The following is a 56,399-nucleotide window of genomic DNA, read 5'->3' as shown; positions in this document are numbered from 1 at the left end:
GGAGCCCTCACCACCATTCAGGATCTCGGTCGGGTCGGGCATGCCCACCTGGGGGTTCCGCGGTCGGGGGCGCTTGACGCGGGTGCGTTGGGGCTGGCCAATCGACTGGTCGGGAACGCGGAGGGCGCCGCCGTACTGGAGACGACCCTCACCGGGTGTGCGCTGCGGCCGGATCGAGGGGTCACCGTGGTCGTGGGTGGGGCGCCCTGCCCGGTCACCGTCGATGGTGCGCCTGCGGCCTGGGGGGTCCCTGTGCACATACCCGCGGGAGCCGTTCTCGACGTGGGTACGGCCAGTGCGGGGGTCCGGTCCTACGTTGCCGTTGCCGGAGGGATCGCCGTCGAGCCCGTACTCGGCAGCCGGGCCACCGATCTGCTCTCGGGGCTCGGGCCCGCGCCGTTGAGCGCGGGGGACGTGCTGCCCGTCGGCGAGGCGCCGGGCGCACAACCCGTGCTGCCGGTGGCGGCGCCCTGGCCCGCTCCCCCGGCCGAGCTCGTCCTGCCGGTGCGGTTCGGGCCCCGCGCGGACTGGTTCACCGAGGCCGCGCGCCGGACCTTCGTCACCGCCGCGTACACCGTCTCGGGCAACAGCAACCGGATCGGGCTGCGTACCGAAGGGCCCGCTCTGGAGCGGGAGTTGGACGGCGAGCTACCCAGCGAGGGCATGGTGCTCGGCGCGGTGCAGGTGCCGCCGGACGGGCGGCCCGTGGTGTTCCTCCACGACCACCCGACGACCGGCGGCTACCCGGTGATCGCCGTCGCGGAGGAAGCGGCTCTCGGCGCGGCGGCCCAGGCGGCGCCCGGCACCCCGCTCCGGTTCACCCTCTAGTGCTGGATTCCTCAGGTTCCGCCGGCGGTGCCGGCGCCGCTCAGGGCGTCATCTCCAGGAGGCCGGCATCGAGGCCGACACGCGGTCGATAGCCGAGGTCGGCGCGGGCGGCGCTGATGTCGTAGGCGCGGTCGCGGCCCATGTTGGCGATCAGCCAGTTGGTGAGCGGGGGCGCGGTGCGTCGGCGGAGCAGGCGGGCGCCGCCGTCCACGAGGGCTGCCATCGGCGCGGCGATCGCCAGCGGGACGCTGCGGCTGTTGGTGACGTCGGCACCCTGGGTGGCCATGAGGGCGGTGAAGAAGTCGCGGATCGTCATGGGGGCGCCGTCGGTGACGTAGTAGGGCGTGCCGTGGCGGCCGCGGGTGAGGGCAAGCACGGCGGCGTCGGCGAGGTTGCCGACATGCACGAAGTCCATGGTGCGGCGGCCCTGGTCGATCCACATCCAACCTCCCTTGCGAGCGGACTCGACCGCGTCGGCCATGGTGGTCATGCCAGGGCCCCAGATGAACGGCGGTCGCAGGATCACCAGGGTCATGCCGGGCGATGCGGCGTCGCGCAGGGCGTTCTCGGTGGCCAGTTTGACCCGGCCGTAGGCGAGGGCGGAGGTGCCGTCGTCGGTGTTCTCGTCGACCACGGCGGCGCGTTGGGTACCGATCGACACGCCGGCGGCGCTGATGAGTACGAACCGGGACACTCCCGCCGCGGCCGCGGCCGCGTGCAGGGCGACGGTCGGCTCGTGGTTGTCGGCACGGAAGCCGGCGTCGTCGCCCCAGAACTCCATCCGGGCCGCGGCGTGCACGACAGCGTCGGCGTCGCGCAGGTGATCGAGCCAGGCCGGGGGAACCGCCGGGCCACCCCGGCCGGCGAGCTCGGCCAGGTCGCCGCGCACCGGCTGCGCCCCGGCCTCGGTCACCTTGCGCACACTCGCGGTGGAGCGGGCCAGGGCGACGACACTGTGGCCCTCGGCACTCAGCCGGCTGATCAGGTGCTGGCCGAGAAAGCCACTCCCACCGGTGAGGAAGACACGCATGAAGGACTCTCCTTGTCGTCAAAGGCAATGTGCCGGTGTATCGAGGTGTCGGTGTGTCGGTGTGCATGCGTCCGGTGCGGGAGCACCGGCGAGTCATCCCAGCGGGATGTTCAGCGTCTTGTGGGCCGCGACCGGGTTGGAGTACTCGGTGAGGCGCCGCACCTGGCCGTCGGCACACTCGAACTTGAACACGTACACGTTCTTGTAGGAGGTGCCCGAGTCGGCGAGCACGGCGTCACCGACGGCCTCGACGAACACCACGTCGCCGTCCGCACCGGCGGTGACGCGCCGGTCGGACAGGGCACGGCGGCTGACCTGCCGCAGAAGGCCGGCGAAGAACCCCAGTACCTCGTCCTTGCCGGTGAGGACGACGGCGGGCTCGACACCGCCGTCGAAGGACATCGCCAGGACGTGCACGACATCGGCGGCGAGGACGTCTGCCATTCCTGCCATGTCGCCGGCCTCGAACGCCTCGAAGTAGGTGTCGGTGGCCGCGAGGGAGCCGGCGCGGATCTCTTCAGGGGACATGTGTACTTTCTCCTCAGCCCAGGAGCTCGGACAGGGCGGCGGACGCGTCGAGACTGCCGCGCGCGGCGCGGTCCGGGACCGCCTTCTCGATCCGGGCGAGGTCGTCCTCGGTGAGCCGGATCTCGCTCGCGGGCAGAGCCTCGGCCAGCCGGTCGCGGGTACGGGCGCCCACCAACGGCACGATGTCGTCGCCCTGGGCGGCCACCCAGGCGATGGCCAGCTGGGCGACGGAGCACTCCTTCGCATCGGCGACCTGGCGCAAGGCCTCCACAAGGGTGAGGTTGTGCTCCAGGTTCCCGTCGGCGAACCGCGGGTCGAAGGCGCGCCAGTCTCCGGGGCCGATGGAGGTGCCGGCGCTCCAGCGTCCGGAGAGCAGGCCCCGGCCGAGCACGCCGTGCGCGGTCATGCCGATGCCGAGTTCACGCAGCGTGGGCAGGACGTCGGCTTCCACGGTCCGCGTCAGCAGCGAGTACTCGACCTGCAGGTCGCTGATCGGATGCACGGCGTGAGCGCGTCGCACGGTGTCGGCGTCGACCTCCGAGAGCCCGATGTGGCGCACGTGCCCGGCTTCGACCATCTCCTTGATCGCCCCCACCGTCTCCTCGATCGGCACCGCCGGGTCCAGCCGCGCCAGGCGGTACACGTCGACGTGGTCGGTGCCCAGGCGGGTCAGGGAGTGGGCGAGGAAGTTCCTCATCCCCTCGGGGCGGCCGTCGATACCGGTGTACGCGCCTCCGGGGGCGGTGAGCATGCCGAACTTCACGCTCAGCCGATAGCTGCCGCGCTCCCTGCCCCGCAACGCCTCGGCCACCAGCAGCTCGTTGTGACCGGAGGCGTAGAAGTCAGCCGTGTCGATCAGGGTGAGGCCGGCCTCCAGCGCGGCGTGCACGGTGGCGACGCTCTCGGCACGGTCGGCCGGGCCATAGGCGCCGGACATGCCCATCGCGCCGAGACCCAGCGCGGAAACGGTCGGGCCGGTGGTGCCCAGGGTGCGTGTCTGCATCGTGTTCTCCTTCTCGTCGGGCCGACTTGACGGAGTTCGCTCGTCGGCCTGCCGCCGACTCTGCTTCGGTTCCGGGCGGGGCGGAAGAGGAGCATGTGTCATCGGAGTGCCACTCCCTGGTTGAGGAGTCACCCCAGTGCGACGATGGGCTCATGGAGCGCGATCAACTGGCGGACTTCCTGCGTCGTCGCCGCGAGGCGATCCACCCGGGCGAGGTCGGCCTGCCCACGGGACCTCGCCGCCGTAGCAGCGGCCTGCGCCGCGAAGAGGTGGCGATGTTCGCCGGGATATCGGTGGACTACGTGGCACGCCTGGAGCAGGGCCGCAGCAGTCAGCCTTCGACGCAGCTGCTCGGGGCGCTGGCTCGCGCGTTGCGGCTGTCCGACGACGAACGCGAGCATTTGTTCTATCTAGCGGGTCATCAGCCACCGCCTACCGACGGTCCCGCTCAGCTGGCCCGCACCGGCCTCGTGCGCATGATGGACCTGCTCACCGGCACTTCGGCGGTGGTCCTGTCCGACCTGGGGGAGGTTCTCGCCCAGAACCCGGCGTCCCTGTTGCTGATGGGTGACCAGACCGCGTTCACCGGCGACCGGCGCTATCTCGTGTACCGCTGGTTCACCGATCCCGCTGCCCGCGCCTCGCACCCGCCCGGCGAGCACGAGCGCCACGCCCGTGAACTCGTGGCCGACCTGCGCGCGGCCGTCGGCCGCCACTCCGGCGATCCCGCCGTCACCGGGTTCGTCACGCGGCTGCGGGCGGCGAACAGCGACTTCCGCCGGATGTGGGCCGAGCACCAAGTGGCGGTCAAACGAACGGATCGCAAGCTCCTGATCCATCCGCGCGTAGGTCACCTGCTCATGGATGTCGAGACGCTCGTCGGCGTCGACCACCGTCAGCGGCTGATGGTGCTCACCCCCGCCGACAAGGAGACCCGCGAACGACTGGAGCTTCTGCGGGTGCTCGGCATCCAGGAGTTCACCCAGTCGCGCGAGACCTCCCCCGAGGGTGACGTCGCCGACCCCCGACTCCACCAGGAGCCCTGACAGGGCCCTGTTCGTGCCGATGACCACGTCCGAGCAGTGTGCCTGCCGAAAATGTCATCCACGCAGATCAGGAGCGTCATCGACGGTGCGGCAGGAATAGTTTCGTGTTGCTTCGTCTCGCCTACCTGACCGTCACCAACCTGTTCGCCGCACCGCGATTGCTACCGATGAGCGACCGCGACAAGGACGCGGAAGTCCTCGCCCTACGCCACAAGCTCACCGCCCTGGCGCGACAACTCGGCACGGACCGCATCAAGTTCACTCCCGAAGACCGGGCGATCCTCGCCGCTCTGCTGATCCCCCTGCTCCGCAAGGCCCTGCGTCGAATCCGGTTACCCGTTCGCCGCCTCGTCAACGGGAAGCTTCCGGCCCTGCCGCGCATCGGGTGGAACGTCGTCGATGTGCGTGATGTCGCCGAGCTGCACATCCTGGTCCTGGCCATGACGCACGCTTCCGCCGCCGGGGAGCGCTTCCTTGGGTCCGGCACCTTCCTGTGGTGCGCGGACATGGCGCGGATCATCCGCGACGGGCTGCCTGCCGGAGGCGAGAAGGCGCCTACGCGGCGGATGCCGGACCTCGCCGTGAAGCTCCTTGGCCGCTTCAACTCGCGGATGGCGATGGCGCGCCACGAACTGGGCCGCAAACGACTCGTCGACAGTTCCAAGGCGCACAACATCCTCGGATGGAAGAACCGGGAGGTGAACGAGACGATCCTCGACACCGCCCGCGCGATCCTCGCCGTCGGCGCCGGGAAGTAACGCGACTGCCTCGGAAGCTCACGCCGAGTTCGCGAGGTCCGGATCGCGTCTCCGCAGGCGGAGCGCCCTTTCCCAGGTCCTGATGAAGCCAAGTAGCCCCAGCGGAGACTCCACTCCCCGTTCGGAATCCAGCGTTCAAGGACAGTGGTGAAGTACCGCACGCTCGGGCACTACTGCGCCCGAGCGGCGGGCGTCAGGGGTGGTACTGGGTGGCTGAGGTTCCCAGGACGTCCAGCAGAGCCAGTGCGTCCGCGTCCGGGGAGCCCTGGGGGGCGCTGTAGAGGACGAGGTGCTGGTCGCGTTCGGTGAGTGCCAGGGAGTCGCAGTCGACGGTGACCGGTCCGATGGCGGGGTGGTTGAAGGATTTAGTGAAGGTGGGTGCGGCCTGCACGTCGTGGCGGTCCCACAGGTGGGCGAAGTCGGGGCTGCCGTGCCGCAGTTCGTCGACGAGTCCTGTTACGGCGGGGTCGGTGGGGTAGCGCGCGAGGGCGGCGCGCAGGCTCATGACCGCCTGGTGGCGGAACTCGGTGAGGTCGGCGATTCCGTAGAGCGCTGCGGTGGTGGGCCTGGGATGGAGGAACACCTTGCGGGCGAGGTTGCGGTCGCGGGGGTCGAGTGCGGCGAAGTCCTCTATGAGGGCGGCGGCCAGGTCGTTCCAGGCCAGGACTTCGAAGGTTACGGACATGACGAAGCCTGCGGTGCGGGGCAGCCGTTCCAGCAGGGCGAGGATGCTGGGGCGCACGTCGCGCCGGTGCAGGCGGGTGCGGTTGGGCGCGGTGCCCGCCAGACGGTGCATGTGGTCGCACTCGGCGTCATTGAGCAGGAGCGCGCCGGCAATGGCCGCCAGGATGTCGCCGGAGGGCCGGGAGGCGGCCCGGCCCTGTTCGAGGCGGACGTAGTACTCGGTGGAGATATGGGCCAGTACGGCGACCTCCTCGCGGCGCAGGCCCGGCGTGCGGCGGCGCGGGCCCGAGGTCAGGCCCACGTCTTGGGGCCTCAGGCGCTCGCGGCGGTTGCGCAGGAACGTTCCCAGCTCGTGCTTGTCCATACACCGAGTCTGCACGCCTCGCTGGGCGGGATCCTGGTTCGACTTGTGCCTGTATACGGCAGTGGCTGGCGGCGAACACTTGCAGCATGAGCAACCACACCTACACCACGCCCATCGGCCTGCTGAACGGCAAGGTCGTGTTCGTCACCGGCGCCAGCCGCGGTATCGGGGCCGCCGCGGCGCGCCTGTTCGCGCGGGAGGGCGCGAAGGTCGTCCTGGCCGCCCGCAGCACCGACGCCCTCGACCGAATCGTCACCGAGATACGGGCCGCGGGAGGAATCGCCGACGCCGTTGCCTTGGACCTGGCCGACCGCGCGAGCGTCCTGGCCGCCGTCGACCGCGTCGAGCAGCTTTACGGTCGGCTGGATGGTGCGTTCAACAACGGGGCGGCCCCCCAGCGTCAGTTCGGCCCGGTCGATGCCACCAGCGAGGAGGACATCGACGAGCAGTTCACGGTGAATTTCCGCGCCCACTGGACCGCGATGAACGCCGAGGCCACGCTCATGCGCCAGGGCGGCGGCGGGGCGATCGTGAACACCTCCAGCATCGGCAGCCGGCGCGCCAATCCGGCGCTTCCTGCCTACGGGGCGATGAAGCGCGCACTGAACAGCCTCACCGAGACGGCCGCGGTCAACTGGGCCCCGGCCGGGATCAGGGTGAACGCCATCACGCCGGGCGGCACCTCCACCGAGATGATCGACACCTGGGAGAAGGCCACCCCTGGCATCGTCGAGCAGATGACCGCTTCGATCCCGCTGGGCAAGATGGCCGACCCCGAGCAGATCGGCGAGGCGGCGGCCTGGCTCCTGAGCGACCGCGCCTCGTACGTCACCGGCGCGATCCTGCCGGTCGACGGCGGCGCCGGCGCCTGACCACGGTCGCGGCTGCTCCCAACGCGTCGCGGGAGTTGTTGACGACGACGTTCGCGCCGCGTTGTCCCAGCCGGATGGCGATGCCGCGCGTAGCCGATGCAAGGCTCCTGACCCGTGCCCGGGCCGCGGACGTAGCGCGGAGCGATGTCGATGGCGTCGATTTGTTTTCTGGCCAACGCCCTGGCCGAGGCTGCGATCGACGAGCTGATCCGAGACCCCGGCCGGGCAGGGGCGCTGGTAGCCATGCTCGCTCGGCTCGGCGATCAACCCTCGCTCGCACCACGTCCGATCGCCTCTTCGAGGTTGTCGCGAGCACGATTCTGACAACTGCAAGGAGCAGCGATGCCGAGGAGGAACATCGCCCTCGGGCCTGCAGATGAAACCGTCTCGCTGCACGGACGGAGCCCCTCAGCGCAGCGCCTGTGCTCCTATGACGGACAGCAACTGCAACTTCTCGTAGCTCTCGCTGCCGGGAACGGCGGTGTAGACGAGCAGTAGCTGCGACTGGTTCGGATCGAGCAGCGTCTGACAGGTCAACTCCAAGGCGCCAACCTCGGGATGGATGAAGTGCTTCACCTCGTGGGGGCGGATGCCGATCTCGTGGAGGTCCCACACCTGACGGAACTCTTCGCTCTGTGCGCGCAGCAGGTCGGCGTAGTGGGCCGCGCGCGAACCGGAGCCCCGCAGTGTGGCCACCTCGCGCAGGCCCGAGGCGAACATGCGGGTGAGGAACGCATGGTCTTCGGGGGCGTAGAGCTCTCGTGTGGCGGGGTCGGTGAACCATCGGTAGCCGATGCTGCGGGCCGGGCCGCCGTAGGCGGTCAGGTCGCCGGTGAGCGCAATGCCGGGCGGAGTCTGGCGAAGCGTTTCGCCGAGCTCGGTGACGATCTCCGCGGGGGTGTCGTGCAGGCGGTCGAGGATGCGCAGCAGCCCGGGGCTGATGTGCTCGCCTCCGAAGCCGCGCGGGGGTGAGGTGTGTCCGGCGAGCCGGAACAGGTGGTCGCGCTCGTCGAGGGAGAGGTGCAGTCCCTGCGCGATGGCGGCGATCATCTGCTCGGACGGCTGGGGTCCGCGCTCCCGTTCGAGCCGCGCGTAGTAGTCGGTCGACATGTGGCACAGGGAGGCCACTTCCTCCCGCCGCAGCCCGCTGGTCCTGCGGCGTCGTCCACGCGGGAGGCCGACGTCCTCGGGTTGCAGCGACTCCCGGCGGTTCCGGAGGAACTGCGCCAGTCCGGTCCGATCGATCACCGTGTGCGCCTCCGTCATCGTGCATGTCCGCTTCGATACTCATTTCTACCGCCCGCGCATCCCACCAGCCACGGATTGTCGATCCCCCCTTCACGAGTTGCCCCCGCTACAGCGCCATCCGAGGCTGAATGCCGTACCCCCTCGTGAAAGGGCGGGGGCATGACTGATTCTCACCGGGAAGGTCGCGGTGGTCACGGGCTCGGCGTACGGGATCGGCAGGGTCGTAGCCGTGGGCGGGGCGATCCCATAACCGGAGCCTGGACTTCTCGATCAGTGGATCGAGCAGCCCTGAACAGCGCCGTCGTCTTCCACGAGGGTGGAGGCAACGACACAACTTCCAGGAGTGGGCCACATGCCACGCACACCCATCGACATCACCGTCCCCGACCTGTCCGGCAGGCGCGCCGTCGTCACCGGAGCCAGCGACGGCATCGGGCTCGGCATCGCCACAAGGCTTGCCGCGGCCGGAGCCGAAGTGCTCCTGCCCGTTCGCAACCCACGCAAAGGCGAGGCCGCGATCTCCACGATCCGTCAGGCCACCCCTCATGCGAACGTGTCGCTGAGCGAGCTCGACCTGTCCTCACTCGCCTCCGTCGCGGCCCTCGGCGAGACCCTGCGAGAGGAGGGACGTCCGATCCACCTCCTCATCAACAACGCCGGCGTCATGACTCCGCCCGGCCGACAGACCACCGCCGACGGGTTCGAGCTTCAGTTCGGCACCAACCACCTCGGCCACTTCGCCCTCGTGGCCCACCTGCTGCCGCTGTTGCGCGCAGGCCAGGCACGCGTCACCTCACAGGTCAGCGTCGCGGCGAATCAGGGCGCCATCAACTGGGACGACCTGAACTGGGAACGCTCCTACGACGGCAGGAAGGCATACAGCCAGTCGAAGATCGCGTTCGGGCTCTTCAGCCTCGAACTCGACCGGCGCAGCCAGGCCAATAGCTGGGGCATCACGAGCAACCTCTCCCATCCCGGCGTCGCCCCGACGAACCTGCTCGCCGCCCGCCCCGAGGTCAGCCGCGACAAGGACACCCTGAGTGTTCGCCTGATCCGGGCGATGTCCGCCCGCGGCATCCTCGTCGGGACGGTTCAGACCGCGAAGCTCCCCGCCCTCTACGCGGCCGTCTCCCCCGACGCCACGCCCGGCGGCTTCTATGGACCCAGCGGGCCCGGACACCTGGGCGGCCCTCCCGGGGAGCAGAAGCTGTACAGCCGGCTGCGTGGCGTTGACGAAGCCCAGCGGGTCTGGCGCATCTCCGAAGAGCTCACGAAGGTTCCCTTCCTCAACGGTTGAGAAGCTCGACGCTTCTGCATCCGTGGTTCGCCGCCGCCTTCCTGACCTCGGCATTCGTAGGCCGACGACGGTTGCACGGGTGATGGGGAGGTCGTCTGCGGCTTCCCGAAGGCTGCGGGTATGGGCAGCTACCGCGAACCGGGTCAGACATTGACGGGACCAAGACCAGGTGAGGGCGGAACGCAGGAGTTCGGGGGCTGTGTCAGCCCTGTGGGTGCCGAATAAGCATCCGGCCTGGTCGGAGGCGTGATTGGCGATCTCATGTGCGGCCGGTGATCCGGCGGGAGTACGGGCTGGCATGTTGATCGGTTGTGCTGCTGCGTCTGGTCTACCTCGCCGTCACGAACACGCTCTCGCTCATACGTCTGCTGCCGATGTCCGAGCGCGAGATGGAGACCGAGATCCTGGTGCTGCGGCACCAACTCGCGATCCTGCAGCGCCAGAGCGCCAAGCCCACGTTCACCGCGGAGGACCGCTTCGTCCTCGCCGGCCTGCTCCACCGGTTGCCGGTGGAGCAGCTGCGGCCTGCACTTGCTGGCGCGGCCGGACACGATCCTGCGCTGGCACCGCAATCTGCTGAAGCGGCGTCACGCCGCCGGATGCGTGCCGCGTCGGCGGGGGCGGCCCCGCACGGTGCGCTCCGTTCGGGCCCCGGTGCTGCGCCTGGCGAGGGAGAATCCGAGTTGGGGCTATCGGAGGGTGCACGGGAAGCTGGCGGCCCTGGGCATCCGGGTCGCGGCCTCGACCGTGTGGGAGTTCTTCAAGGAGCACGGTATCGACCCCGCATCCGAGCGCGAGCACACCACCTGGGCCGCCTTCCTGCGCGGCCAGGCCGAGGCCATTTCGGCCTGCGACTTCATCGAGACGCGCACTCTGGCCGGAGCGCGCCTGTACGTCTTCGCCGCGATAGAACATGCGACCCGGCGCGTCCGGGCCCTGGGGGCCACCGCGCATCCGACGGCGTTTCGTGATCCGCGACCGGGACTCGAAATTCACCGCCTCGTTCGTCGCCGTCCTCGCGGACGCGGGGATCGAGGTCGTACTCAGCGGCATCCGAACGCCCAGGATGAATTCGATCATGGAACGGTGGGTGCAGACTTGCCGACGCGAGTTGCTGGACCGGACCTTGATCTGGAACCAGCGCCATCTGCTGCACGCGCTAAGTGAGTTCGAGCAGTTCTACAACGGGCACCGCCCTCACCGGACGCTCGGCCAAGCCGCGCCGCGTCGAGTTCTACCCGAACCGGTCACAGACCCGGAGCGGATAACCTCTCTCAGTGTTCGCCGACACAACCGACTCGGTGGCATCCTTCACGCGTACCGACATGTCGCCTGACCAGCACGGATGATTTATCGGCACCCGCACCCACCGACGTGGCACATGGGACTTCCCGTGGGCAGCCCTACCATCCCGGTCCCCACTTCTTCATCCCCTCCTCTCCCGCAGCGGCGCTCCGTGTTCAGGAGCGCTCTTCGGCTGCGACCTCCCCCTCACCACCAGCGTCTCGTGCCACCGCACTGCCGTGCGGCGGCAGCAAGGACCATCCCCGAAGGGGCCGACCGTGAGGAGAAGTGGGCAACCATGAGCAAGGGCGCGACTTTGAGGGACGGTGCCGGCGGCGCGACGGCGCCGCCCTTCGCCACCCGGCGATGGGCACTCCTCGCCATGTCCGTGGGTGTGTTCTGTATCCAGCTCGACTCGTTCGGCCTGAACCTCGCCCTGCCGCAGATCGGCCGCGACCTGCACGCGGGCGGAGCCGGTCTCCAGTGGGTGATCAGCGCGTACCTGCTGTCCACCGGCACGCTGATGCTGGGGGCGGGACGGCTCGGCGACCTGTTCGGCCGACGGCGGTTCCTGGTCGCGGGGCTAGCCGTGTTCGGCGCGTCCTCGCTGGTCTGCGCGCTCGCCCCGACCCTGCCCGTCCTGGTGGGTGCCCGGGTGGCCCAGGGCGCCGGGGCCGCGATGATCATGCCGGTGGGGCTGTCGCTGCTGACCAACGTCTACCCGGCGGGACTACGCGGCCGTGCCACCGGCTGGGCCCTCGGCATCGGCGGGATCGCCACCGCTTGCGGCCCGTTCATCGGCGGTGCCCTGACCGAGTCGGTGTCCTGGCGTGCCGTGTTCTGGCTCAACGTGCCGATCGCCGTACTCGGCGCGGTCTGTGCCTCTCGTACCGCCGAGAGCTATGACACCAGTACGCCCCGCAACGTCGACTGGAGTGGCCTGGCCGGTGCCACGGCCGCGCTTGCCGCGCTCTGCGTCGTCATCGACCGCGGACCGCACTGGCCGTGGCCCGCCGCTTCGGCGGGCGTGACCGTCGCGGCAGCCCTGCTCATCCTGTTCGTACGGCGCGAGCGGGCCGCGGCTCATCCGCTGGTGGAGCTCAGCCTGTTCCGCAACGGGCCGTACATGGCGCTCACCCTGGCCGGTGCCGCGGCCAACACCACCACCGTGATGTTCTTGTTCGTCGTACCGCTGACGCTCCAGGGCCAGTGGGACCTCTCGGTCGTCCTCGCGGGCACCGCGTTCCTCGCCCCCGCGCTGGCCATGGCGCTCGCCGGACCGCTCGCCGGGCGAGTACCGCCACGGGCCGCGGTACGGCTGATGGCGGGCTGCCTGTGCGGGGGAGCGCTGGTCCTGGCGTGCCTCGCCCGGACCTCCTCCCTCACCTTGTACGTAGCCGTCGCCACCGTGGGCGGCGCGGTCCTCGGAGTGGCCAACTCACTGACGCTCATCGCCACCCAGGCGGTGATCCGGCCGGAGCGGGCCGGGGAGGCGTCGGGAGTCACCAAGACGGTCATCACCGTGGCCGCCGGCCTCGGCATCGGACTGGCCGGTGCCGTCACCGACCAAGACCGCGGCGTGGGCTCGGAAGCGGCCGCCGACACGGCACTGCTGATCACCGCAGCGGGCTGTCTGACCGCGTGTGTGGTCCTCGCCGTGTGGATCATGCTGTGGGAGGGCGCGGTGCGGGCCGGGGCGGGGGAATCGGGGGGATGACTCAGTTCCGCGGACGGTACGTCGCGGAGCCGTAGCCGGATCGGGGCCGTAGCCCGGCTCTCAAGTTCCCCCGCGGCCATCCTATGAGGTTCCCGTACTCGGAACATCCGATGACCTGCACTTTCCGACCGACGGAGCCATCCGGCAAGATCACGTTTCATGGCACTGCGGCTGCTCTACCTGATCTTCGCCCGGCTGCTCAACGGGCTGGCCCCGCTCGGCCGCTCCGGCCGAGCCAAGGAGATCGAGATCCTCGCACTCCGCCACGAGGTCGCCGTGCTACGCCGCCCTATGCCCAAGCCCCGCATGTCGTGGGCCGACCGCGCCCTGCTGTCCGCACTATCCCGCCGACTTCCGGCACGACTGCGCCGCCATCGTCCTGTCACCCCCGCGCCCCTGCTCGCCTGGCACCGCCGCCTGGTGAAACGCACCTGGCGCCATGCGACCCGCAAACCCTGTGAGGCTCAAGAACACGAATGGCCGTCCCACCACTTCGGAGCCCCTCGCCGCAAAGAACCGGGAGTACAGGACTCTGAACAGCGGCTCTGCCGCGTCTGGGATCATGTTTCGTGATCCTGTCCACGGTGTACGCCGTCACCCGCCGCCCGCTGTCGCTGCCCGCGTTGCTGCTGCGGCCTGGCGTCACGAAGGACGCGGAATTGCTGGTGCTGCGCCACGAAAACGCGGTCCTGCGCCGACATGTCCCACGCCTACACTACGAACCAGCCGACCGCCTGTGGTTCACCGCGCTCTCGCACCTGATACCGCGCCGCCGCTGGTCTCAGGTCTTCCCCATGACGCCGGCCACGCTGCTGACCTGGCACCGCAAACTCGTCGCGAAGAAGTGGGACTACAGCCAGCGTCGCCGCCCCGGGCGGCCGCCCACGGGCCCGCAGCCAAACCCTGATCTTGCGCGTGGCGGCCGGGAACCCGGGATGGGGCCGTCGGCGCATCCACGGCGAACTCACCCGCCTCGGCCATAAGTTGGCCGCCTCCACCGTGTGGAACATCCTCACCAGGCCGGTATCGACCCCGCCCCACGTCGTACCGGACCAACCTGGAGGCAGTTCCTCGCAGCCCAGGCCGAGCACATAGTCGCCGTCGACTTCCTGCACGTCGACACCATCAACCTCAAACGCATCTACGCCATGGTCATGCTCGACCACGGCAGCCGCCGCGCGCACCTGCTCGGTGTCACCGCCAACCCCACCGGCCCATGGACCAACCAGGCGGCCCGCAACTTCCTCATGGACACCGGCATGGACATCGCAGGCATCAAGTTCCTGATCCGTGACCGCGACGGCCAGTTCACCGACGCCTTCGACGCCGTCTTCGCCGACATCGGCCTGCGTGTCCTCAAAAGCCCGCCCCAGGCACCGAAAGCGAACGCACACTGCGAAAGGTTCATCGGCACCCTGCGCCGCGAGCTCCTCGACCGGACACTCATCCTCAACGAACGGCACCTGCGCCGAACCCTCACCAGACACCTGGAGCACTACAACGGGCATCGGCCTCACCAAGCACTGAACCAGCCCCGCCCACCGCAAGCTGAAGCCGGACCGCCGCGCCCCATCGACCTCGCCGAGCACCGCGTCCACCGCACAGCGGCCCTCGGCGGACTCATCAACGAGTACCAGATCGCGAGTTGACATCACTACGAACCCGCAGATCAGCGGCCGAATCCCACATTTGAGCCCCACAGGCCCTGCTCTGCCTTGCCCGACGCCGGGCCGACGTCCTGTTCGCGATGCTCCGTGACAGAACCTTCTATGAACCGCAGCCGTCGGCCGCAGTCACCTGACCTGCGGGTCTGCGAGGAGAACGACTCGATCAGCCTCGACATCGAAGCCGAGCACCGGATGGCCATGGTCGCCTTCCGGGTCCATCAGCACGGGCTTGCCCAGCCGCCTCCCGATCTCCCGGAGGAAGCCGCAGAACACCTCAAGTCGCTCCTGGCCCTGCAACTCCCGCAGGTCGACGTCGAAGTCGACTTCATCGTCGGCATGAAAACGGAAGATCGCCAGCACATCAGCCGTCGGCCAGACTCGCAGGTCCGGGCACTCGGCATCCGACGGGCGGGACAGCGCGACCTCCGCCCGAGGCACCGGAAGCACCGCTTCTCCCTCGGAGTACTGGCACTTCCAGCCCTTCTCCGTGACAGGGTCGAGGACCGCCTGCCAGTCCTCCACCGAGGCATTCGGGACATCCAAGTCCGGCAACGACCCCATCAAGGCCGGGTCGAAGAAGGAACTCACGTCATCCCACAACAGATCAGCCACCCCGTCATGCTGCCCGGCTCACCGACCCAGCGCGCCCCCGTTTCCCTTGACCAAAGACATAGGGGCACCCCCCCAACGAACAAGCGGAAGCAGAACGCCGGTTACCTCCCTCACTCTGACTCAGACCACGCCTGACCAGCACGAATCAAGCGATCGCGTTCGGTTGAGATACGGCTTCCGAGCCCAGACTTGCAGACCTTGACCGAACAGATAGAAGCACCCCTCATGCCAGACGCGGGAGCGCCACCGCTAGGGTCCGGGCATGTCGGCTCCAGGAAACGTGTTCGCCTCACTGCCCCGGCAGCGCTCGCGCCGCGAACGGCTGGTGCGCGGCCTCGTCCGAGCGCTCGCGGTCGCTCTGGTGCTCGCGGGAGCCGCCTGGGGCGTGTCCGCGGCCTTCGCCCCGCAAGGGCCCGGAGACCACGCCCCGATGGCGATCTGCACGACCTTGGACATCTCCGTGATGCGTGCGGACGTCGACGGTGACGGCCACCTCGACGAGATCAACGATCCGGACCACGACGGTGTCACCTCTGTGGTGTTCAGCGACGGCGACAAGGCCGACGTCGGCGACGTCCGCGGCACCTGGGCGAAGCTGCGCGGGACCATCCTCGACGACATGGCGACGCGGGGCACCATCGGCGACTTCGACGGCGACGGACATGTCGACCTCGCCCTCTTCTACAGCCAGGCCGACATAGGCGATTCGCCCCGGGAGGCCATGCTCGTTCACGAGGTCCACTACGGGCCGCTCGCCCGCGACCTGACCAGTGAACGGACCGGGAACATCCGCATCCGCCCCAAGACGTACGTCGACGGTGTCCGTGCATCCGACCAGGACCACGACGGCAGGGCCGAGCTGCAGATCCTGCAGTCGACGGGCGACGGAACTTCAGCTCTGCGTACCGGCGTCCAGAAGGACGGCGGAATCTCCGTGGACGCCAAGCGGTCCGACAGACAGTCCGACAAGCAGTCCAAGGAGGAGTCCAACTTCACGGACGCGGGGCGCTGGCCGCCCACCGCGCACGGATGGCAGGACTTCAAGGACTGCGGGCGCTAGCGTCTCAGCCGAGCAGGCCCGCCTCCTGCGCGAGCACCGCGGCCTGGACCCGGTTCGTGCAGTCGGTGCGGGTGAGGATGCTGCTGATGTGGGCCTTGACCGTGCCGGAGCTCAGCTGCAGTTGAGCAGCGATCTCGGCGCTGGAGAGGCCGGTGCCCAGCAGCCGTAGGATGTCCCGTTCGGCGGGTGTCAGGGCTGCGATCCGGCCCGCAGCCGCGTCGCTGCCGTGCCCCATGCGGGTCCACTCGACGAGTTGGCGGGTGACCTGCGGCGCGAGGACGGGGTCCCCGGCGGCGGCGCGGCGTACGGCGTCGATGAACGCGTGCGGGCCGGTGTCCTTGAGGAGGTAGCCGTGGGCCCCGGCGCACAAGGCGCTGGTGACGGTCGACTCCTCACCGAAGGCCGTGAGCATCACCGCGCGGGTGCGGGGCGACTGGCAGGCGATCTCGGCGACGGCGGTGATGCCGTCCCCGGCCATCCGGATGTCGAGGAGGGCCACGTTTGACGGTGTGGACCCGGCAGGCTTCGACGGCCTCACGGGTGTCCTGCGCCTCGGCCACAACACGGATCTCGTCGTAGTCCTCCAGGACCAGCCGGACGCCGGTGCGCATCAACGCCTCGTCGTCGGCGATCAGGACTCGGGTCATCGGCGCGTTACAGGCGGCCATGACCAACAGGGCGATGGTGCCCCCGATCGTCGGCAACAGCACCACCAGCGCCGCACAGCCACCCCCGAGGCGTTGCACCAGCTCTGTGGGTACCGATTTCTCATCCGGCCTGGTCAGGCGGCGTGTTGGTACTCGTGGAGCACTCCCCCGAGCCGGTCCTTCCGACGGATGCCCAGGTGATCCAATCGGGCTCGTTCGACGATTGGACCGGGCAGCAGTCGCAGCGGGGCAGCGCTGCGGAGCGTGCGGTGGGGGCGGTGCTCGTTGTAGAAATGCTCGAACTCGCGGAGTGTGTGCAGGAGGTGGGCCTGGTTCCAGATCAGGGTCCGGTTAAGGACTTCACGCTTGCAGGTACCCACCCAGCGCTCCATGATCGCGTTCATCCGCGGTATCTGGATGCCGCTGAGGACGATCCGAAGCCCGGCGTCGGCCAGGACAGCGTCGACCGCGGCGGTGAACTTCGAGTCCCGGTCCCGGATCATGAACGCGGCTCTGCTGCCGGCGTCCTGCAGGTCCATGACGAGGTTGCGGGCGAGCTGGGCGGTCCAGTCAGCCGTGGGCCCAGTGGTGGCGCCGAGGATCCGGATACGCCGGTTGGCGTGCTCGATCACGGCGAAGACGGACAGCCGCGTGCCAGCCAGGGTGCGGGTCTCCAGGAAGCCGCAGGCCAGCAGGGCATCGGCCTGGGAACGCAGGAAACCGGCCCAGGTGGTGCGGTCCCGCTGCAGCGCGGGGCCGATGCCGACCTCCCTCAAGATCTCCCATACCGTGGAAGCGGCGGTTCTGATGCCCAGGGCTGCGAGTTCCCCGTGAATTCTGCGGTAGCCCCACACGCTGTTCTCCCGGACCAACCGCAACACCAGGGCCCGGATCGAGCGCAGAGTCCGCGGCCGACCGGGGCGCCTGGGTGCACACCTCGCGGCATGCCGACAGGTGAGCAGATCACGGTGCCAGCGCAGAACCGTGTCCGGGCGCACCAACAACTGGAGTTGACGCAGCTTCGCCATCGGCAGGTGGCGCAGGAGCGCAGCCAGCAGCGTGCGGTCGCCCGGAGTGAACACCGGCTTGCTTACCTGACGGTTCAGGACAGTGAGCTGGTGCCGCAGTGCCAGGATTTCCACGTCCTTGTCGCGGTCGCTCATCGACAGCAGGCGTATGAAGGCGAAAGCGTTCCTCATCGCAAGGTAAGCCAGTCTCACCACAGAACAATCACGCCGCCCACGGGCCACGACCCGGCAATCGCACCGGCTCCGAACCGAGCCATTCCGGCGCACAGACTCGACAGGCCATCAGGCCGCTGACCTGGCCGGACGGATAATCGGCACCCACAGCCCGCGCCCGCCCCGTCGCGGCCGCCGACGAACACGGCGCCCTGTTCCGGGATCATCGCTCAGCGAGATCACTGGGTGATGTGGGCAGCGAATACAGTACTGCGAACACGCTGGTTGCGCGGGTCGTGGGAGCGGTCGACCGTGTCGACGCGGTACCCGTGTTCGGCCAGGATCCGTAGCCAGCCCTGGATCGAATACATCCAGCGCACAACGGGAACGCGGCCGGTGGCCGGGGTATAGACGATCATCTGGCGGCGTCCTTCGGGGGCGCCAGAGGCGCGGGTCATGCAGGAGAAGACGAGTCGCCCGCCGGGCTTGAGGCGCTGGTGGAGGGCGGGCAGGAGTTGGTGCGGGTCAGCGAACCAGAGTCCGCCGAACACGGAGAACACCGCGTCCAGCGGCGGCAGATGCGGGGCGATGCGCACGGCGTCCCCAAGCCACCACTCCAACTGCTCGTAGGCGGCGTGATCAGTGGCGGCCTGGTGGATGCGCACGGGCGAGACGTCGTTGCCGATCCCGCGAGCAAGCCCGTACTGCGTGAGGTGGGCGAGGTGGTGACCGGCGCCGCACCCCAGTTCGGCGACGGTCGCGCCCGCCAGGGGGCCCAGGAGTTCGATGCCCGGCCCGGGCGCGTCGCGAAAGTGCCAGTACAGGGATGATTCTTGGCCGGTGCCGTTGACGGCGAGGGTGTCCCAGGCTTTGCGGTTGAACGCGGCGTCTTGCTTGGTGACGGTGCTGGCCACGCGTGCGTCTCCCGAGGAGTCAGGTGAAAGTGTTGGCGGGGTCGGTGGTGACGGGCAGATGGTTGAGCTCCTCGGCTTTGCGGGCCAGGAGGTAGGCGGGGTGGCCTCCTCGCTCGGTTGTGTGGATGAGGTCGAAGCCCTGGTGGTCGCGGTAGTAGCGCACGAGTCCTTGGTGACCGCAGCCGCGCCGCACCCAGAGCCTTCCGGTGCGGGCTGCGTGAGCCAGGGCCCACCAGGCCATCAGGGTGCCGGGCTTGGCGGCCTGGTGGTCGGGATGGGTGAAGGTGGTGGCCAGGAAGAGCGCGGGCTCGGTGCGCTCGGCATCGGTCCATCCCCATTCGGGGGTCTGGTCGTAGAGGCTGGTGCAGCCGATGAGCTCTGCCTCGGGGGAGAGCAGAGCCCAGACGGGGGTGTGTCCGTTCCCTGCCTGTGCGGCGATCTGTTCGGCCCGGTCGTATTCGAGGAGGTCTGCGCCGCCGACCTTGCCCGTGCTCACCATCCAGGCGGCGCGGGCGCGGATCAGCTGGGTGTAGGCGGTGCGGTCGTGGGCGGTGGCGGGGCGCATCACGTACATGTCTTTGAGGCTCTCAGTTGTGGGCGGCGCGGTGGGCGAGGTCAGCGGCGACGACGTCGGCGAGACGGTCATCTGTCGACCGGATGTCGCCGGACTCGATGCGCGTCAGGGCTTGGGTGAGGGTGTCTGGGTCTACGAGCTTGGCGTCGATGAGCGGAGATCCCTGATCGAGTAGGCGTCGCACCTGCGCGGGCAGGGTGGTGCGGATCGCGGTGTTCATGACGTCGGTGAAGTTTTCCGGCAGGGGTGGCTCCACGACCAGTTCGGACAGACCCAGGGCGGTCAAGCGGCGGCGGTGCAGGCTCTTGCGGGAACGCCAGGAACGGGGCAGCCACTCGCCGAAGCGGATCATGTCCGGATCGGCGAAGGGGTGCAGAGGCCATATCCCCGCCTCGAGCAGCAGCGGCGCGGCCGATGCCATCGCGAGCAGGGTCATTTCGTTGACGACGGCGGGCGGGCAGGTGTCCCCGTCCACGTCCATGAGGGCCTCGCGGGCGACGGGGCCCAGCCACTCGGTCAACGCGTGCCCAGGACCGACGGGCGGGTGTGGTGCTTCCTGGGGGGTGAGGGCGAGCATCTCGTCTCCGCCGATCCCGGTCACCACGGTACGGATGCCTGCCCCGGCCAGTTGTTGGATGAGGGCGGCTGTGGACTCGTGGTAGGGCTCTTCGTAGGGGTAGACGTATCCGCCCAGGGCGCGGCGTCCGTCCGGGTGCAGCGGGGGCAGGGCCGGTGTGGTGATGTCTGTGCGAAAGCGCCCGGTGCGGAGCATCTCGGCACGGCGCGTGCGCTGTTGCTCTCCCATCGGGCCCGGTAGCAGCATCGCCGAAGCGGTGATCCTTCCCGGGTGGCGCACTGACAGATGGGTGCTGGTGACGGCCGAGTCGAAGCCGCCTGAAACGTGTGCGCTGGTGGTGTCCGGGTCGTAGAGGTGTCGGTCGAGCACCGCGTCGAGCAGGCGGCCGTACGCGGTCAGTACGTCGGCGTCGCCAGCGAGAGCGCGGGCCTTGGAATGCAGCGCCGGGACGGGCTGCTCGAAGCGGATCGGCCCGTGACCGTCGTAGTGGGCGGCTGTGCGCTCGGTCAGCCGGTACAGACCGGTGAAGCAGGTGTGATGGCTGTAGCGGAACCACAGGCTGAGCAGTCGGGCCGTCTCGGCGACATGGAAGTCCACGCGAGGCATGCGCTTGACGAGGTCGGCGGTGGTCCACGACCCGTGCAGCACACCACTGTTGGCTGTCAGGTACAGCGGGGCGCTGCCGCGTTCACCAGCCCGGATGCTGACCGTGCCGTCAGGGGCAAGATCGATGGCGACGAAGTTCAGGGGCCACGCCAGGAGCTCCGCACGAAGCTGGCGGAAGGGGGTGGTGGACAGCTCCACGACGGCACGTCGGGCACTGCCTGCACGGTGGGCGTCACGCTCGCGGACATGGACGAGGGCTCGTCCGGTGTCGCGGTCGGTAAGGGCGATCGCATCCAGGGACGGATGGTCGAGCGGGGCGACCCAGGACGCGCCGCATTGCAGGCGGGTGTTGTTCCACGCCCAGGCGCTGGCATCGCGGCTCATCGGGGTGGGTTGGATACGCAGTTTGAGCACGAGTCCTCCACGAGGTGGGGCGCGGGGCCCGGCCGGGCGGGGTCTGGGCCTGGCCGGGCCCACGCGCACGCGTGTGCTGGGGGCAGGTCAGACCTTGAGGCTGTCGTACTCGTGGTTGGTGTCCGAGGAGCCTGCTTCCTTCTTGTAGGCAAAGCGAGTTGCCAGGTCGGGGACCTCGAACTGGGCGTGGTCGGTGAACAGCGGGCCCAGCTCGATGCCGCCGAGCGTGGTGGCTTGCAGGCTGGTGGATTGGTCCAGGCGTTGCCTCATGGCGGGTTCCTTTCGTCGGTGGTGTTTCGGGGCGGGCGGCTCTGCCCGCGGGGCCCGCGCCGGACCACCTCGGACGGAGAGGTCCGAGGGCGGCTGGTCAGGCCCGGCACGGGAGTTGGAGGAGGCGTTAGGCGCCAGTGAGGGTGCGGATGAGGAGCAGGCTGAAGGCGATCACGACCAGCGACACCAGCGCCGTGGTGATGACCGTCTCGGTCACTCCGGAGCGCACCGGGCGCCGGGCTCGGTAGCCGCCCCAGCGGCTCACCACGACGGCACCATCGCGTTCTTCAGCAGGCGGCACGCCCCGGCGAGGAGGTAGAGCCGGGCGCTGGGGTTGGTGAAGGCGCCGGTCTGCTGGTCGTGATGGACGGATCTGGCGTGGCCGATGCTGTCGGCGAGGATGTCGCGAGCGCGTTGCTCGGCGGGGCTGCGGCGCGGCATGCGGTTCAGGTGGTACTCGGCAGGCGTGATGAGGGCGACCAGGTAGGTGGCCAGTTCGGAGGCCACGGAGTCGGCGAGACGGCTGCTGGGGTTGGCGACGGCGAGTCCTTCGGCGCGGTGGACGGCGTCGTCGACGAGGGCCAGGTCCACGGGGTCGCTGGTCTGGTGGCGGGGGGTGGTCGTGAGGGTCACCGTGGGCTCCCGGGCTGGGCGTGATGGTTGCGTCTGGTTCCTGACGTACAGCCAACTACCGGTCACGCTGCGCGGGTACCGTGAAAGAAGAGCGCGCACGTAAACGCCGTAAAAGCTGTCGGAGCTGGCGGGAGAATCACTCATGGCAGGCACACCGCGTACGCCGAACACCAGGCTGGCCACCCTGCTTGACCAGGGGCAATGTCAGCGCGGAGAACTCGCCCGCGCGGTGAACCGCATCGGCGCCCTCGCCGGGATGCCGCTGGCCTACAGCGGTCAGTCCGTTTCGATGTGGCTTCGCGGACACCAGCCAAAGCAACAGGTCAGGGCGATAGTGGTGGTCGCCCTGTCGGAGAAACTCGGCAGGCCCATCACGCACGAGGAGGCGGGCCTGACCCTGCCCCCGTCCGCCAGGGGCTCTGAACACCGCGACACTGTTGAGGAGTTGATTGACCTGGGAAGGGCGGATATGGATCCCTCTCGACGCGGCGTTCTCGCTGCCGGTGTATTCACCGCGGCGCTGGCTGTGCCCGTCTTCGGCACGGCGGCAGCGCACGCCAGCGAGCCGGTCTCACCGGGCAAGGCCACAACCCGGATCGGCGGCTCGCAGGTCGCCTCGGTGCGGCGCACGACGATCAGGATCGCGGACATCCTGGATGAGGACGGTGCAGGCCACGCGCGGCCGATGGCCGCCGCGTTCCTGGTGAACACGGTCGGTCCGTGGCTGAAGGCGCAGGCGTCAGAACCCGTCGCTGCTGACATGAAAGCCGCAGCCTCGGACCTGACGTATCTGACCGGCTGGATGGCGATGTACGAAAAAGACCACGCCGCCGCCCAGCGCTGGTACCTCAAAGCCCTCTCTCTCGCCGATGAGGCCGGGGACCATGTGACGTACTGCCGCACACTGCGCGGCATGTCGTTGCAGATGACGAGCCTTCGCCACGGCCGCAAGGGGCTTGAGTTCGCCGACAGCGCCGCCGAGGCCGCACCACAGGCCGGCCCGCGCCTGGTCGCGTTCCTGCGTGGTCAGCAGGCCCATGCCGCGTCCATGGTCAAGGACCGCAGGCAGGCCCACGCACGGCTGAGCGAGGCCGAGGCCGCGCTGTCGAAGGCCGACAACCGGCGCGACGCCGTGGGCGGATACGACCGCACCGCATGGCTCTTCCACCTCTCGCATGTGCTGTACGAGGAGCGGGACCTGCCCGGCAGCATCAAAGCACTGCAGGACTCCATCAAAGTGCAGCCCGCACAGGAGCGGCAGGGTCGCGTGCACTCCTACGCGTTGCTGGCCCAACGGCAGCTCGCCCACGGACACCTGGATGCGGCGTGCACCTCCTGGGGCCGATTCCTGGACGAGTACGAGCTCGTCTCCTCCGCGCGCGGCGACGAGCACTTCGGGACGATGCGCCGGGAGATGCGCGCGCATTCCACCGCGCGGCCGGTGAAGGAGCTGGCGGGACGGGCGCGGGAAGTCGCCGCCCTCAAAGTCTGAAACTCGAAGTCACGGAAAGGCCCACTGAGAAGTTGGCGGTTTCCTCTCCGGCGGGGAAATTCCGACCGCCGCTGGCCCTCGCCGCCTGGTTCCACTTCGGAGCTTGCCGACCCATTGGCGACCCGAGTTCTGCTCTCCCGCGCCGGACTCCGCACAGCACCAGGTCGACCAGGCCCTCGGGATTGCCGAGCAGCACTGCGCCTGCCGGAAATGTCATCCATGCAGATCAGGAGCGTCAGCGACGGTGCGGCAGGATGATTTCGCGTTGCTGCGTCTTGTTTACTTGACCGTCACCAACCTGTTCTCCGCGCTGCGGTTGCTGCCGCTGAGTGACTGCGACAAGGACGCGGAGATACTCGCCCTGCGCCACGCCACCAGCTCACCGCCCTTGAGCGACAACTCGGCACGGACCGCATCAAGTTCACTCCCGCAGACCGGGCGTTCCTCGCCGCTCTGCTGATCCCCCTGCCACGCCAGACCCTGCGTCGACTCCGGCTAGTGGTCCGGCCCGACACCGTGCTTCGCTGGCACCGCGATCTGATCAAACGGCGCCACGCCTGCACCTGCCGACCGAAGAAGCCCGGACGACCGCACACGGTCCACTCGATCCGCAGACTGGTCCTGCGCCTGGTCCGTAAGAACCCGGCGTGGGACTACCGCAGGGTGCACGGCGAACTCACCGCCCTCGGCATCAAAGTCGCCGCCTCCACTGTCTGGGAGATCCTCACGGCCGAGGGCATCGACCCCGCGCCCGATCGGGCAGCCACCACCTGGGCCGACTTCCTGCGCTCGCAGGCAGACGCTCTCCTGGCCTGCGACCTCATCGAGACAGTGACTTTGACGGGGCAGCGCCAGTACATCCTCACGGTCATCGAGCACGCCACCCGCCGCATCCGGATCCTCGGCACCACAGCCCACCCCACCGCGGCCTGGGTCAGTCAAACCGCCCGCAACCTGGCCATGGACCTCACGGACGCCAACACCACCTTCGTGTACCTGATCCGGGACCGGGACGCGAAATACCCCGCCCTCTTCGACGAAATCCTGCGCACCGCCGGCATCCAAGTCGTACGCACCGGCATCCGGATCCCCCGCATGAACGCCATCATGGAACGCTGGGTCCAGACCTGCCGCCACGAACTCCTGGACCGCACTCTCATCTGGAACGAGCACCACCTACGCCTTGCGCTCCACCAGTTCGAACTGCACTACAACCTCCACCGGCCCCACCAAGCAATAGACCAGGCAGCACCCCCTACGTGCCGCCCCCCCGAACCACTCCCCCACGCACAAATCACCCAACTGAAAGTGCGCCGGAGAGACCGCCTCGGCGGAGTCCTCCACGAATACCAACATGCCGCTTGAACTGCGCCGATGGAGTTCTCGGCAGGCGCACCCGCAGGAGCCGGACCTCGTCACCAAACGCACGACCGAGAACGCACCGCGAGCGTCTCCATACAGCGCCCTACAGACGCCAACGTCCACTCGCACCCCGCCAAGGGGACCCACAGGAGCAGCCACCCCCAGCCGCCACCCCCTGCGACCTGCACGGCCTCCCGCCACCGCGTTCAACCTCTGGATGCCGTGCACGCCAAGACACGGAGTCCACCCAGACAAGGGGTCGGCAAAAGCCGTCAAGGGGTCGAGTGGGAGCACGGCCCCTTGACGGATATTCGGACAAGGGGTGAAGGGTGAGACCCCTTGACACCCACGCCACGCCACCCAGCGGAGATCTTCTGTGGGAGCGACCGGATCGGGCGACCCGCCGTCGACCGCCGGTTGACGTTACTCCCAGACTCCCGCTCCCAGGGAGCACGGGGAGCGGCTCCCCGCTCCCAGATTTGCTCCCAAACACGAAGTAGGGGCCACCCGAAGATGGCCCCTACCTGCGACGTTTCCGTCGGGACGACAGGATTTGAACCTGCGACCCCTTGACCCCCAGTCAAGTGCGCTACCAAGCTGCGCCACGTCCCGGTGCCCGTGTGACCTGGGGTTTTCCCCTGGCTGAACGCGCACCGAAACAATACCGCACTCCGGGCCGTGATCGCTCACGCCTTTCGCGCCCTATTGACCTCAAGGGAACTTGAGGTTGCACGCTCTGTGTCATGACGACGACAACGGAACGCGGCAACGCGTACGGATACGCAGACCTGTCCCGCCTCATGGGGCTCATGACCGGCGACGAGAAGCATGGGCCCGCCGCGACATCCACCCTCGACGCGCTCTGGGTTCTCTACGACCGGGTGCTCAGGGTCACACCCGAGCGCGTGGACGATCCGGGGCGCGACCGGTTCCTGCTCTCCAAGGGGCACGGGCCCATGGCGTACTACGCCGTCCTCGCTGCCAAGGGCTTCCTTCCCGTCGACTGGCTGGAGGGGTTCGGGGCGTACGACTCCCCGCTGGGGCACCATCCGGACCGGGTGCTCGTGCCGGGGGTCGAGATCGGGAGCGGGTCCCTCGGGCATGGGCTGCCGCTCGCGGTCGGGACGGCGCTGGGGCTCGGCGCGCGAAAGATCGCCGACGCCCGGGTGTGGGTGCTCGTCGGGGACGCGGAGCTGGACGAGGGCAGCAATCACGAGGCCATCGCCTTCGCCGGGCCCTCCGGGCTCGAGCGGCTGCACACCGTCGTGATCGACAACGCCTCCGCCCGGCACGCCAGGCCCGGTGGTATCGCCGCGCGCTTCGAGGCCGCGGGGTGGTCCGCCGAGACCGTCGACGGGCGTGATCACAACGCCTTGTACGCGGCGTTCACCGCCCCGCATCCGGGGCGGCCGCGGGTGGTCGTGGCTCGGGTCGAGCCGAAGGGGGCCGTCGGCGGACCCAAGTTGACCTGAGCGTCCGTCGCGGGGGCAGGCGCGGGCGGCGCCCGTGCGAGGGCCTGCGGTTGTCCGGCAGGCCCTCGGCCGTCTTCGCTTCCAATTCTTTTTCTTTCGGAGGTTTTCTGTCATGGACACCATGCGTGATCGCTTCGGCCCCGTCGTCTCGCGGCTGCTCGACGAGGATCCGCGCGTCGCCGTCGTCCTCGCCGAGATCGGCGCGGACGCGTTCACGGAGGCGCAGCGCAAGCACCCCGACCGGGTGATCAATGTCGGTATCCGCGAGCAGCTGCTCGTGGGGACCGGTGCCGGGCTCGCCCTTGCCGGACTGCGGCCCGTCGTGCACACCTTCGCGAGCTTTCTCGTGGAGCGGCCGTTCGAGCAGGTGAAGCTGGATTTCGGGCATCAGGGCGTGGGCGGGGTGCTGGTCAGCGCCGCCGCTTCCTTCGACTGGCCCGCCGGTGGCTTTACGCACATGTCACCGGGCGACGTCGCGCTCCTCGACACCCTGGAGGGCTGGACCGTGCATGTGCCAGGGCACCCGGACGAGGCCGAGACCCTGCTGCGGCACGCGGTCGCCGCGGGCGACGACAAGGTCTACGTCCGGCTCTCCGTGCAGTCGAACGCCCGGGGGCTGCCGGTCGACGGGGCCCGCTTTCGCACAGTGCGCGAAGGCCGCGGCGGCGTCGTGATCGCCGTCGGGCCGATGCTGGACAACGTGCTCGCCGCGAGTGAAGGCCTCGATCTGACCGTCCTGTACGCGACTACGGTGCGGCCCTTCGACCGGGAGGCCCTGCGCCGCGCGACCGGGGCGGGGGCGGTGGCCGATGTCGTGGTGGTCGAGCCCTATCTGGCCGGAACCTCGACCGCCGCCGCCAACGACGCGCTCGCCGATGTCCCGCACCGGGTGCTCGGCCTTGGGGTCGGCCGTGCTGAGCTGCGCCGCTATGGGCAGATCGACGAGCACATGGCCGCGCACGGGCTCGACGTCCGCTCTCTGCGGGAGCGGATCACCGGTTTTCTGGGCGCGCGGCACGGGCTCTCGCATCGCCCCGTTTAGCCCCGTCGGGTCGCCCCGTCGCGGGGCGGCCCTCCGGTCGGCGTCCGGGCACCGATTCGCCCGCTGGTCCTCCGCCCGAGACGGGCGCCCTCCCGTCCACCCGCACCAATCCACGTATCGCGGGCACCGAGAGCAGGCCCAGGCAGACGACGACCGTCGTCACGGCGCCCGTGATGAGGACCTGCTCCGCGCCGAAGGCGCTCGCGGCGGGGCCCGCGAGCGCCTGGCCGACCGGCAACAGGGCGATCGATCCCGCGACGTCGTATGCGTGGATGCGGTTGAGGACGTCGGGCGGCACCTGGGTCTGGACGCTCGTCGCCCACATGACGCCCCAGAAGGAGAGCCCGGCGCCCGCGACCGCGGCACCGGTCGCCATGAGCGGGACGCCGGCCTGCGCGCCGACGGCCGCCGGGAACGCGCAGTAGCCGATCAGGGCCATGGAACCGGCGCGGAGCATGCGGCGGGGGCGCAGGCGCAGGGCGACCAGGCCGCCGAGCACGGTGCCGGCGCCCAGGGCGGAGTTCACCAGGCCGTACGCGCCCGAGCCGTGCTCCTGGACGACCAGCGTGGCGACGAGCGGCGTCAGGGGGCCCGTGGTCGTGATCATCAGGACACTGAAGATGGCTATGACGCCCCAGAGCCAGGTGCGCGACCTGAACTCCCGCCACCCCTGCACCAGATCGGCCCGGAAGCCGTTGCTGTGCGGGAGCGAGCCGGGGCGCGCGGGCGGCAGCCTGAGCAGCACCAGGCACAGGGCGCTCAGTCCGTACGTTCCCGCGTGCGCGGCGAAGACGGCGCCGGGTGCGGCGAAGGCCACCAGGACGCCCGCGACGGCCGGTCCTGCCAGGGCCGCGGCCGACTCGGCCACCCGTATCGCGCCGTTGGCCTTCTGGACGTCGGTGGCCAGACGCGGGACCGTGCTGGCGACGCCGGGCTGGAAGAGGGCGCCCGCCGCGCCGTTGACCGCGCCGATCACGCAGATCTGCCAGAGGACGACGTGGCCGGAGAAGAAGAGGACGGCCGCGACCGACTGCGTGCCGAGCCGGACCACGTCCGCGCCGATCATCAGCAGGCGGGTGCTGAAGCGGTCGGCGAAGACCCCTCCGAAGATCACCAGGCCCGCGAAGCAGACCGTCGTGGCGGCCATGGCGAGCCCGACGGCTCCCGCACCGTGCCCGTGCTGGAGCAGCCCCGCGGCAAGCGCGACGGGCAGCATGGTGTCGCCGAGCTTGGCCACTGTGCGCGCGCCGAAGAAGAACCCGAAGTCCCGCGACCAGATGCTCGCGCGCTCAGTGATCATCGGCATGGTGGCCTTGCGATCTGGGGCGCGATCCCGGGTGCGACCTGGGGTGCGAGCAGGTGCGCGATCGAGCGCGGGAACGGGTGCGCGATCGAGCGCGCGATCGGGTGGCTTGCCCTTATCCGCGTCGTTGCCCTTGCCCGCCTCGTTGTCCTTGCCCGCGTCTCCGCGTTTGCTCTTACCCGCGTCCTCGTCCTCGCCCCGCCGCTCCACCGGGATCCGCGCGCGCCCGTCCTCGTCCACCCCGTCCCCTGACGGCACCCCTGTCTCCTCCCCCTGGCGGCAGCGCGGCGGGCCCGCCGTCCCGCGGACCCTCGCCCTCCGCCCCTGCCCGGATCATGTGCCCGGATCATGTGCCTGGATCATGCCATGGCGCACTGACAGCGACCGATCGCCTCAGCCCGTCGGCGGCAGACCCAACTCCGGGTAGGCGTCAAGGAGTCGGGTGGTGGCGGCCTGGCGCCAGGAGTCGGCTAGGACGTCCTTCAGCTCGGCCGCGTCCAGGGCCGAGAGCCGTGCGCGCACCCAGGCGAACATCGCCTCGTGGTCGGCGATCCAGAACTTGTCCGGCTCCGCGAGGACCAACTCGTCGCGCTCCTCCTTCGGGCAGCGCACGGCGATGGACGTCTCGTCCTCGGGAAGCGTGGCGAACATCTTTCCGGCCACCCGGAAGGTGGGCATGCTCCAGGCGATCTTCTCCGTCGTGTCCGGCAGGGACAGTGCGATACGGCGTACATCGTCACCCGTGACCTGGGCTTTGGCATGAGCTCGAGACATGCCGTGAACCGTAGCCAACGCCACTGACAGTGGCGCCCTGGGTGACGGCGGCGCCCTGGGTGACGGGGGCGCCCCGGGTGACGGGGGCGCCCCGGGTGACGGGGGCGCCCCGGACGCCCTTCACAGCACCCGCTTGTCCAGCCAGTCGCTCAGGTCCTCCTGGACCTCGTCCCTGTTGGTCTCGTTGAGGATCTCGTGGCGTGCCCCCTCGTACCCCCGCCAGGTGAGGTCGTCCAGGCCCACGTACCGGAAGTCCTCCAGGAGTTCATGGACCAGCGTCATGCCCTGGTTGCAGGGGTCCTCGGTTCCGACAGCGATGTGGACGGGCAGGTCCGCCGGGACCCGGGCCAGGTTCCGCGGGTCGTTCATCTTGCGTACGGCACGCACCCAGTCCAGGCAGAGCCCGGCGGAGAACGGGAATCCGCAGCGCTCGTCGGCGACGTACGCGTCGACCTCGGCCTCGTCGCGGGAGAGCCACTCGAATCCGGTGCGGTGCGGGTACCGGTCGTTGAAGGTGGCGAAGAGTTCGGGGAGGTAGGAGGAGAGCGACTCGCGGCCGTCCTCGGCGATCTCGCGCTCCAGGCGGACGATCGACTCCTCGATGCCGACCCCGGGCAGGGAGCGGAACGTACCGGAGAGGATCAGGCCCGCGAGGCCGTCCGGGAACTCCTGGGCGTAGTCCCTGGCCAGGTGCGAGCCCATGCTGTGGCCGAGCAGGAAGAGCGGCGTTCCGGGATTCAGGGTGCGCACCTGGTCGCCGATCGCCTTGAGGTCGTCGACGATGGCGCGCCAGCTGTCGAAGGAGGGCCCTGCGGCAGACGCGTCGGCCGACGAACCCGTCACCCCGTACCCACCCGTCGCCTGCGCCGTCGCGCCATGGCCCCGGTGGTCGGAGGCGATCACCCCATAGCCGTGCGCCATCAGGTGGCGCGCGAACCGGTCGTAGCGCAGTCCGTGTTCACCGGCGCCGTGCGCGATCTGCACGAACGCGCGCGGTCGGCCGCCTTCGGGCAGCCAGGTGTACGTGGCGACGGGAACGCCGTCCGCCGCGTTCACCAGTCCGGCGGTGTACGCGGCGGGGGCGGGTGTCGAGGCGTGGTCAGACATGGCGGGAGACTCCCCTGTGCGGCTTCGGTACGGCTTCCGTACTGCCGGGCAGCAGTGCTGTGCAGCTCTGCCGGGCAGCAGTGCTGTGCAGCTCTGCCGTGCAGCACTGCGATGCAGCTCTGCCGTGCGGCTTCGGTACGGCTTCCGTGCGGCTGGGCGGTTTCGTTTCGGTACGGCTTCCGTACAGCACTTGTCCGGCTTCCGTACGGCTTTGTTTCCTGGCCCTGAAACCCTCCCCCGCACACGCGACCTCATACCAGCACCTCTACCGGTACATCAACCGGTACCTCTCGGTGACTCCCTTCTCACGCCAGGCCCTTCCGACCCATTGACCCTCCGTCAGAGCGGAACCTACGCTGAGCAACGCGCAGGGAGAAAGCGCTTTCTAGTCTCCGCGCACCGAGACCCAGAGGTCAACCACCCGCGCAACTCGTACCGCGCAACCCGCACCCCGCAACTCGCACTCAACGCACACCCGGCTACCGGCAGCCGTCCACCCGCCCAGCCCAGGGAGCGCCATGAGTACCACGAGTCCCACCGCGCCCAGACGCGGACCCGTCCGGCCGAGACCCGGCCCCACCACGCCGAGCTCCTGGCTCGCGCTCATCGCCCTGCTGGCTCTCGTGATCGGCCTCGGCCTCACCGCTCCGCCCCGCGCCACGGCACAAGCGGATCCGGAGCCGAAGGCCGCAACCACAGCCGCAGCCTCAACAGCACCCGCAGCCGCACCCGCACCCGACCCGTTCCGCGTTCTGATCTTCTCCAAGACCACGAACTCCCACCACGAATCGATCCCCGCGGGCATCGAGGCCATCAAGAAGCTCGGCAGCGAGAACGGCTTCGAGGTGGAGGACACGGACGACGCGGCCGCCTTCACCGACGCCAATCTCGCCCGCTTCCAGGCCATCGTCTTCAACAACACCAACTCCACCCCACAGACGGGCGATCTGCTCGACGCCGAGCAGCGCGCGGCCTTCCAGAAGTACGTCCGAGCGGGCGGCGGCTGGGTCGGGCTGCACTCGGCATCGGCCAGCGAGCGGGACTGGACCTGGTACGAGGGTCTGGTCGGCGCGATCTTCGACAAGCACCCCGAGGTGCAGACCGGGCGGATCAAGGTACTCGACCACGCGCACCCCTCCACCAAGGGACTTCCGGAGCTCTGGGAGCGCACGGAGGAGTGGTACAACTGGCGCGCCAATCCGACGGGGAAGGTGCACACGCTCGCGCAGGTCAAGGTGCGTGACGGCGTCACCGGTCTCGACGAGGGCGTCGACCAGCCGTGGTCCTGGTGCCAGAACTACGACGGCGGCCGCTCCTGGTACACGGCGGGCGGGCACAACAAGTCGGCCTTCCAGGAAGAGGGCTTCCTCAAGCACCTTCTCGGCGGCATCGAGTGGGCCGCCGGCAACAAGCCCGGTGACTGCACCGCCACCAAGACCGGCGCCTTCCAGCGCACGCCGCTCGCCACCAACGATCTGGCCGACCCCTTCGAGCTGGCCGTCGCCCCCGACCGCCGGGTGTTCTTCATCCAGCGGACCGGCAAGCTGAAGATCATCGACCAGGAGACGCTGAAGGTCTCCACGGCGCTCGACTTCGACTACGCGCCCGAGATGACGAGTCAGTCGGACGGGCTGCTCGGCCTCGCGCTCGACCCCAAGTTCCAGGACAACCACTGGATCTATCTCCTGAACTCCGACAAGACCGAGAAACACATCAATCTCTCCCGCTTCACCGAAGCGAACGGAAAGGTCGATCCGGCGACGGAGAAGCGGCTCCTGACCATTCCCACGTTGCGTGGTGAGGGCCGGGCGAACTCGCACATGGCGGGCTCGATCGCCTTCGACAAGAAGGGTGATCTGTACATCGCGACCGGTGACAACACCGATCCGTTCGCGTCGGACGGATTCAGCCCGATCGACGAACGCGAAGGCCGCCGCGCCTGGGACGCGCAAGGCACCTCGGGCAATACGAACGACCTGCGCGGCAAGGTATTGCGCGTCACGCCGAAGGACGACGGTACGTATTCCGTGCCGGAGGGGAATCTCTTCGCGCCGGGGACCGACAAGACCCGGTCCGAGATCTACGCGATGGGCATGCGCAACCCCTTCCGCATCACCACGGACCCGTTGAGCGGTGCCCTGTTGATGGCGGACTACGGGCCCGACGCGAGGGCTGCCGTCGCCGACCGCGGCCCCGAGGGGACCGTCGAGTTCAACCGCATCACCAAGGCGGGCAATTACGGCTGGCCCTACTGCGTCGGCAACAACACCCCGTTCAACGACTACGACTTCGCGACGAAGAAGTCGGGCGCGAAATTCGACTGCGCGAAGATCGTGAACGATTCCCCGAACAACACGGGTCTGCGCGAGCTGCCGCCGGCGCAGCCCGCGGACGTCTGGTACGCCTACTCCGCCTCCGCGGAGTTCCCCGAACTCGGCACGGGGGGCGGCGCACCGATGAGCGGTCCCGTCTACGACTACGACGCCGACAACACGTACAAGACCAAGTTCCCCGAGTACTTCGAGGGGAAGTGGTTCAACTACGAGCTGACGCGGCAGTGGTTCAAGGTCTTCTCGATGCAGGAGAAGGACCAGACGTTCAACGATCCGCGCTTCGACCCCGCGAAGGCGGGCGACCTGAACTCGATCAACTCCATTTTCCCGGACATGAAGTGGAACCAGCCTTTCGACGCCGACTTCGGGCCTGACGGCGCGATGTACGTCATCGACTTCGGGCTCGGCAGCGGCACGGGCCGCGGCGGCAGCAACGAGGGCGCGGGCATCTACCGCATCGACTACGTGGCGGACGGGCGGCTGCCGGACGCCCGTGTGAAGGCCACTCCGGACAACGGTGGCACCCCGCTCAAGGTCGCATTCTCCAGTGAGGGTTCGGGACTGCCGGGCGACAAGCCCGTCACGTACGCGTGGGACTTCGACGGCAACGGCACGACCGACTCGACCGAGGCCGACCCGACCCACACCTACACCAAGAAGGGGCAGTTCAGCGCGCGGCTGAAGGTGACGGGCCCGGACGGTCTGAGCGGTCTGGCCGTGCAGGAGGTCACCGTCGGGAACACCCGTCCCGTGGTGACGATCCAGCAGCCGCCCAACGGCGGGACGTTCAGCTTCGGGGACACGATCCCGTTCAAGATCAAGGTGACCGACAAGGAGGACGGGAAGATCGACTGCAAGCGGGTCGTCGTCCAGTCCCAGCTCGGGCACGACGCCCATCTGCACCCGCTGGACAACTACACCGGCTGCGCGGGCGAGATCGTGACGGACGCCGGGGACAGCCACGGACCTGGCCAGAATCTCTACTACGGGATCACCGCCCAGTACGAGGACAAGGGCGCGTCCGGAGTGCCCGCCCTGACGGGTTCCGCATCCCTGACGCTGCGGACCTCTTTCCGCGAGGCCGAGCACCGCACCGCCACCGGTGGGGCGCACGGAGGTGTGGACACCGGTGACCGCGCGGACGCGTCCGGCGGCAAGCGGCTCATCGAGATCGAGGACGGCGACTGGGTCTCCTTCGACCCCGTGAACCTCAAGGGCGTCGACTCCGTGACCGTGGGCACGGCTTCGGGCGGTCTCGGCGGTGACATCGAGTTCCGCGCCGGGTCTCCGACGGGCAAGCTGCTCGGCAAGGTGACCGTGCCGAACACGGGCGGCTGGGGCAACTTCATCTCGCCGACCGCCGAACTGGCCCGCCACGACGGGACGACGAAGCTGTACGCCGTCTTCACCAACCCCGAGTGGTCGTCCGACAAGGCCGATCTCCTCACCCTCGACTGGCTGCGCTTCAACGGCCCCGGCGTCGAGAAGAAGACCGGCGCGAAGGTGACGGTCAAGGCGGACCCGGGCGGTGGCACGGCGCCGCTCGCCGTCAAGCTCACGAGCACGGTGAAGCTCCCGACGGGCCGCACCGCGGCCTCGTACCACTGGGACTTCGGCGACAACGCCAAGCCCTCCGGCACGGAGAGCGGCAGCGCCGAGCACACGTACGCGCGCGCGGGGTCGTACACGGCGCATCTGACCGTCACCGACGACAAGGGCGACACGACGACCGGCGCGGTCCGGATCACGGCGAAGTGAGGGGGTGGCCATGAAGAGAAACGGTCCGAGCGGAAAGACAACCGGCCTGAACGGGACCAGACGAGCCTTTCTCGGTACGTCGATGGGGCTCGCGGCAGCGGTCGGGACCGCACTGCCCGCGCGCGCGGGTGAGGCGTCAGGGTGCCAGCGCATTCCGCGCGGCGGCATCGGCATGCACCTCTACACAATGCGCGATGTCCTCGCACGGGACTTCGCGGGCACGCTGGAGCGCCTCTCCGACATCGGTTACGCGACCGTGGGCGTGAGCGGTCGGCACGGGTACGGCGCGGCCGACATCCGTAGGATGCTCGACGCGGTGGACCTGAGGGCGGTCCTTGAGCACGTCGCGTACGACACGCTCAAGGGCAGCGGTCTGCCCCAGGCCCTGGAGGATCTGCACACCCTCGGCGCGAAGTGGCCGGTGGTGCCGAGCCTGCCCGGGGCGCTGCACACGCCGGACGGATTCCGGGAAGCCGCACGGCAGTTCAACCGCATCGGCCAGGCCTCGCGCGACGCGGGCCTTGGCCCGGTCCTGTTCCACAACCACGGCACGGACCATGTGGTGGTGGACGGCAGGAGCCTGTACGACATCCTCCTGACCGAGACCGACCCGCATCTGGTCGGCTTCGAACTGGATGTGTACTGGGCGGCGAAGGGCGGCGGGGATCCGGCGTCGTACTTCGTACGGCACCGTCGGCGGTTCCCCGCGCTCCATGTGAAGGACATGGCGCCGGACGGCGGCTTCGCCGATGTCGGCTCGGGGACGCTGGACTTCGCCGCGATGTTCGACCACGCGCACGTGGGCGGCGTCAAGCAGTGGCTGGTGGAGCACGACACCCCCACCGATCCGTTCGCCACGGCTCGTAACAGCTACCGGTATCTGGCGGCACTGCGGTACTGATGTGCCGGGTCCGGCCGGGGCGCGCTCGCTCTGACCGCTCGTCTTCTTGGAGACCCGTCTTCTCAAAGACCTGTCTTCTTGAAGAAGAGTGTCGTCGGGTGGAGCACCCCGGCCGGATCGGCCGCGTAGTCGGGGATGACCCCGGCTGCCGTCCAACCCCCGTTCCGATAGAGGGTTTCGGCGGGGCTTCCTGTCTCCGTGTCCAGGATCAAGAGGGTCACGCCCGCGTCGGCCGCCGCCTGCTCCGCCGTGGCCAGGAGGGTGCGGGCGAGGCCCTGACCGCGCGCGGACGTGTGGACCATCAGCTTGAGGATCTCGGCGCGGTGCCTGCCGTTGGGCTTGTCCACGAAGCCGACGCTGACCGTCCCGGTGACCCGCCCCGCGTCGCGCGCGGCCCAGACGGCGAGCCGCCCGTCCGCCACCGCCGGTGCCAGGCCCCGCCACCAGTCGGCGGCGGCTGCCCCATCGAGGGGCGTGAGGAAGCCGAGGGAGGCGCCGCCGTCCACGACGTCGGCGAGCAGTTCCCCCAAGTCGTCGGCGCATTGGGCCAGTTCATCCGCGGTGAGGCGCGTCGGCGTCGCAGTCGCCCGTTCCGCCCTCATCGCGCGACCACCACAAGGACGTACCGCACGGCCCGCTCCCCCAGGCACCGGAACCGTGTCGGCCCCCAGAGCCGGAAGCGCAGGCAGTCCCCGGCGTCCAAGGCGTGTGTCTCGCCCTGCACGGTGATCTCCAGCGTTCCGTCGAGCACCCAGATGTGCTGTTCGAGGCCGGGTACGGGAGGTCGGTCGTACGCGACGTCCGCGCCCGGTTCCAGGCGGCCCTCGACGAGTTCGCCGCGCAGCCCCGCGTGCGGCGGCGACACCGACCTCCGTACGAAGCCGGATGCGCCGTCCGTCCACACGCTCTGCTCGGCCGCGCGCACCAGTTGCGCGGGCTCGGCCTCCACCTCGCTCAGGAGCTGCGACATCGTGCGCCCGTAGACCGCGCAGAGCCGGTTCAGGAGCGACGCGGTGGGGCTGATCTCCGCGCGTTCGGCGCGCGACAGGGTGGAGCGGCTCACGCCGCTGCGGTCCGCCAAGTCGCCCAGGGACAAGCCGCGTTCCGCCCGCAGCTCGGCGAGGCGGGCGGCGAGCCGCTCATCGACATCATCGCGTACCATATTTGGCACGCTATCCCGAATATGAAACGCGTGGCAAACATCAGCAGCTTCCGGCGATCTTCCGGAAGCCGCGGCTCAGGCCTCACTCGTGCACCGACACCGCCCCCAGAAGCTCGCGGATGCGTCCGGTGGCCTCGCCGAACTCGGCTGTCGCCAGCGTCGTCGCGTACGAGCGCTCGGCGGGGAGGCCGACGTCGATGATCTCCTCCACCGTGCCGGGGCGCGGGCTCATCACGACCACGCGGTCCGCGAGATAGACGGCCTCAGGGATCGAGTGGGTCACCAGGAGGACCGTGGTTCCGGTCTCGCGCCAGATGCGGTTCAGCTCGACGTTCATCTGCTCGCGGGTGAGGGCGTCGAGCGCCCCGAAGGGTTCGTCCATGAGCAGCACCGGTGGCTCGTGGAGGAGTGCGCGGCAGAGCGCGACGCGCTGCTGCATGCCGCCGGACAGTTCGTGCGGATAGGCGTCGTCGAAGCCGTCGAGTCCCGTCATGCGGATCAACTCGTCGGTACGCGCGCGTGCTTCGGCGCCGGGTATCTTGCGCATCTCCGCCTGGAGCAGGATGTTGCGGCGCGCCGTGCGCCAGTCCAGGAGCGCGGCACGCTGGAAGACGTAGCCGATGTCGCGGCGCGGCCCGCGCACCGGCTCGCCGCCGAGGAGCACGTCGCCCGACGAGGGCGCGAGCAGCCCGGCGACCAGCTTCAGGAGCGTGGACTTGCCGCACCCCGAAGGCCCGACGATCGCCACGAACTCGCCCGCGCCGACGTCGAGCGAAACGTCCTGCAACGCCGTGACGTCCTTCTTCTTCGTACGGAAGCGGACGGCGACGTCGTCGAGGCGCACCGCGGACGGCCTCGCCTTCCCCGCCCTCGTATGTGGATCGCCTGTCGTCCGTGGGCCGTCACTCATCTTGAGAGTCGCGTCCTTCGTCATTCCCCTGCCGCCCCTCAGCCCTTGATCCCCTTGGCCGCGTCCCAGTACTCCGCGACGGGCTTGGCCTCCTTGACCATGCCCGCCTTCGAGAAGACGTCGATGGTCTGCTGCCAGTCCGCCTCCGTGTTGACGCCCGGTGCCTTCCCCTTCGTGGCGTCGGTGTGCAGGAGCGTCAGCGTCGTCTTGAACTGCTCGGACAGCACGTCCTTGGGCGGCAGTTGCTCGGACGCGCCCTCCATCGCGGCGACCGCGGGCTCCGGGCTCTTCTCGGCGGCTGCCCAGGACTCGCTCACGGCGGCGGTCATGCGCTTGGCCAGATCGCCGTCGCCCTGAAGGGTCTTGGGCCCGGCGATGAGGCCGTTGGAGTAGAAGTTGAGGCCGTTCTCGGAGAAGCGCAGATACGAGACGTCCTTCTTGGCCTTGTTCTGCATGGTGGGTCCCTGGTCGCTCGCGTACCCGAGCAGCGCGTCCGTCTTGCCGGAGATCACCGCGGCGATCTTGCCCGCCGGGTCGGTATTCTGGACCTTGACGTCGGAGATCTCCATGCCGTTCTTCTCCAGGAAGATCGGGAAGGTCTTGGTGAGCGCGTCGCCCGCCGTACCCGCGATCATCTTGCCCTTGAGGTCGGCGGGCGCGTCGATGCCCTGCGCGTCGAAGAACTGCACGGAGGCGGGCGTCGTCTGGAGGAAGACCCCGAGGCTCTTGACCTTGACGCCCTGGTCGACGCCAGCGAGCACCGCCGGGGTGTCCGCCCAGCCGAAGTCGGTCTGCCCGGCGGCGGTGGCCTGCACGGTCTTCTGCGAGCCCTGGCCCGCCCTGATGTCCAGGTCGATGCCGTGCTTCTCGAAGATCTTCTGCTTCTCGCCGTAGTAGAACGGCGCGTGTTCGCCGTACGGATACCAGTTGAGCGTCAGCGTCACCTTGTCGAGCTTCTTGCCGGAGTCGCTGGTGCTCGTCTTGTCGTCATCGCCGCCGCAGGCCGTCGCGGTCACCGCGACGAGGGCCAGGGGGACGAGGCCGGTGAGCAGTCTGCGCGGGTGCATGGAACAGCCCTTCTCGCGTACGTCGAGCATCGGACATGGCGGGGTGGGTGCGCCGGCACCGCGTGGTGGGTGTCAGTAGGGCGTGCTGTGCCGAGTGTTGTCAGTACGTCGTGGTGGCGGCCACGTCCCTGCGGCTCGCGTGCCACGGCAGAAGCAGCTTCTCGGCGATCTCGACGAGCACGAAGAGGACGACGCCGATCAGCGACATGACGAGGAGCCCCGCGAAGAGCATCGGGGTGTCGAGGTTTCCGTTGGCCTGGAGGATCACATAGCCGAGACCTTCGTTCGCGCCGACGAACTCGCCCACGACGGCACCGGTGACGGCGAGGGTGACGGCCACCTTCAGGCCGGAGAACAGGTGCGGAAGGGACGCCGGGAAGCGGATCTTGAGGAAGGTCTGCCAAGGGCGCGCGCCCATGGTGGCGGAGAGCTGGAGCATCTCCGGGTCGACGGCCTTCAGCCCGGTCACCATCGAGATGACGACGGGGAAGAAGGCGATCAGAACGGCGATGAGGATCTTGGGAGCGATGCCGAAGCCGAGCCAGACGACGAACAGCGGGGCGATCGCGATCTTGGGCACGACCTGGGCGAAGAGGAGGATCGGGTAGAGCGTCTTCTCGACGGTCGTCGAGTAGACCATGACGACCGCGGACAGAATGCCGACGCCCACGGCGATGATGAAGCCGAGCAGGGTCTCGTACGTGGTGACCCAGGTGTGCTGCCACAGATAGTCGGGCTTGTCGAGGATGACGTCGAGGGTCGCGCCGGGTGAGGGCACGAGGTACGCCTCGACCATCTCGGTGGCGGCGATCAGCCACCAGGCCCCGAAGCAGACGAGCAGCAGGACGAGCGGACGCCAGCTCTTCTCGGCGGCGTCGGCGGTACGTTGCCGCAGAGTCGGGCTGCTGCGTTCGGCGACGCCCGCTGTCTTCACGGGAGTTGCCTGTAGTGCACTCTGGCTCACGGTGAACTCCCCTGGCATTCAGCGAACTTCGGAGGTAGTTGCGGAGCTTCGGTGGTGCGGAAACCGCTTTCAGAAAGCGCTTTCTGATAAGGTGTCCGCCACGCTAATGACTGGCTGACCGCAGGGTCAATAGGTCGGCTCGAAGTTTCGCGGCGCGAGACGAAGGGGGCGCGGTGCGGGCGCTAGGGCGCGAGCAGGAACCCGGAGCGGGGCGGTCCCGTGTAGAGAAAGCCGGAGCCGGGCGCGGGTACGGGGAGCAGGCGGCCGGAGCGGGGAGAGCCGGCTCGGGGCAGCCCCGTGAGCAGCTACCCGCACCGGGGCGCGGCCGTGAACACGGGCCGCATGTCACTCTGCACTCGGTGGCCCGAACCGCCGGGGTCTCCCCGGCCACCGCGTCACGGGCCCTGAACGGCACGACCCGCGTCCGCGAGGACCTGCGGCGCCGGGTGCTCGAAGCGGCGGAGCAGCTGGGGTACATCCCCAACGCCCATGCGCAGGCGCTCGCCAGTTCCTCGAACAACACCGTCGGCGTCATCTGCCACGACGTCGGCGACCCCTACTTCGCGGCGATCGCGAGCGGGGTGATGGCGGCGGCGGCCGAGCAGGATGTACTGGTCATGCTGGGCAGCACCTTCCGCGCCCCGGCGCGGGAGATCGCGTACGTCTCGATGCTGCGGGCACAGCGGGCCCGCGCGATCCTGCTCATCGGCTCGGGCTTCCAGGACCCCACGTGGGAAAGGGCGTTGGAGTCGGAGCTCGCTCCCTACATGCGTGACGGGGGCCGCGTCGCCGTGATCAGCAGGCACCGCAGTCTGCGCGTGGACACGGTGCAGCCCGAGAACCGGGCGGGGGCGGGGGCTCTGGCGCGGGCGCTGCTCGCCCTGGGCCACCGGGAGTTCGCCGTCCTCACAGGCCCCGAACGGCTCACCACGGTCGCGGACCGCCTGGCCGGGTTCCGCGCGGCGCTGGCCGACGCGGGGGTGCCCCTGCCTCCGGAGCGGATCGTGGAGGGTGCCTTCACTCGCGACGGGGGTCATGCGGCGGCGGCCGAACTGCTGCGCCGGGGCCGGCGGCCGACGTGCGTCTTCGCGGTGACGGACGTGATGGCCGTGGGGGCCCTCGGCGCGCTGCGGGAGCGAGGGCTGCGCGTGCCGGACGACGTGTCGCTCGCGGGCTTCGACGACATCCCCCTGGTCGGAGAACTGACACCGCCGCTGACCACGGTGGCGCTGCCGTTGACGCGGATGGGGCGGGATGTACTCGCTTTGGCGCTCCGTGAGCGGGGTGCGAGGTCACGGGTGGAGCGGGTGCGGGGCGAGGTGGTGCTGCGGGCCAGCACGGGGCGGCCGTCGAGCTGAGCCCTCTCGGCAACCAGTAGAGGTGGCACTGCGGACCAGCATGGGGGCGACCGTCGGCCTGAGCCCTCTCGGCAACCAGTAGAGGTGGCACTGCGGACCAGCATGGGGGCGACCGTCGGCCTGAGCCCTCTCGGCAACCAGTAGAGGTGGCACTGCGGACCAGCATGGGGGCGACCGTCGGCCTGAGCCCTCTCGGCAACCAGTAGAGGTGGTACTGCGGACCAGCATGGGGCGGCCGTCGGCCTGGGTCCTCTCGGCAACCAGCAGTTGCCGCCACAGTCCGCCACCCGGCACCTTGCACCCTGCACCCGCCCGTTCACCCCCACTCGGCCACCCGATGGCCCGGCAGCATGGGCTCCGAGGTGGACGCCTTGCGCAGATGGTCGGCCAGCGCCTCTGTCGCCGGGGACGCGGGGCCGTTCTTGGCGCCCCAGGCCAGCAGGTGGTGGCGCCGGGCCCAGGGGTCCTGGAGGTCGCACACGTCCAGGGGCTGGGTGGGGTCGATCACGCGGCGTGGGACGATCGCGAGGCCGACGCCCGCCGCCGCCAGGGCGACCAGGACATTGAGATCGGCGACCGTGGTGCGGTAGCGGACCACGGGTGCGTGGGGGCCCACGTGTCTCTCGATCCAGCGACGCAGCGAGGCAGCGGCGTCGAGCCCGACGAGCGGGTGTTCGGCGGCCTCGCTGTAGGTCAGCGACGTACGGCCCGCCAGGATCCCTCCGGCCTGGCCGACCACCACGAGGGAGTCGTCACCGAGGGGCTCCATGGCGAGACCGCAGTCGCGTGCCTCGTCGTCGAGGACGATGCCCAGGTCCGCCTCGCCGTCGACGAGCATCCGCACGATCTGCGGGGTGCGCCTCTCGGAGACCCTGACGTCGACGTCGGGGTGCGCCCGGAGGAACGAGACGAGCGCCTGCGGTACGAGCCTGTGCACCGCGGAACCGCCGCCCAGGAGTGTCAGGGGCGCGGTCGGGGATCTCGTATAGCTCGCGACGGCGCTTTCGAGCCGGACGGTCTGGGCGAGTACCTCGCGCGCGTGCCGGGCCAGTGTGGTCCCCGCCGGGGTGGGGCGCACACCCCTCCTGCCGCGGATCAGGAGTGCCACACCGGCCTGCTGCTCAAGGGAGCGGACCCTGGCGCTGGCCGAAGGCAGGCTCAGATGCATCCGGCGGGCGCCTGCCGTGATCGACCCCTCCGTCACGGTGTCGAGGAAGAGCCGCAGATCGTCGAGGTCGTAGCGCACCTCATGAGCCTATGGCACAGCCTAAGGCTGGGTACATCGATTACGCATTGTGGACCCACCCGTCACGGGGCGATGCTCGGCGGGTGTCCGAGATTCTGCTGGTCCTGATCGCAGGCATGGCCGCCGGAGCGCTGAACTCCGTCGGCGGCGGAGGCACGTTCGTGGCACTGCCCGCTCTGGTCGCCGTCGGCCTCTCCCCGGTGACGGCGAACGCGTCGTCGACCATCGCCCTGGTGCCGGGAGCCGTGGCCAGCGGATGGGTCTACCGACGCGAACTCGCCCCGCTCGGAGCGACGTCGACGACAGCCCTGACCACGGTCAGCGTGATCGGGGGCGGGCTCGGCGCCACCCTGCTCCTCACCCTCCCCGCGGCCTCGTTCGACGCCGCCGTGCCGTGGCTGCTCGCGTTCGCCACGGTGGTTCTCGCCTTCGGCCGCCTCCTGTCCCGCACGATCAGCGGCGCGCTCGGCCGCCAGCTCGGCATGAGTCCGCGAGCCGTTCTGGTCAGCCAGTTCCTGCTCGCGCTGTACGGCGGATACTTCGGCGGAGCCGTAGGCATCATGATGTTCGCCCTGTGGGGCATCGGCCTCGGCCTCGACGCCGCCGTCAGCAATCCGATGCGGATCACCCAGATCGCGGCCATCAATCTCAGCGCGACCGCACTGCTCCTCGTCGCGTCGGACGCGCTCGACGCTCCGCGCGTCCTCGCCCCGATGTTCGTCGGCGCGCTGGCGGGCGGCTTCGTCGGCGCCCACTTCGCACGGCGTCTCTCCGCCCGGCTGCTGCGGAGCATCATCCTCACCACGGCCGTGACGATGACCGTCCTCTACTTCGTACGCGGCTGAGGTCGGCCGGCATGGCGGACGAGGACTCCGACGCCACCGAGTCGCCGTACACGGAGGCGGCGCGAGCCCGGCTGGCGATGGCCCAGGAGGCGTGCGAACTGGCCGGTCTCGCGCGCGCCGCCGTACCGGTCGGCGAACACGAACTGCGCCCCGACGGCACCGCCCGCTCCCCCGGCTCGGTGCTGGCCGACGCCGCCGGCGTGCTCAGGGCGGCACACCGGTTCTTCGAGGCCGCCGCCGTGTGCGAGCGGTTGGGCGGCGCGAGTTGGCAGCGCATCGGCGACGTTCTGGGCGTGGAGCCGCAGAGCGCGCGAGCGCGCTTCGCCGCCGCAGAGTCCTGTTTCCGGAAGGAACTCGAAGGCGGTGGCACCGTCGCGGATCCCGGTGATGCGGGCTGGTGGCGGGCCTATACGGCGGGCAACCCGCTGGAAGCGGCACGCGACCTCGACGACTGGGTCCTGCGCCACGAGGACGGGGACGGCGATCTCGGCACCGCGCCGGTCTCCGGCGGGCTGACGCGGAGAGATCCCGAGAGCAAGCAGAGGGAATCCCAATAGCAAATAGAGCCCCGGTCGGCAGCTGAGACGGCGTCACAGGCGAGAACCGGCCCCCGCGCCCCCGGCGCGTCCCGCCCCGCCGTGCGTTCCCCCAACGGACGTGCCGACGGGGAGAGTTGTCGCCACCTGGGTCGACGTCCGTATGAACGGCTGCCGCACGCCCCGGTAATTGAGGGGTGAAGAGCAGCCGAAATCAGCCCGTATCGGTAATCGGTCTCACCTCCTACTCTGTGAGGCGCACACGCGGGGGGATCACTGTCCGTCTTCCACGGAGGTTGACAAATGTCTGCGTTGTCCGAGGGAATCTACCTGCTCAAGAACGAGGAGAGCGGGCTGTACGCGGGAGTGCAGGGAGCCAAGACCGCACAGAGCGTGCCGGTCGTACAGCAGGAGTTGCACCCGCAAGGAACGGCCCGGTACAGCCAGTTGTGGCATCTGCGGCCCAACGCGGCGAGGGAGGACGCCTGGACGCTGCAGAGCGTGCACAGCACCTTGCGCATGGACATCATGACCGGCCGCGGGCGCGCGGGCTCGCAGGTGCAGCAGTGTCCGGCGGAGACCCGGCAGGATCTCCTTGTGTCCCAGCTGTGGCGGCCTGTGGAGATCGGCGACGACCGGTACACGCTGGTCAACGTGAACAGCGGTCATTTACTCTCCGTCCGCAACGACAGCAGTGCGCCGGACGCGCCCCTGGAGCAGGCGGCCAAGCCCGCCCTGGGCCCCCGCACCGCCCAGCAGTGGATCCTCGAACGGGTGCCCGGCCGGGGCGAGGCCAAGGGATTCGACGCGCTGACGGCCACCGTCGTCTCCTCCAGCGGCGGTGTCCTGGGCACCGTACTCGGCTCCCTGAGCGGCGCGACCAAGCAGGCGCTCGACGCGGGCGGCGGCATCTTCGAGTCGGCGGCCAAGGCCATCCCGGACAGCGATACGCCCTACGTGCGCTTCGACGGCTTCCGCGGGGACGAGTTCATCCGCTTCTCCAAGCGGCGCGGCATCGAAGGAGGTCCGAGGAAGATCGCCGATCAGTTCCCGCACCTGCCCAAGCCGTTCAGCGACGGCTTCGAAGCAGTCGGCCCGGCCGCCGAGCACAGCGGCCACACCTACCTGGGCTTCATGCGGGACCAGGCCGTCGAGTTCTCCGACAAGAGCCACGGCCCCGTCCACGACGCGGAGAACATCCTGCACCCCGAACTCCTGCAGGCGGTCGGCGAACTGTGCGATGTCACCGCCTTCGGCAACGACGGCGGGCGGCTTGTGGTCTTCGGCCAGAAGGACAGCTGCACCGTGGATCCCGCAGAGGTGCACCTGTGGCGTGGCTCCTACCACCAGCAGTTCCTGCTGACGGCCGCACCCGAGGCCTTCGGGTTCGGCCCGGACGCGGCGAGCACGGCCGTCGCCGACTCCACCGCCCACTACTTCCTCACCAAGGGCGACGAGTTCGTCGTCGTCTCCGAGGACAAGCTCATCCAGGGCCCGGCCAGGCTCATCGACGTCTACCCGTTCCTGGACGGCCTCTGGATGTAGCCACCGTCCCGCCGGCGTCCGCACCCGGCCCTGTCCCGTCGGGGCGCACCGCCGACGGGGCCGGGCCGCGGGCCGGTCGCCACCGCTGCCCCGCCATTACCCGCCGCTACCCCGCCGCTTCCCCCAGCGCGTCGAGCACCGGGCGGATCAGCGGATGCTCCTCCGCTCCGCACCGCACCGCCGCGAAAACCCGGCGGGTGGGAGCGACGCCCTCCACCGGGCGGATCACCACCCCCGAGACGTCCATGCCGCGCAGCGCCGACCGCGGCACCAGGGCCACGCCCATGCCCGCCGAGGCAAGCGCGACCACCGCCCGGAAATCGTCCGACCAGTGTTCGAGCAGGGGCTGGAAGCCCGCGGCCTCGCAGGCGAGTATCACCACGTCATGGCAGGGGTTGCCCGCGAAGGGCCCGATCCACGCGTCCTTGGCGAGCTCCGCGAGCGGCACGCGCTCCGACTCGGCGAGGCGATGCGTCTCGGGGAGCACCGCGTCGAACGGCTCGACGTACAACGGGACCCGCGTCAGGCGCGGATCGTCCGCACCCGGCGCGCCCCGGTACTCCACCGCCACGGCGACGTCCACCTGCCGGTCCAGGACCATCGGCAGGCTCGCGTCGCCCTCCGCGTCCTGCACCCGCACGCGTATCCCGGGCGCACCGGACGAGAGACGGGCGAGAGCGGGACCGACCACCAGGGCGATCCCCGTGGCGAAGGAGGCCACCGTCACCGTCCCCGCCTCACCCGAGCTGTACGCGGCGAGCTCCGCCTCGGCCCGTTCCAGCTGGGCGAGGACCGCGTTCGTGTGGGAGAGCAGGATCTCGCCCGCCGGGGTGAGACGGACCCCGCGTGCACCCCGCTCGACCAAGCGGTGACCGGTCTCCTGCTCCAGGGCGGTCAGCTGCTGGGAGACCGCGGACGGCGTGAGGTAGAGCGCGGCGGCAGCGGCCGTCACCGTGCGGTGGTCGGCCACCGCACGGAGGATGTGCAGCCGCCGCGCTTCGATCATGGGGTCGATTGTCCCAAACCGCGGACCTCACCGACACCAGCGGTCCGGCCAAGCCCACGGGCGCCCGTGGGCGCTCAGAACCGTGGCTGCTCAGGCACCCGTGGGTGCTCAGGCCCGTGGGCGCTCGGGCCCCGTGGGTGCTCAGGCACCTGTGCAGGCGCTCAAGCACCCGTGGAGACGCTCAGGCACCCGAAGCGTCCAGCTCCGCCCGCGCCGCCATGAAGGCGTCCACCGCACGGTTCACGTCGTCCGTGGAGTGCGCGGCCGACAGCTGGACGCGGATACGGGCCGCGCCCTGCGGCACCACGGGGTACGAGAAGCCGATCACGTACACGCCACGCTCCAGGAGCAGCTCGGCCATCCGTCCCGCGACCGAGGCGTCGCCGATCATCACCGGGGCGATCGCGTGGTCGCCGGGCAGGATGTCGAAACCCTCCTGCGTCATCCGCGAGCGGAAGAGCGCGGTGTTCGCGGCGAGCCGTTCCCGCAGGTCGCCCGCCGACTCCAGGAGGTCGATGACCTTCAGCGAGGCCGCCGCGATCACCGGGGCGAGGGTGTTCGAGAAGAGGTAAGGGCGCGAGCGCTGGCGAAGGAGCGCGACGATCTCCGCGCGCGCCGCCACGTAGCCGCCGGAGGCGCCGCCGAGCGCCTTGCCGAGGGTGCCGGTGATGATGTCGACGCGGTCCATGACGCCGTGCAGCTCGGGCGTACCACGTCCGCCGGGACCGACGAAGCCGACGGCGTGCGAGTCGTCGACCATCACCATGGCGTCGTAGCGCTCGGCGAGGTCGCAGATCTCCCGCAGCGGGGCGACGTACCCGTCCATGGAGAAGACGCCGTCGGTGACGATCAGCTTGCGGCGCGCCCCGCCCTCGGAGGCCTCCTTCAACTGCTGCTCCAGGTCCGCCATGTCGCGGTTGGCGTAGCGGAAGCGGCGGGCCTTGGAGAGCCGGATGCCGTCGATGATCGACGCGTGGTTGAGCGCGTCGGAGATGACCGCGTCCTCGGCGCCGAGCAGCGTCTCGAAGACTCCGCCGTTGGCGTCGAAGCAGGACGAGTAGAGGATGGTGTCCTCCTGGCCGAGGAACCCGGACAGGCGCCCTTCGAGCTCCTTGTGCACCTCCTGCGTGCCGCAGATGAAGCGCACGGACGCCATGCCGTAGCCCCAGCGGTCCAGGGCCTCGTGCGCGGCGGCGATGACCTCGGGGTGGTCGGCGAGGCCGAGGTAGTTGTTCGCGCAGAAGTTCAGTACGTCGCCGGGGCGGCCCCCCGCGGTGACGCCGACCGTGGCGGACTGCGGGGTGCCGATGACACGCTCGGGCTTGTGCAGGCCCGCGGCGCGGATCTCGTCGAGGGTGGTGCGCAGGTCGTCGCGTACGGAGTCGAACATGCTTGATTCCTTTGGGAGTTAAGCCGTGGAGAGCGTGCAGCCGCGGTGTGGGAGGTCAGGAGGTCCAGTCGAGAATGACCTTGCCGCCGCGGCCGCTCGCCGCGTCGTCGAAGGCCGCCTCGAAGTCACGGTGGCCGTAGCGTCCCGTGATCACGGGAGCGAGGTCGAGGCCGCCTTCGAGCAGCACGGACATGGAGTACCAGGTCTCGAACATCTCGCGGCCGTAGATGCCCTTGATCGTGATCATGGAGGTGACGATCCGGGACCAGTCGACGGCGAACTCCTCGGCCGGCAGACCGAGCATGGCGATCTTGCCGCCGTGCGTCATGTTGGCGAGCATGTCGCGCATCGCGACGGGGTTGCCCGACATCTCCAGACCGACGTCGAAGCCCTCGCGCAGGCCCAGTTCGCGCTGCCCCCCGGAGATCGAGGTCTCGGCGACGTTCAGCGCCAGGCTCGCGCCGACCTTGCGGGCCAGCTCCAGGCGCTCCTCGCTGACGTCCGTGACGACGACGTTGCGGGCGCCCGCGTGCCGGGCCACGGCCGCCGCCATCAGGCCGATCGGTCCCGCCCCGGTGATCAGCACGTCCTCCCCGACCAGCGGGAAGGACAGCGCGGTGTGCACCGCGTTGCCGAACGGGTCGAAGATCGCGGCCACGTCGAGGTCCACGGCGACGCGGTGCACCCACACATTGGCGGCGGGCAGCGCGACGAGCTCCGCGAACGCCCCGTCCCTGCCGACGCCGAGCCCCACCGTCGCGCGGCACAGGTGACGGCGGCCCGCCTGGCAGTTGCGGCACTTGCCGCAGACCAGGTGGCCCTCGCCGCTGACCCGGTCGCCGACCTTGATGTCCGCGACGTCCCGCCCGGTCGAGACGACCTCGCCGACGAACTCGTGCCCGACGACCAGCGGCGCCGCGATCGCCTGCTGCGCCCAGCCGTCCCAGGCCCGGATGTGCAGATCGGTGCCGCAGATCCCGGTGCGGAGCACCTTGATCAGGACGTCTCCGTTGCCGATCACCGGCTCCGGCACGTCCATCAGCCGGAGACCCGGCTCTGCTTTCTCCTTGACCAGCGCCTTCAACGCAGCGGCTCCTGTCGTACGTCGCTTGTTCCACCGACGACACAGGAATCTTCCCTACGGCGGCGCCCTGGTCCATCGAGGATTTCTTAAGCGCCGCCGCAGCTTTCCTTCAAGCCCGGCCCAGGCCCGATTCAGGCCCCGCCGACTAGCGGGTCTGACCCCGCTCGAAGTACGCGATGAGCTCCGGGTCGAGGACCGGCACCTCACGCGGCGTGCCCCCGTCCCGCAACGACTGCGTCGCGCGCACGCCCGCCGCCACCGCCATCCGGGCCGCGACCGGCGAGGTGTCGGTGCGCCCTCCCTCGCGGGCGAAACGGACGAACTCCTCGATGAGCAGCGGGTCGGATCCGCCGTGCCCGCCCTCGTCCTCGGCGTCCGGCACCGGGTACTCGGCGTCGGCGTCGGGGCGGTAGGTCGAGCGCCGCGTGTTCCAGACCTTCACCACTCCCCCGGGGCCGTCGCCGAAGTTCTCCAGGCGGCCCGCGTCCCCGATGACGGTGTAGTTGCGCCAGTAGTCGGGCGTGAAGTGGCACTGCTGGTAGGAGGCGAGGACCCCGTTGTCGAGGCGCATGTTGACCAGGGAGACGTCCTCCACGTCGATGACCGGGTTGAGGTCGCGCTGGGTGTTCGGCGGCCAGTGGCCGTCCTCGGTGTACCAGTCGTCCGTCTTCGGCTCGCCCGGCTCGCGGCGGTGCGGATTGTCCCCGTAGACCATGAGGTCGCCGAGGGCCTGCACCTGGCGGGTGTACCCGTCGGCGAGCCAGTGCAGGACATCGATGTCGTGGGCCGCCTTCTGGAGCAACAGGCCCGTGGTGTTCTGTCGTTCGGCGTGCCAGTCCTTGAAGTACCAGTCGCCTCCGTAGGCGACGAAGTGACGCACCCAGACCGTCTTGACCTCACCGATGTCACCGCGCCTGATGATGTCGCGCATCAGCCTGACCACGGGCATGTGGCGCATGTTGTGGCCTACGTAGAGGCGGGTTCCCGTCTCGTACGCGGTCCGCAGGATCTCGTCGCAGGCCTCGATGCCGATGTCGAGGGGCTTCTCCACGAAGACGGGCTTCTTCGCGCGCAGCGCCTCGCAGGCGAGCTGCGCGTGGGTGTGGTCCGGGGTGAGGATCACGACGGCGTCGATGTCCGGATCCTCGATGACCTTGCGGTGGTCGGTGGATATCAGGGCCCCGGGGAAGGCCACGGCCGCCTCCGTCCGCGCGGTGACATCGTGGTCGGCGAGCGCGGTGACGCGGTGGCCCTCGCCGGGCCGGTGTGCGGTGCGGGCCAGCGAACCGCGCAGGCCGTAGCCGAGGACGCCGAGACGGAGGTCGGTCATGGTGTGCCTTTCCGTACAGATATCTGGGGAGTTCGGGTGTTGCCTACGTACGTGACGGATGGACGAGCACCTGGGCGAGCGCGACGCGTCCCGCCCCGGTGAGCTTGATCCTTATGTATCTGGCTTCCGCGTCCGTGTCGAGGAGTGTGGGCCGAAGTGATCGTCCGGTGACGTGCACGGTCGTGGCGTCGGCGAAGTCCGGGGTCCCCCCGATCTGGACGTCGAAGTCGGCCGTCGTCATGGAGGCGTTGTTCCATACCTCGATCTGTCCCACGCGCCGGACGCCGCCGAGATCGACCTGCCACCAGGCGCCCGGCTCGGAGAGCGTGCGGGTGTCGGTGGAGGTGTCACCATCGATCGCGTACGCCGCCGGGGCCGCGCCGTCCGTGGAGGACTGCGAGGCGACGCCGGTACGGGCGAGATCGGGGCGCAGCTGCTCGGCAGCCGCTCGGTGCGCGCCCGAGCGGGCCGCCACGGCGAGCGCCTCGGCGGGGAGCCGGTCGAGCTTGGTGTGGTTGTCCTTCATCGTCGACCCCGTGCCGGTGAGGGCCGGGGTGTCGGTGTCGGTCCAGTTGCCGGTGGCGTGGTTCTGGATGCCGTAATCGGCCCAGTTGGAGACCCACTTGTAGCCGACGCGGGTGATGACGTTGCCTTCGACACGGATGTACGAGGACTGCTCGTCGAGGTAGATGCCGTTGCCGTCACGCTCGGTGTTCCCGTAGGCGGAGCGGTTGATGTAGTTGCCGGAGACGACCGTGCCGGGCTGCGCGCCCTGGGTGTAGATGGCGCCGCCGTCGTGCTGGGCGTGCTCCACGCGCATCACGTTCGTGATCCGGTTGTTCGTGATCCGGTTGTCCCGGAGGGCGGATTTCTGGGCCTCGGGCTGGTTCCAGCCCCAGCCGACGGAGATCCCCGAGTAGGGCAGGTCGACGAGGGTGTTGTGGTCGACGCTGAGCCCGGCCTCGTATCCGGCCCAGACACCCACCGAGTCGGTGTACTCGACGCCGGTGCGGCGGATCGTGTTGTACGCGACGGTGTTCCGCTCACCCGCGAGCCCGGCCTCCGGCTCCGGCTCGGTGTCACCGACGTACACGGCGCCGGACGACAGGTCCGTGAAGCGGGAGCGGGTGACGGAGGTGTCCTTGGTACCGGCTTCGAGGACGACCCCGGCGCCACCCAGATGCGTGAACTCCGCTGCGGTGACGTCCACATGGCGACCGCCGCGCACCGTGAGTGCCGCGCTCGGCTTGGTGTAGTGCCGACCGGCGTGATCGACGGGCCCGGTGGCTCCGGTGAGGGTGAGACCGGCCTGCGTGCCCGCGTAGCCCTCGTCCGTGGAGGGCCGACCGTACGCGGCGTACGCGAAGCCGATGCCCTGCACGCGCAGGTCGTGGGCGCCGTCGATGACCATGAGCCGCTCGGTCGACGGGGTGAGCACGCGCGCGCGTCGCATGTCCTCGCCCTCGCGCGGGAGGTAGGTGACGGTGCGGTCCGCCGCATCCCATACGAACTCGCCGGGCTCGTCCAGGAGTTCACGGGCGTTCTCGAAGAAGGCGACTTGGGAGTAGCGCGAGGAGTCGACGGTGGTGGAGTCCCAGGCGGGGCCCGTACGGTTCGTGCCGCTCGCGGAGTTGGTCCAACACGGCTGCGCGAAGGTGAGGTTGTCGCCTTCCACGCCGGTGATCCGGCAGTGGTAGTCGCGCCAGCGGACCTTGATGACGGCTTCCGCGCCGGTGGGCCGCCGCCAGTTGGCGATGCCGGTGGCCGTGGCACCCGTCATGCCGGTCTTCGTCGCGTCACAGGTGCTCGCCGCGCAGGTCGCGCCCCGCGCGCGCACGGCCCGGTCGCCGTCCACGAACAGCTGGCGCGGAGTGACCCCTTCGGGGACCTCGGCCGACCAGGTGCCGTCGGCGCCCTTGTGCCACCCGGTCAGCGCACGTCCGCCGGACAGGACGGGGCGGGCGCCGCGCGCGGCGGTCCAGGTGACGGTGCGCCCGTCGCGCCCGGAGTCGGCCGCGCCGAGCTTCAGCGGCTCGCTCATCTCGTAGGTGCCGTCGGCGAGTTCGATGCGTACGTCTCTTCCGCTGACGGCGCGGGCGGCGTCACGGGCTGCTTGCGGGGAGCAGGGGCGGGTGGCGGTGCAGGACGCTCCGGAGCCGTTCGGGTCCGCGCCGCTCTGGGCCGCGCCGTTCGGGTCCGCGCCGTTCGGGGAAACGTGGAGGATCTTGGGGCCTGGGGCGGCCTGGGCTGCGCCCTGCGGGGCGATGACGGCTCCGACGGCAGCGACGGCGACCATTCCTGCGGTGATGACGCGTGGCCGCCTCACTTGGCCACGCCCCAGTCCGGGTGGCCCGGCATGGGCGGGTTGTCGAGGTCGTACAGCCAGTGGTTCAGGAACGTACCGACCGAGTCGTCGCCGGTGACCTCGACGGCGTTGTCGATGAAGTCCTGGGTGGAGGCGTTGCCGTGCCGGTGCTCGGTCAGCCACGCCTTCATGACGGCCTCGAACTTCTCCTGCCCGATCTGCTGGTCGAGGGCGTAGAGGGAGACCGCGGCGCCGTCGTAGATGTTGAAGCCGCCGAGCCCGGTGGGCTTTCCGGGCGGGCCGTCGGTCTTGCGGACCGCGTCCAGCTCGGCGTACGCGGTCTTCATCTTCTCCTCGATGGGCTCAAAGCCCTTCTGGTCCGCCCACACGGCCGCGTAGTAGACGGCGGGACCTTCGTTCAGCCAGGCGTCCTGCCAGGTGGCGGGGGTGACGGAGTCGCCGAACCACTGGTGGGTCAGCTCGTGGACCATGGTGGTCGAGTAGGTGGGCCGGTCGAACCAGGAGGGACCGAAGAGCGAGAGGGTCTGGTTCTCCAACGCGTCGCTGTAGCCGTCCCGCACGATCTGCACGCCGTAGGTGTCGAACGGGTAGCGCACCCCGAGGGTCTTCTCCAGCCACGCCAGCTGACCGCCGGTCTCCTCGGCGATGGGCCTGTACTTGGCCTGCTGGTCCTCGGGGACGAGGTGGCGCAGCTTCACTCCGTGCGGGCCGCGGCCATGGACGTAGGTCTGCTTGTCGACGGAGATCCCCAGCAGCTCGGGCGCCATGGGTGACTTGAGGGCGAAGTCCCAGGTCTTCCTTGGTTCGGTGGATCTCTTCCTGGGTTCGGTGGATCCGCCGGTTCCCGCGGGCCCGGCGGCCTCGCGTGTGCCGGTGAGGTTGCCGTTGGCGGCGGGCGTCCAGCCGTCGGGGGCGGTGAGGTGGAAGGACCAGGTCGCCTTGTCGGAGGGGTGGTCGTTGACCGGTGCGAAGGTGTCCGCGCGGGAGGCCTGGGCGGCGGATGCGAAGCCGCCGTCGGACATGTAGCGCCAGCCCGGCTGTCCGATCGGCTTGGTCCTGCCGTTGCCGTGGTAGGTCAGTTCGACGTCGAAGGCGCGACGGTCGCGCAGCCCGCCCGCCGGGGTGACGGTGAGCTCCTGACCGCTCTGACCGGGCCCGATCGCCCACGTGGCCTTCTTGCCGTCGACCTTGATGGCGTCGATGGCAAGCGAGTCGACGTCGAGGTTGAAGGACGACAGGTCCTGGGTGGCTCTCGCCTTGATCTTCATGGTGCCGGTGAAGTCGTACGTCACCGGCGTGAAGTCGAAGGAGAGGTCGTAGTGGCGGACGTCGTAGCCGCCGTTGCCGAGCGTCGGGAACAGCGGGTCGCCGACGCCGTCCGCACCCGGGGTCGGGGTGAAGGGCGCCGCGTGGGCGGGGAGGGCGAGCGCGAGGGTGGCGGCCGCGGCTGCGGTCGCTGTCGCGGCGCGGACGGTCCGGGTGCTTCGAGCACGTACGGTTCGGATCCTGTTCTCAGCCATGGGGTCGCAACGTAGTAATCGCTTACTGTCAGCGTCAACACCCCAGCCGTGACCGGTTAGCCCTCTGACGCCCACCGCAGAGGCCAATGCCGGACAGAAAGACCGTAGAAAGATTCCCGGCCCTCTTGCGCGCCATAGCAACCGCTTACATGCTGTCGCGGGATCACTCACGCATCACAGTTCACGCACCCCGCTCCCCCACCCGATGCCCTGGCACTCCGACACCCCGACGCCCCCAACACCCCGATGCCCCGATGCCCCGATGCCTCACGGGAGTTCCCCATGCGCACGCCCCACTCCGGCTCCACCGGACCAGGACCACGACGCCGCACGATCCTCGCCGCGAGTGCCGCATCCGCCTTCGTGCCGCTGGCGGCGGGCGGCGGCAGGGCCTGGGGCGCCGCGGACTCGGACCCGTACGACACGCTCCTTGGCCGCGCGGCGGCCCAGCTCACCGGTGGCGCGTTCGACGCCGACGACCCGGACTTCGCGGCGGCGCTGAAGGTCCTGGACACCCAGGCGTCCGCCTGGTGGCGCGACTTGGACCGGTCCGCGGGCCGGGGCGCCCTGTGGGCCGACCTCTCCCCCGCCAAGGACCCGGGCAACTTCGGCCAGAGCTACACCCGCCTGCGCACGATAGCGACGGCCTGGGCCACGCCCGGCACCTCCCTCAGCGAGAGCGCCGAGGCGGCGGACGCCCTGCTCGACGCCCTGCGCTTCCTGCACGCCGACGCCTACAACACCGGCCGCCCCGAGTCCGGCAACTGGTGGTTCTGGGAGATCGGCGCGCCCCGCGCCCTGATGGACACCTGCGTGCTGCTGCGGGAGAAGATCCCCGCGGCCGACCTCACGAAGTACGTCTCCACGGTGGCGAGGTTCTGCCCGGACCCGGACCGCCGCACCAACGCCCCGACCCTGGCCGAGACGGGCGCCAACCGCGCCGACAAGGCGGTCATCGTGGCGCTGCGCGGACTTGTGGCGAAGGACGCGGCCACGCTGGCCCTGGCACGCGACGGCCTGTCCGATGTCCGGGACAAGGGCAGGAACAGCCTGTTCACGTACGTCACTTCGGGCGACGGGTTCTACGAGGACGGGTCGTTCGTGCAGCACGGCTCCGTCGCGTACACGGGCACGTACGGCAGTGTCCTGCTCGGCAGCGCGGGACAGCTGATCTCGCTGCTCGCGGACTCCGAGTGGGCCGTCACCGACCCGAAGACGTCCGTCCTCTACGAGGCGGTGGACCGGACGTTCTCGCCGGTGGTCTTCGACGGCCTGATGATGGACGCGCTGCGGGGGCGCGCGACATCCCGCGAGAAGGCACCGGACCACAAGGACGGCGCGGCGGCCGTCACCAACATCCTCCAGCTGGCGGACGGAGCCCCGGCCGCGTACGCCGAACGCTGGCGCGCACTGGCCAAGGGGTGGATCCGCCGCAACAAGTCCCATCCCTACCTGGGCCTGGTCGGCGTTCCCGCCATCGCCCGCGCCAAGGCCGTACTCGACGACACCGCGGTCCCGGCCACCGACCGGCTCACCGGGCACTTCGCCTTCGCGGACATGGACCGGGTGGTGCACCGGCGCCCCGGCTGGGCGCTCACGCTCTCGCTCTCCTCGAAGCGCATCGCCGCGTACGAGGCGGGCAACGGCGAGAACCTGCACGGCTGGTACACAGGCGACGGCATGGCCTACCTCTACGACGGCGACGACCTGGGGCAGTTCGGGGACGGCTTCTGGGCGACGGTCGATCCGTACCGCCTGCCGGGCACCACCGTGGACACCCGCACACGCGCCGACATCGGCTCGGGCGGTGGCACCGGGACCTATCTTCCGAAGAACGCCGTCGCGGGTGGCGCGGTGCTCGAGCGCAGGTACGGCGCCGCCGCGATGGAACTCCTCGCCGACGGCAGCACGCTGCGGGCGAGGAAGGCGTGGTTCTTCCTCGACAACGCGGTCATCGCCCTGGGAGCGGACATCACCGCGAGCGACGGCCGGACCATCGAGACGGTCGTCGAGAACCGGAACCTGTACGAGGACGGGGCGCCGCGGCTCACGGTCGACGACCGGCGTCAGCCCTCGCACACGGGCTGGTCGGCGTCCCTGCCCGGCGCCCGCTGGGCCCATCTGGACGGCACCGGCGGCTATGTCTTCCCCGACCACTCCGCCCAGGCGCTGCACGCCCTGCGCGAGGAGCGGACCGGTACCTGGCGGGCGATCAACACCGGCGCGGACACCGGCGGCAGCACGACTCCGGTCACCCGCCGCTATCTGACCCTGTGGCTCGACCACGGCGTCTCCCCCGCCGCGTCCTCGTACGCCTACGTCCTCCTCCCGGGCGCGAGCACCGCCGCGACCGCCGCCTGGTCCCTCTCACGGCCCGTCCGCGTCGTCGCCAACAACGCCACCGCACAGGCCGTCGAGGCGCGCCGCCACGGCCTGACCGCCGCGCACTTCTGGCAGCCGGGCAGCGCGGCCGGGATCACGGCATCGGGCCCGTGCACCGTGATCGCGCGACGCGGCGGCGACGGTATCTCCCTTGCCGTGGCCGACCCGGGCCGCACGGGCACGACGGTCACCCTCGAACTGCCCTTCCCCGTACGGAAGGTGGTGCGTGCCGATGACACGGTCACCGTCACCCCGGGCCGCCGCGCGGTCGTCACCGTCCGTGTCGCGGGCTCGCGCGGCCATACGCACACCGCGCACCTGAGGTGACGGCGCCGCCCGTCACCGGGCCCCATCGACAGCGACAAGGAGC

General features: G+C 69.8%; 49 protein-coding genes, 1 tRNA gene and 2 pseudogenes (1 of these 52 cut by a window edge). 22 read left to right on the top strand and 30 right to left on the bottom strand.

Translation table 11 applies throughout. The features are described 5' to 3' along the window. On the top strand, positions 1-828 hold the 3' portion of the coding sequence (locus ACZ5CR_RS03745) for a 5-oxoprolinase subunit C family protein (protein WP_468853242.1). 30 nt of this gene lie to the left of the window's left edge; 828 of the gene's 858 nt are visible here — the last part of the coding sequence; its start codon lies off the left edge, out of view; its stop codon occupies positions 826-828. Positions 829-868: 40 nt separating this feature from the next. On the opposite strand, the gene ACZ5CR_RS03740 is transcribed toward ACZ5CR_RS03745, so the two are convergent. The 3 genes from ACZ5CR_RS03740 to ACZ5CR_RS03730 all read right to left on the bottom strand — a co-directional run bounded on the left by ACZ5CR_RS03740 (position 869) and on the right by ACZ5CR_RS03730 (position 3,389). Continuing rightward, positions 869-1,858, bottom strand: coding sequence for an NAD-dependent epimerase/dehydratase family protein (locus tag ACZ5CR_RS03740; protein WP_468853240.1), 990 nt, complete (start codon positions 1,856-1,858; stop codon positions 869-871). A 93-nt stretch (positions 1,859-1,951) separates the two neighbouring features. Further along, entirely contained in the window at positions 1,952-2,386 is a 435-nt protein-coding gene (locus ACZ5CR_RS03735; RefSeq protein WP_468853238.1) for a nuclear transport factor 2 family protein, read from the bottom strand. Between the two features lie 13 nt (positions 2,387-2,399). Continuing rightward, positions 2,400-3,389 (bottom strand): aldo/keto reductase, encoded by a 990-nt coding sequence (locus tag ACZ5CR_RS03730; RefSeq protein ID WP_468853236.1) that lies wholly within the window; start codon positions 3,387-3,389, stop codon positions 2,400-2,402. Positions 3,390-3,541: 152 nt separating this feature from the next. Between ACZ5CR_RS03730 and ACZ5CR_RS03725 the strand changes: the two genes are divergently transcribed. Together ACZ5CR_RS03725 and ACZ5CR_RS03720 are read left to right on the top strand one after the other, a co-directional pair. Beyond that, the gene (locus ACZ5CR_RS03725) at positions 3,542-4,435 is read left to right on the top strand and encodes a helix-turn-helix transcriptional regulator (RefSeq protein WP_468853234.1); all 894 of its coding nucleotides are present in this window, start codon (positions 3,542-3,544) and stop codon (positions 4,433-4,435) included. Between the two features lie 104 nt (positions 4,436-4,539). After that, a complete protein-coding gene (locus ACZ5CR_RS03720; protein WP_468853231.1) occupies positions 4,540-5,193 on the top strand; it encodes a hypothetical protein in 654 nt (217 codons plus the stop codon). Positions 5,194-5,386: 193 nt separating this feature from the next. Here the strand turns inward: ACZ5CR_RS03720 and ACZ5CR_RS03715 are convergent, their stop codons facing one another. Next, positions 5,387-6,241 carry an MmyB family transcriptional regulator gene (locus tag ACZ5CR_RS03715; protein ID WP_468853230.1) on the bottom strand — a complete coding sequence of 285 codons (855 nt, stop codon included), beginning with the start codon at positions 6,239-6,241 and terminating at the stop codon, positions 5,387-5,389. An 86-nt stretch (positions 6,242-6,327) separates the two neighbouring features. Between ACZ5CR_RS03715 and ACZ5CR_RS03710 the strand changes: the two genes are divergently transcribed. Continuing rightward, entirely contained in the window at positions 6,328-7,113 is a 786-nt protein-coding gene (locus ACZ5CR_RS03710) for an SDR family NAD(P)-dependent oxidoreductase (protein WP_468853228.1), read from the top strand. Positions 7,114-7,521: 408 nt separating this feature from the next. On the opposite strand, the gene ACZ5CR_RS03705 is transcribed toward ACZ5CR_RS03710, so the two are convergent. Then, positions 7,522-8,379 (bottom strand): helix-turn-helix transcriptional regulator, encoded by an 858-nt coding sequence (locus ACZ5CR_RS03705; RefSeq protein ID WP_468853226.1) that lies wholly within the window; start codon positions 8,377-8,379, stop codon positions 7,522-7,524. A gap of 334 nt (positions 8,380-8,713) precedes the next feature. Between ACZ5CR_RS03705 and ACZ5CR_RS03700 the strand changes: the two genes are divergently transcribed. The 6 genes and pseudogenes from ACZ5CR_RS03700 (at position 8,714) to ACZ5CR_RS03675 (ending at position 14,308) form a co-directional block, all read left to right on the top strand. Then, complete coding sequence (locus tag ACZ5CR_RS03700) at positions 8,714-9,658, top strand: SDR family oxidoreductase (protein WP_468853224.1); 945 nt, start codon at positions 8,714-8,716, stop codon at positions 9,656-9,658. A gap of 311 nt (positions 9,659-9,969) precedes the next feature. Then, a pseudogene (locus tag ACZ5CR_RS03695) lies at positions 9,970-10,994 on the top strand (integrase core domain-containing protein). A gap of 246 nt (positions 10,995-11,240) precedes the next feature. Further along, positions 11,241-12,659, top strand: coding sequence for an MFS transporter (locus tag ACZ5CR_RS03690; protein WP_468853223.1), 1,419 nt, complete (start codon positions 11,241-11,243; stop codon positions 12,657-12,659). 159 nt (positions 12,660-12,818) lie between these two features. Continuing rightward, a complete protein-coding gene (locus ACZ5CR_RS03685; RefSeq protein WP_468853221.1) occupies positions 12,819-13,232 on the top strand; it encodes a hypothetical protein in 414 nt (137 codons plus the stop codon). Beyond that, positions 13,229-13,642, top strand: coding sequence for an integrase (locus ACZ5CR_RS03680; RefSeq protein ID WP_468853220.1), 414 nt, complete (start codon positions 13,229-13,231; stop codon positions 13,640-13,642). The genes ACZ5CR_RS03685 and ACZ5CR_RS03680 overlap by 4 nt, the downstream gene beginning before the upstream one ends. A gap of 18 nt (positions 13,643-13,660) precedes the next feature. Further along, positions 13,661-14,308 (top strand): integrase core domain-containing protein, encoded by a 648-nt coding sequence (locus ACZ5CR_RS03675; RefSeq protein WP_468853219.1) that lies wholly within the window; start codon positions 13,661-13,663, stop codon positions 14,306-14,308. Between the two features lie 144 nt (positions 14,309-14,452). Here the strand turns inward: ACZ5CR_RS03675 and ACZ5CR_RS03670 are convergent, their stop codons facing one another. Beyond that, complete coding sequence (locus tag ACZ5CR_RS03670) at positions 14,453-14,938, bottom strand: hypothetical protein (protein WP_468853217.1); 486 nt, start codon at positions 14,936-14,938, stop codon at positions 14,453-14,455. Between the two features lie 262 nt (positions 14,939-15,200). Between ACZ5CR_RS03670 and ACZ5CR_RS03665 the strand changes: the two genes are divergently transcribed. After that, positions 15,201-15,998 (top strand): hypothetical protein, encoded by a 798-nt coding sequence (locus ACZ5CR_RS03665; protein WP_468853215.1) that lies wholly within the window; start codon positions 15,201-15,203, stop codon positions 15,996-15,998. A gap of 4 nt (positions 15,999-16,002) precedes the next feature. Here the strand turns inward: ACZ5CR_RS03665 and ACZ5CR_RS03660 are convergent, their stop codons facing one another. The 8 genes from ACZ5CR_RS03660 to ACZ5CR_RS03625 all read right to left on the bottom strand — a co-directional run bounded on the left by ACZ5CR_RS03660 (position 16,003) and on the right by ACZ5CR_RS03625 (position 21,814). Then, the gene (locus ACZ5CR_RS03660; RefSeq protein ID WP_468853214.1) at positions 16,003-16,497 is read right to left on the bottom strand and encodes a LuxR C-terminal-related transcriptional regulator; all 495 of its coding nucleotides are present in this window, start codon (positions 16,495-16,497) and stop codon (positions 16,003-16,005) included. A gap of 282 nt (positions 16,498-16,779) precedes the next feature. Continuing rightward, the gene (locus ACZ5CR_RS03655) at positions 16,780-17,844 is read right to left on the bottom strand and encodes an integrase core domain-containing protein (RefSeq protein ID WP_468853213.1); all 1,065 of its coding nucleotides are present in this window, start codon (positions 17,842-17,844) and stop codon (positions 16,780-16,782) included. A 221-nt stretch (positions 17,845-18,065) separates the two neighbouring features. Beyond that, on the bottom strand, positions 18,066-18,740 hold the full coding sequence (locus tag ACZ5CR_RS03650; RefSeq protein ID WP_468853211.1) for a class I SAM-dependent methyltransferase: 675 nt from the start codon (positions 18,738-18,740) through the stop codon (positions 18,066-18,068). Positions 18,741-18,759: 19 nt separating this feature from the next. Next, positions 18,760-19,314, bottom strand: a complete 555-nt coding sequence (locus tag ACZ5CR_RS03645) for a GNAT family N-acetyltransferase (protein WP_468853208.1) — start codon at positions 19,312-19,314, stop codon at positions 18,760-18,762. 13 nt (positions 19,315-19,327) lie between these two features. Further along, entirely contained in the window at positions 19,328-20,881 is a 1,554-nt protein-coding gene (locus ACZ5CR_RS03640) for an asparagine synthase (RefSeq protein ID WP_468853206.1), read from the bottom strand. Between the two features lie 117 nt (positions 20,882-20,998). Further along, entirely contained in the window at positions 20,999-21,181 is a 183-nt protein-coding gene (locus ACZ5CR_RS03635) for a hypothetical protein (protein WP_468853205.1), read from the bottom strand. A gap of 127 nt (positions 21,182-21,308) precedes the next feature. Continuing rightward, positions 21,309-21,449 (bottom strand): hypothetical protein, encoded by a 141-nt coding sequence (locus tag ACZ5CR_RS03630; protein WP_468853202.1) that lies wholly within the window; start codon positions 21,447-21,449, stop codon positions 21,309-21,311. Then, a complete protein-coding gene (locus ACZ5CR_RS03625; RefSeq protein WP_468853200.1) occupies positions 21,443-21,814 on the bottom strand; it encodes a hypothetical protein in 372 nt (123 codons plus the stop codon). The genes ACZ5CR_RS03630 and ACZ5CR_RS03625 overlap by 7 nt, the downstream gene beginning before the upstream one ends. A 142-nt stretch (positions 21,815-21,956) precedes the next feature. On the opposite strand from ACZ5CR_RS03625, the gene ACZ5CR_RS03620 reads away from it, so the two are divergent. Together ACZ5CR_RS03620 and ACZ5CR_RS03615 are read left to right on the top strand one after the other, a co-directional pair. Continuing rightward, a complete protein-coding gene (locus tag ACZ5CR_RS03620; protein WP_468853198.1) occupies positions 21,957-23,306 on the top strand; it encodes a hypothetical protein in 1,350 nt (449 codons plus the stop codon). Positions 23,307-23,571: 265 nt separating this feature from the next. Next, a pseudogene (locus ACZ5CR_RS03615) lies at positions 23,572-24,671 on the top strand (integrase core domain-containing protein). Between the two features lie 535 nt (positions 24,672-25,206). On the opposite strand, the gene ACZ5CR_RS03610 reads toward ACZ5CR_RS03615, so the two are convergent. Next, positions 25,207-25,280: transfer RNA gene (locus tag ACZ5CR_RS03610), tRNA-Pro, on the bottom strand. A 131-nt stretch (positions 25,281-25,411) separates the two neighbouring features. Here ACZ5CR_RS03610 and ACZ5CR_RS03605 point away from each other — a divergent pair. Then, positions 25,412-26,140 (top strand): transketolase, encoded by a 729-nt coding sequence (locus ACZ5CR_RS03605; protein ID WP_468853195.1) that lies wholly within the window; start codon positions 25,412-25,414, stop codon positions 26,138-26,140. A 112-nt stretch (positions 26,141-26,252) separates the two neighbouring features. Beyond that, positions 26,253-27,182: a transketolase family protein gene (locus ACZ5CR_RS03600; RefSeq protein ID WP_468853194.1), complete on the top strand. Its 930-nt coding sequence runs from the start codon at positions 26,253-26,255 to the stop codon at positions 27,180-27,182. On the opposite strand, the gene ACZ5CR_RS03595 is transcribed toward ACZ5CR_RS03600, so the two are convergent. The 3 genes from ACZ5CR_RS03595 to ACZ5CR_RS03585 all read right to left on the bottom strand — a co-directional run bounded on the left by ACZ5CR_RS03595 (position 27,133) and on the right by ACZ5CR_RS03585 (position 30,366). Then, positions 27,133-28,488, bottom strand: a complete 1,356-nt coding sequence (locus tag ACZ5CR_RS03595; protein WP_468853875.1) for an MFS transporter — start codon at positions 28,486-28,488, stop codon at positions 27,133-27,135. The two genes, ACZ5CR_RS03600 and ACZ5CR_RS03595, sit on opposite strands and share 50 nt — an antisense overlap. A gap of 390 nt (positions 28,489-28,878) precedes the next feature. Beyond that, on the bottom strand, positions 28,879-29,259 hold the full coding sequence (locus ACZ5CR_RS03590) for an MmcQ/YjbR family DNA-binding protein (protein ID WP_468853191.1): 381 nt from the start codon (positions 29,257-29,259) through the stop codon (positions 28,879-28,881). A 120-nt stretch (positions 29,260-29,379) separates the two neighbouring features. Further along, positions 29,380-30,366, bottom strand: coding sequence for an alpha/beta fold hydrolase (locus ACZ5CR_RS03585; protein WP_468853190.1), 987 nt, complete (start codon positions 30,364-30,366; stop codon positions 29,380-29,382). 518 nt (positions 30,367-30,884) lie between these two features. Here ACZ5CR_RS03585 and ACZ5CR_RS03580 point away from each other — a divergent pair. Together ACZ5CR_RS03580 and ACZ5CR_RS03575 are read left to right on the top strand one after the other, a co-directional pair. Then, positions 30,885-34,457 carry a ThuA domain-containing protein gene (locus ACZ5CR_RS03580; RefSeq protein WP_468853188.1) on the top strand — a complete coding sequence of 1,191 codons (3,573 nt, stop codon included), beginning with the start codon at positions 30,885-30,887 and terminating at the stop codon, positions 34,455-34,457. 82 nt (positions 34,458-34,539) lie between these two features. Beyond that, positions 34,540-35,358 (top strand): sugar phosphate isomerase/epimerase family protein, encoded by an 819-nt coding sequence (locus ACZ5CR_RS03575; protein WP_468853872.1) that lies wholly within the window; start codon positions 34,540-34,542, stop codon positions 35,356-35,358. A gap of 62 nt (positions 35,359-35,420) precedes the next feature. Here ACZ5CR_RS03575 and ACZ5CR_RS03570 read toward each other — a convergent pair whose 3' ends face one another. From ACZ5CR_RS03570 to ACZ5CR_RS03550, 5 genes are all read right to left on the bottom strand, one after another. Further along, a complete protein-coding gene (locus ACZ5CR_RS03570; RefSeq protein WP_468853185.1) occupies positions 35,421-35,960 on the bottom strand; it encodes a GNAT family N-acetyltransferase in 540 nt (179 codons plus the stop codon). Next, positions 35,957-36,520, bottom strand: a complete 564-nt coding sequence (locus ACZ5CR_RS03565; RefSeq protein WP_468853183.1) for a helix-turn-helix domain-containing protein — start codon at positions 36,518-36,520, stop codon at positions 35,957-35,959. The genes ACZ5CR_RS03570 and ACZ5CR_RS03565 overlap by 4 nt, the downstream gene beginning before the upstream one ends. 82 nt (positions 36,521-36,602) lie before the next feature. After that, positions 36,603-37,430 (bottom strand): ABC transporter ATP-binding protein, encoded by an 828-nt coding sequence (locus tag ACZ5CR_RS03560; protein WP_468853181.1) that lies wholly within the window; start codon positions 37,428-37,430, stop codon positions 36,603-36,605. Positions 37,431-37,468: 38 nt separating this feature from the next. Beyond that, the gene (locus ACZ5CR_RS03555) at positions 37,469-38,497 is read right to left on the bottom strand and encodes an ABC transporter substrate-binding protein (protein WP_468853179.1); all 1,029 of its coding nucleotides are present in this window, start codon (positions 38,495-38,497) and stop codon (positions 37,469-37,471) included. Between the two features lie 100 nt (positions 38,498-38,597). Then, positions 38,598-39,479 carry an ABC transporter permease gene (locus ACZ5CR_RS03550; protein ID WP_468853177.1) on the bottom strand — a complete coding sequence of 294 codons (882 nt, stop codon included), beginning with the start codon at positions 39,477-39,479 and terminating at the stop codon, positions 38,598-38,600. A gap of 341 nt (positions 39,480-39,820) precedes the next feature. Here ACZ5CR_RS03550 and ACZ5CR_RS03545 point away from each other — a divergent pair, with 341 nt between their 5' ends. After that, complete coding sequence (locus ACZ5CR_RS03545) at positions 39,821-40,819, top strand: LacI family DNA-binding transcriptional regulator (RefSeq protein ID WP_468853175.1); 999 nt, start codon at positions 39,821-39,823, stop codon at positions 40,817-40,819. Between the two features lie 316 nt (positions 40,820-41,135). Here ACZ5CR_RS03545 and ACZ5CR_RS03540 read toward each other — a convergent pair whose 3' ends face one another. Next, entirely contained in the window at positions 41,136-42,065 is a 930-nt protein-coding gene (locus ACZ5CR_RS03540) for a LysR family transcriptional regulator (RefSeq protein WP_468853173.1), read from the bottom strand. Positions 42,066-42,148: 83 nt separating this feature from the next. Between ACZ5CR_RS03540 and ACZ5CR_RS03535 the strand changes: the two genes are divergently transcribed. The 3 genes from ACZ5CR_RS03535 to ACZ5CR_RS03525 all read left to right on the top strand — a co-directional run bounded on the left by ACZ5CR_RS03535 (position 42,149) and on the right by ACZ5CR_RS03525 (position 44,991). Then, complete coding sequence (locus tag ACZ5CR_RS03535; protein WP_468853171.1) at positions 42,149-42,910, top strand: sulfite exporter TauE/SafE family protein; 762 nt, start codon at positions 42,149-42,151, stop codon at positions 42,908-42,910. Between the two features lie 11 nt (positions 42,911-42,921). Continuing rightward, entirely contained in the window at positions 42,922-43,467 is a 546-nt protein-coding gene (locus ACZ5CR_RS03530; RefSeq protein WP_468853168.1) for a hypothetical protein, read from the top strand. Between the two features lie 282 nt (positions 43,468-43,749). Beyond that, on the top strand, positions 43,750-44,991 hold the full coding sequence (locus ACZ5CR_RS03525; RefSeq protein ID WP_468853167.1) for an RICIN domain-containing protein: 1,242 nt from the start codon (positions 43,750-43,752) through the stop codon (positions 44,989-44,991). Between the two features lie 106 nt (positions 44,992-45,097). Here ACZ5CR_RS03525 and ACZ5CR_RS03520 read toward each other — a convergent pair whose 3' ends face one another. The 6 genes from ACZ5CR_RS03520 to ACZ5CR_RS03495 all read right to left on the bottom strand — a co-directional run bounded on the left by ACZ5CR_RS03520 (position 45,098) and on the right by ACZ5CR_RS03495 (position 53,647). Further along, the gene (locus ACZ5CR_RS03520; protein WP_468853166.1) at positions 45,098-45,997 is read right to left on the bottom strand and encodes a LysR family transcriptional regulator; all 900 of its coding nucleotides are present in this window, start codon (positions 45,995-45,997) and stop codon (positions 45,098-45,100) included. A 181-nt stretch (positions 45,998-46,178) separates the two neighbouring features. Continuing rightward, the gene (locus ACZ5CR_RS03515) at positions 46,179-47,387 is read right to left on the bottom strand and encodes a glycine C-acetyltransferase (RefSeq protein ID WP_468853164.1); all 1,209 of its coding nucleotides are present in this window, start codon (positions 47,385-47,387) and stop codon (positions 46,179-46,181) included. Between the two features lie 55 nt (positions 47,388-47,442). Then, entirely contained in the window at positions 47,443-48,471 is a 1,029-nt protein-coding gene (gene tdh / locus ACZ5CR_RS03510) for an L-threonine 3-dehydrogenase (RefSeq protein WP_468853162.1), read from the bottom strand. 145 nt (positions 48,472-48,616) lie between these two features. After that, the gene (locus ACZ5CR_RS03505) at positions 48,617-49,801 is read right to left on the bottom strand and encodes a Gfo/Idh/MocA family protein (protein ID WP_468853161.1); all 1,185 of its coding nucleotides are present in this window, start codon (positions 49,799-49,801) and stop codon (positions 48,617-48,619) included. 43 nt (positions 49,802-49,844) lie between these two features. After that, positions 49,845-52,127 (bottom strand): discoidin domain-containing protein, encoded by a 2,283-nt coding sequence (locus ACZ5CR_RS03500; RefSeq protein ID WP_468853159.1) that lies wholly within the window; start codon positions 52,125-52,127, stop codon positions 49,845-49,847. Further along, on the bottom strand, positions 52,124-53,647 hold the full coding sequence (locus ACZ5CR_RS03495; protein WP_468853156.1) for a M1 family metallopeptidase: 1,524 nt from the start codon (positions 53,645-53,647) through the stop codon (positions 52,124-52,126). The genes ACZ5CR_RS03500 and ACZ5CR_RS03495 overlap by 4 nt, the downstream gene beginning before the upstream one ends. A 282-nt stretch (positions 53,648-53,929) precedes the next feature. Here ACZ5CR_RS03495 and ACZ5CR_RS03490 point away from each other — a divergent pair, with 282 nt between their 5' ends. Next, the gene (locus ACZ5CR_RS03490; RefSeq protein ID WP_468853154.1) at positions 53,930-56,356 is read left to right on the top strand and encodes a polysaccharide lyase 8 family protein; all 2,427 of its coding nucleotides are present in this window, start codon (positions 53,930-53,932) and stop codon (positions 56,354-56,356) included. The last annotated feature ends 43 nt before the right edge of the window (positions 56,357-56,399 follow it).

The organism is Streptomyces sp. NPDC031274, from assembly GCF_055570235.1.
Note: the sequence above shows the minus strand (reverse complement) of the source record. Positions and strands in the feature narration are given on the sequence as shown.

Coding starts and splice junctions, on each gene's coding strand:
- ACZ5CR_RS03620 (WP_468853198.1), top strand. CDS start 21,957: ATGGCAGGCACACCGCGTACGCCGAACACCAGGCTGGCCACCCTGCTT.
- ACZ5CR_RS03580 (WP_468853188.1), top strand. CDS start 30,885: ATGAGTACCACGAGTCCCACCGCGCCCAGACGCGGACCCGTCCGGCCG.
- ACZ5CR_RS03490 (WP_468853154.1), top strand. CDS start 53,930: ATGCGCACGCCCCACTCCGGCTCCACCGGACCAGGACCACGACGCCGC.
- ACZ5CR_RS03515 (WP_468853164.1), bottom strand. CDS start 47,387: ATGTTCGACTCCGTACGCGACGACCTGCGCACCACCCTCGACGAGATC.
- ACZ5CR_RS03560 (WP_468853181.1), bottom strand. CDS start 37,430: ATGAGTGACGGCCCACGGACGACAGGCGATCCACATACGAGGGCGGGG.
- ACZ5CR_RS03595 (WP_468853875.1), bottom strand. CDS start 28,488: ATGCCGATGATCACTGAGCGCGCGAGCATCTGGTCGCGGGACTTCGGG.
- ACZ5CR_RS03655 (WP_468853213.1), bottom strand. CDS start 17,844: ATGAGGAACGCTTTCGCCTTCATACGCCTGCTGTCGATGAGCGACCGC.
- ACZ5CR_RS03640 (WP_468853206.1), bottom strand. CDS start 20,881: ATGAGCCGCGATGCCAGCGCCTGGGCGTGGAACAACACCCGCCTGCAA.
- ACZ5CR_RS03570 (WP_468853185.1), bottom strand. CDS start 35,960: ATGAGGGCGGAACGGGCGACTGCGACGCCGACGCGCCTCACCGCGGAT.
- ACZ5CR_RS03715 (WP_468853230.1), bottom strand. CDS start 6,241: ATGGACAAGCACGAGCTGGGAACGTTCCTGCGCAACCGCCGCGAGCGC.
- ACZ5CR_RS03525 (WP_468853167.1), top strand. CDS start 43,750: ATGTCTGCGTTGTCCGAGGGAATCTACCTGCTCAAGAACGAGGAGAGC.
- ACZ5CR_RS03585 (WP_468853190.1), bottom strand. CDS start 30,366: ATGTCTGACCACGCCTCGACACCCGCCCCCGCCGCGTACACCGCCGGA.
- ACZ5CR_RS03700 (WP_468853224.1), top strand. CDS start 8,714: ATGCCACGCACACCCATCGACATCACCGTCCCCGACCTGTCCGGCAGG.
- ACZ5CR_RS03710 (WP_468853228.1), top strand. CDS start 6,328: ATGAGCAACCACACCTACACCACGCCCATCGGCCTGCTGAACGGCAAG.
- ACZ5CR_RS03550 (WP_468853177.1), bottom strand. CDS start 39,479: ATGCCAGGGGAGTTCACCGTGAGCCAGAGTGCACTACAGGCAACTCCC.
- ACZ5CR_RS03575 (WP_468853872.1), top strand. CDS start 34,540: ATGGGGCTCGCGGCAGCGGTCGGGACCGCACTGCCCGCGCGCGCGGGT.
- ACZ5CR_RS03505 (WP_468853161.1), bottom strand. CDS start 49,801: ATGACCGACCTCCGTCTCGGCGTCCTCGGCTACGGCCTGCGCGGTTCG.
- ACZ5CR_RS03495 (WP_468853156.1), bottom strand. CDS start 53,647: ATGGCTGAGAACAGGATCCGAACCGTACGTGCTCGAAGCACCCGGACC.
- ACZ5CR_RS03645 (WP_468853208.1), bottom strand. CDS start 19,314: ATGTACGTGATGCGCCCCGCCACCGCCCACGACCGCACCGCCTACACC.
- ACZ5CR_RS03665 (WP_468853215.1), top strand. CDS start 15,201: ATGTCGGCTCCAGGAAACGTGTTCGCCTCACTGCCCCGGCAGCGCTCG.
- ACZ5CR_RS03565 (WP_468853183.1), bottom strand. CDS start 36,520: ATGGTACGCGATGATGTCGATGAGCGGCTCGCCGCCCGCCTCGCCGAG.
- ACZ5CR_RS03605 (WP_468853195.1), top strand. CDS start 25,412: ATGACGACGACAACGGAACGCGGCAACGCGTACGGATACGCAGACCTG.
- ACZ5CR_RS03705 (WP_468853226.1), bottom strand. CDS start 8,379: ATGACGGAGGCGCACACGGTGATCGATCGGACCGGACTGGCGCAGTTC.
- ACZ5CR_RS03725 (WP_468853234.1), top strand. CDS start 3,542: ATGGAGCGCGATCAACTGGCGGACTTCCTGCGTCGTCGCCGCGAGGCG.
- ACZ5CR_RS03530 (WP_468853168.1), top strand. CDS start 42,922: ATGGCGGACGAGGACTCCGACGCCACCGAGTCGCCGTACACGGAGGCG.
- ACZ5CR_RS03590 (WP_468853191.1), bottom strand. CDS start 29,259: ATGTCTCGAGCTCATGCCAAAGCCCAGGTCACGGGTGACGATGTACGC.
- ACZ5CR_RS03635 (WP_468853205.1), bottom strand. CDS start 21,181: ATGAGGCAACGCCTGGACCAATCCACCAGCCTGCAAGCCACCACGCTC.
- ACZ5CR_RS03555 (WP_468853179.1), bottom strand. CDS start 38,497: ATGCACCCGCGCAGACTGCTCACCGGCCTCGTCCCCCTGGCCCTCGTC.
- ACZ5CR_RS03740 (WP_468853240.1), bottom strand. CDS start 1,858: ATGCGTGTCTTCCTCACCGGTGGGAGTGGCTTTCTCGGCCAGCACCTG.
- ACZ5CR_RS03685 (WP_468853221.1), top strand. CDS start 12,819: ATGGCACTGCGGCTGCTCTACCTGATCTTCGCCCGGCTGCTCAACGGG.
- ACZ5CR_RS03600 (WP_468853194.1), top strand. CDS start 26,253: ATGGACACCATGCGTGATCGCTTCGGCCCCGTCGTCTCGCGGCTGCTC.
- ACZ5CR_RS03735 (WP_468853238.1), bottom strand. CDS start 2,386: ATGTCCCCTGAAGAGATCCGCGCCGGCTCCCTCGCGGCCACCGACACC.
- ACZ5CR_RS03690 (WP_468853223.1), top strand. CDS start 11,241: ATGAGCAAGGGCGCGACTTTGAGGGACGGTGCCGGCGGCGCGACGGCG.
- ACZ5CR_RS03520 (WP_468853166.1), bottom strand. CDS start 45,997: ATGATCGAAGCGCGGCGGCTGCACATCCTCCGTGCGGTGGCCGACCAC.
- ACZ5CR_RS03730 (WP_468853236.1), bottom strand. CDS start 3,389: ATGCAGACACGCACCCTGGGCACCACCGGCCCGACCGTTTCCGCGCTG.